General features: G+C 61.0%; 56 protein-coding genes (2 of these 56 cut by a window edge). 15 read left to right on the top strand and 41 right to left on the bottom strand.

Annotated elements, in window-relative coordinates; genetic code table 11:
* On the top strand, positions 1-671 hold the 3' portion of the coding sequence (gene nhaA, locus C8K66_RS22660; RefSeq protein ID WP_057004729.1) for a Na+/H+ antiporter NhaA. It extends 505 nt beyond the left edge of the window; only the last 671 of its 1,176 coding nucleotides appear in the window; its start codon lies beyond the left edge, outside the window; its stop codon occupies positions 669-671.
* 76 nt (positions 672-747) lie between these two features.
* Here the strand turns inward: nhaA and C8K66_RS22655 are convergent, their stop codons facing one another.
* Complete coding sequence (locus tag C8K66_RS22655) at positions 748-1,212, bottom strand: glycine zipper 2TM domain-containing protein (RefSeq protein WP_003189251.1); 465 nt, start codon at positions 1,210-1,212, stop codon at positions 748-750.
* Positions 1,213-1,369: 157 nt separating this feature from the next.
* On the opposite strand from C8K66_RS22655, the gene C8K66_RS22650 reads away from it, so the two are divergent.
* Positions 1,370-1,612, top strand: a complete 243-nt coding sequence (locus C8K66_RS22650) for a hypothetical protein (RefSeq protein ID WP_017844787.1) — start codon at positions 1,370-1,372, stop codon at positions 1,610-1,612.
* 54 nt (positions 1,613-1,666) lie between these two features.
* On the opposite strand, the gene pdxH is transcribed toward C8K66_RS22650, so the two are convergent.
* From pdxH to dinG, 5 genes are all read right to left on the bottom strand, one after another.
* Positions 1,667-2,314, bottom strand: a complete 648-nt coding sequence (pdxH, locus tag C8K66_RS22645; RefSeq protein WP_046384443.1) for a pyridoxamine 5'-phosphate oxidase — start codon at positions 2,312-2,314, stop codon at positions 1,667-1,669.
* Positions 2,315-2,341: 27 nt separating this feature from the next.
* Complete coding sequence (locus tag C8K66_RS22640; protein WP_108525974.1) at positions 2,342-3,595, bottom strand: OmpA family protein; 1,254 nt, start codon at positions 3,593-3,595, stop codon at positions 2,342-2,344.
* Positions 3,596-3,737: 142 nt separating this feature from the next.
* Positions 3,738-4,883: an EstA family serine hydrolase gene (locus C8K66_RS22635; RefSeq protein WP_017844784.1), complete on the bottom strand. Its 1,146-nt coding sequence runs from the start codon at positions 4,881-4,883 to the stop codon at positions 3,738-3,740.
* Positions 4,884-4,965: 82 nt separating this feature from the next.
* Entirely contained in the window at positions 4,966-7,263 is a 2,298-nt protein-coding gene (locus tag C8K66_RS22630) for a beta-galactosidase (protein WP_108525972.1), read from the bottom strand.
* 98 nt (positions 7,264-7,361) lie between these two features.
* A complete protein-coding gene (gene dinG / locus C8K66_RS22625; protein WP_017844782.1) occupies positions 7,362-9,506 on the bottom strand; it encodes an ATP-dependent DNA helicase DinG in 2,145 nt (714 codons plus the stop codon).
* 99 nt (positions 9,507-9,605) lie between these two features.
* On the opposite strand from dinG, the gene C8K66_RS22620 reads away from it, so the two are divergent.
* Complete coding sequence (locus C8K66_RS22620; protein WP_046384446.1) at positions 9,606-10,070, top strand: CopD family protein; 465 nt, start codon at positions 9,606-9,608, stop codon at positions 10,068-10,070.
* A gap of 104 nt (positions 10,071-10,174) precedes the next feature.
* On the opposite strand, the gene C8K66_RS22615 is transcribed toward C8K66_RS22620, so the two are convergent.
* Positions 10,175-10,933 carry a hypothetical protein gene (locus C8K66_RS22615; RefSeq protein ID WP_046384447.1) on the bottom strand — a complete coding sequence of 253 codons (759 nt, stop codon included), beginning with the start codon at positions 10,931-10,933 and terminating at the stop codon, positions 10,175-10,177.
* A 171-nt stretch (positions 10,934-11,104) separates the two neighbouring features.
* Entirely contained in the window at positions 11,105-11,800 is a 696-nt protein-coding gene (locus tag C8K66_RS22610) for an OmpA family protein (protein ID WP_046384448.1), read from the bottom strand.
* A gap of 190 nt (positions 11,801-11,990) precedes the next feature.
* Here C8K66_RS22610 and C8K66_RS22605 point away from each other — a divergent pair, with 190 nt between their 5' ends.
* The 10 genes from C8K66_RS22605 to C8K66_RS22560 all read left to right on the top strand — a co-directional run bounded on the left by C8K66_RS22605 (position 11,991) and on the right by C8K66_RS22560 (position 20,650).
* On the top strand, positions 11,991-12,488 hold the full coding sequence (locus C8K66_RS22605) for a DUF6231 family protein (protein ID WP_108525970.1): 498 nt from the start codon (positions 11,991-11,993) through the stop codon (positions 12,486-12,488).
* 4 nt (positions 12,489-12,492) lie between these two features.
* Positions 12,493-12,963 (top strand): YchJ family protein, encoded by a 471-nt coding sequence (locus tag C8K66_RS22600; protein ID WP_017844777.1) that lies wholly within the window; start codon positions 12,493-12,495, stop codon positions 12,961-12,963.
* 21 nt (positions 12,964-12,984) lie between these two features.
* Positions 12,985-13,467 (top strand): LEA type 2 family protein, encoded by a 483-nt coding sequence (locus tag C8K66_RS22595; RefSeq protein ID WP_046384449.1) that lies wholly within the window; start codon positions 12,985-12,987, stop codon positions 13,465-13,467.
* Positions 13,464-13,664 (top strand): SEC-C metal-binding domain-containing protein, encoded by a 201-nt coding sequence (locus C8K66_RS22590; protein ID WP_003189235.1) that lies wholly within the window; start codon positions 13,464-13,466, stop codon positions 13,662-13,664. Before C8K66_RS22595 ends, C8K66_RS22590 begins: the two co-directional genes overlap by 4 nt.
* Before the next feature lie 102 nt (positions 13,665-13,766).
* Positions 13,767-16,208 (top strand): penicillin acylase family protein, encoded by a 2,442-nt coding sequence (locus C8K66_RS22585; RefSeq protein WP_108525968.1) that lies wholly within the window; start codon positions 13,767-13,769, stop codon positions 16,206-16,208.
* A gap of 263 nt (positions 16,209-16,471) precedes the next feature.
* Positions 16,472-17,251 carry a transporter substrate-binding domain-containing protein gene (locus tag C8K66_RS22580; protein WP_017844774.1) on the top strand — a complete coding sequence of 260 codons (780 nt, stop codon included), beginning with the start codon at positions 16,472-16,474 and terminating at the stop codon, positions 17,249-17,251.
* Positions 17,252-17,308: 57 nt separating this feature from the next.
* Entirely contained in the window at positions 17,309-18,037 is a 729-nt protein-coding gene (locus C8K66_RS22575) for an ABC transporter permease (RefSeq protein WP_046384452.1), read from the top strand.
* The gene (locus tag C8K66_RS22570; protein ID WP_017844772.1) at positions 18,034-18,744 is read left to right on the top strand and encodes an ABC transporter permease; all 711 of its coding nucleotides are present in this window, start codon (positions 18,034-18,036) and stop codon (positions 18,742-18,744) included. The genes C8K66_RS22575 and C8K66_RS22570 overlap by 4 nt, the downstream gene beginning before the upstream one ends.
* A 9-nt stretch (positions 18,745-18,753) precedes the next feature.
* A complete protein-coding gene (locus C8K66_RS22565; RefSeq protein ID WP_017844771.1) occupies positions 18,754-19,872 on the top strand; it encodes a succinylglutamate desuccinylase/aspartoacylase family protein in 1,119 nt (372 codons plus the stop codon).
* Positions 19,873-19,885: 13 nt separating this feature from the next.
* The gene (locus tag C8K66_RS22560; RefSeq protein WP_010563548.1) at positions 19,886-20,650 is read left to right on the top strand and encodes an ABC transporter ATP-binding protein; all 765 of its coding nucleotides are present in this window, start codon (positions 19,886-19,888) and stop codon (positions 20,648-20,650) included.
* Between the two features lie 233 nt (positions 20,651-20,883).
* On the opposite strand, the gene C8K66_RS22555 is transcribed toward C8K66_RS22560, so the two are convergent.
* A complete protein-coding gene (locus C8K66_RS22555; protein ID WP_046490227.1) occupies positions 20,884-21,081 on the bottom strand; it encodes a hypothetical protein in 198 nt (65 codons plus the stop codon).
* A gap of 107 nt (positions 21,082-21,188) precedes the next feature.
* On the bottom strand, positions 21,189-21,755 hold the full coding sequence (gene dcd / locus C8K66_RS22550) for a dCTP deaminase (protein ID WP_017844768.1): 567 nt from the start codon (positions 21,753-21,755) through the stop codon (positions 21,189-21,191).
* A gap of 399 nt (positions 21,756-22,154) precedes the next feature.
* Here dcd and C8K66_RS22545 point away from each other — a divergent pair, with 399 nt between their 5' ends.
* Positions 22,155-22,364: a cold-shock protein gene (locus tag C8K66_RS22545; protein WP_002554837.1), complete on the top strand. Its 210-nt coding sequence runs from the start codon at positions 22,155-22,157 to the stop codon at positions 22,362-22,364.
* A gap of 190 nt (positions 22,365-22,554) precedes the next feature.
* On the opposite strand, the gene rpoS is transcribed toward C8K66_RS22545, so the two are convergent.
* The 8 genes from rpoS to C8K66_RS22505 form a co-directional block, all read right to left on the bottom strand.
* On the bottom strand, positions 22,555-23,559 hold the full coding sequence (rpoS, locus tag C8K66_RS22540; protein WP_017844767.1) for an RNA polymerase sigma factor RpoS: 1,005 nt from the start codon (positions 23,557-23,559) through the stop codon (positions 22,555-22,557).
* 105 nt (positions 23,560-23,664) lie between these two features.
* Entirely contained in the window at positions 23,665-24,501 is an 837-nt protein-coding gene (locus C8K66_RS22535; protein ID WP_026139769.1) for a peptidoglycan DD-metalloendopeptidase family protein, read from the bottom strand.
* Positions 24,502-24,710: 209 nt separating this feature from the next.
* A complete protein-coding gene (locus C8K66_RS22530; protein ID WP_169850588.1) occupies positions 24,711-25,346 on the bottom strand; it encodes a protein-L-isoaspartate(D-aspartate) O-methyltransferase in 636 nt (211 codons plus the stop codon).
* A 41-nt stretch (positions 25,347-25,387) separates the two neighbouring features.
* The gene (gene surE / locus C8K66_RS22525; protein WP_017844765.1) at positions 25,388-26,137 is read right to left on the bottom strand and encodes a 5'/3'-nucleotidase SurE; all 750 of its coding nucleotides are present in this window, start codon (positions 26,135-26,137) and stop codon (positions 25,388-25,390) included.
* Positions 26,125-27,183, bottom strand: a complete 1,059-nt coding sequence (truD, locus tag C8K66_RS22520) for a tRNA pseudouridine(13) synthase TruD (protein ID WP_046384456.1) — start codon at positions 27,181-27,183, stop codon at positions 26,125-26,127. Before truD ends, surE begins: the two co-directional genes overlap by 13 nt.
* Positions 27,180-27,653, bottom strand: coding sequence for a 2-C-methyl-D-erythritol 2,4-cyclodiphosphate synthase (gene ispF, locus C8K66_RS22515; protein ID WP_108525966.1), 474 nt, complete (start codon positions 27,651-27,653; stop codon positions 27,180-27,182). Before ispF ends, truD begins: the two co-directional genes overlap by 4 nt.
* 54 nt (positions 27,654-27,707) lie before the next feature.
* Positions 27,708-28,553, bottom strand: a complete 846-nt coding sequence (gene fghA / locus C8K66_RS22510; protein ID WP_017844762.1) for an S-formylglutathione hydrolase — start codon at positions 28,551-28,553, stop codon at positions 27,708-27,710.
* An 8-nt stretch (positions 28,554-28,561) separates the two neighbouring features.
* A complete protein-coding gene (locus tag C8K66_RS22505) occupies positions 28,562-29,674 on the bottom strand; it encodes an S-(hydroxymethyl)glutathione dehydrogenase/class III alcohol dehydrogenase (protein ID WP_057004721.1) in 1,113 nt (370 codons plus the stop codon).
* 109 nt (positions 29,675-29,783) lie between these two features.
* On the opposite strand from C8K66_RS22505, the gene C8K66_RS22500 reads away from it, so the two are divergent.
* Complete coding sequence (locus tag C8K66_RS22500; protein WP_046384458.1) at positions 29,784-30,686, top strand: LysR substrate-binding domain-containing protein; 903 nt, start codon at positions 29,784-29,786, stop codon at positions 30,684-30,686.
* A 111-nt stretch (positions 30,687-30,797) separates the two neighbouring features.
* On the opposite strand, the gene ispD is transcribed toward C8K66_RS22500, so the two are convergent.
* The 23 genes from ispD to rpsB all read right to left on the bottom strand — a co-directional run.
* Positions 30,798-31,505, bottom strand: a complete 708-nt coding sequence (gene ispD, locus C8K66_RS22495) for a 2-C-methyl-D-erythritol 4-phosphate cytidylyltransferase (RefSeq protein ID WP_017844759.1) — start codon at positions 31,503-31,505, stop codon at positions 30,798-30,800.
* Complete coding sequence (gene ftsB / locus C8K66_RS22490) at positions 31,502-31,780, bottom strand: cell division protein FtsB (protein ID WP_003172294.1); 279 nt, start codon at positions 31,778-31,780, stop codon at positions 31,502-31,504. The genes ispD and ftsB overlap by 4 nt, the downstream gene beginning before the upstream one ends.
* 171 nt (positions 31,781-31,951) lie before the next feature.
* Positions 31,952-33,241 (bottom strand): phosphopyruvate hydratase, encoded by a 1,290-nt coding sequence (gene eno, locus C8K66_RS22485; RefSeq protein ID WP_017844757.1) that lies wholly within the window; start codon positions 33,239-33,241, stop codon positions 31,952-31,954.
* Between the two features lie 152 nt (positions 33,242-33,393).
* Positions 33,394-34,239: a 3-deoxy-8-phosphooctulonate synthase gene (gene kdsA / locus C8K66_RS22480; RefSeq protein ID WP_010563535.1), complete on the bottom strand. Its 846-nt coding sequence runs from the start codon at positions 34,237-34,239 to the stop codon at positions 33,394-33,396.
* A gap of 5 nt (positions 34,240-34,244) precedes the next feature.
* A complete protein-coding gene (locus tag C8K66_RS22475) occupies positions 34,245-35,876 on the bottom strand; it encodes a CTP synthase (RefSeq protein ID WP_026139768.1) in 1,632 nt (543 codons plus the stop codon).
* Positions 35,877-36,149: 273 nt separating this feature from the next.
* The gene (gene tilS / locus C8K66_RS22470; protein ID WP_108525964.1) at positions 36,150-37,469 is read right to left on the bottom strand and encodes a tRNA lysidine(34) synthetase TilS; all 1,320 of its coding nucleotides are present in this window, start codon (positions 37,467-37,469) and stop codon (positions 36,150-36,152) included.
* A 161-nt stretch (positions 37,470-37,630) separates the two neighbouring features.
* Positions 37,631-38,578, bottom strand: coding sequence for an acetyl-CoA carboxylase carboxyltransferase subunit alpha (locus C8K66_RS22465; protein WP_017844753.1), 948 nt, complete (start codon positions 38,576-38,578; stop codon positions 37,631-37,633).
* Between the two features lie 138 nt (positions 38,579-38,716).
* Positions 38,717-42,238, bottom strand: coding sequence for a DNA polymerase III subunit alpha (gene dnaE, locus C8K66_RS22460; RefSeq protein ID WP_046384461.1), 3,522 nt, complete (start codon positions 42,236-42,238; stop codon positions 38,717-38,719).
* Between the two features lie 76 nt (positions 42,239-42,314).
* Positions 42,315-42,947, bottom strand: coding sequence for a ribonuclease HII (gene rnhB, locus C8K66_RS22455; RefSeq protein ID WP_017844751.1), 633 nt, complete (start codon positions 42,945-42,947; stop codon positions 42,315-42,317).
* Positions 42,944-44,083, bottom strand: coding sequence for a lipid-A-disaccharide synthase (gene lpxB, locus C8K66_RS22450; protein WP_017844750.1), 1,140 nt, complete (start codon positions 44,081-44,083; stop codon positions 42,944-42,946). The genes rnhB and lpxB overlap by 4 nt, the downstream gene beginning before the upstream one ends.
* A gap of 2 nt (positions 44,084-44,085) precedes the next feature.
* Positions 44,086-44,862, bottom strand: a complete 777-nt coding sequence (lpxA, locus tag C8K66_RS22445) for an acyl-ACP--UDP-N-acetylglucosamine O-acyltransferase (RefSeq protein WP_046384462.1) — start codon at positions 44,860-44,862, stop codon at positions 44,086-44,088.
* Positions 44,859-45,299: a 3-hydroxyacyl-ACP dehydratase FabZ gene (gene fabZ, locus C8K66_RS22440; protein WP_003172281.1), complete on the bottom strand. Its 441-nt coding sequence runs from the start codon at positions 45,297-45,299 to the stop codon at positions 44,859-44,861. The genes lpxA and fabZ overlap by 4 nt, the downstream gene beginning before the upstream one ends.
* 110 nt (positions 45,300-45,409) lie before the next feature.
* Entirely contained in the window at positions 45,410-46,465 is a 1,056-nt protein-coding gene (gene lpxD, locus C8K66_RS22435) for a UDP-3-O-(3-hydroxymyristoyl)glucosamine N-acyltransferase (protein WP_108525962.1), read from the bottom strand.
* Between the two features lie 3 nt (positions 46,466-46,468).
* Positions 46,469-46,972, bottom strand: a complete 504-nt coding sequence (locus C8K66_RS22430; protein ID WP_003172279.1) for an OmpH family outer membrane protein — start codon at positions 46,970-46,972, stop codon at positions 46,469-46,471.
* A 44-nt stretch (positions 46,973-47,016) separates the two neighbouring features.
* Positions 47,017-49,404 (bottom strand): outer membrane protein assembly factor BamA, encoded by a 2,388-nt coding sequence (gene bamA / locus C8K66_RS22425; protein ID WP_108525960.1) that lies wholly within the window; start codon positions 49,402-49,404, stop codon positions 47,017-47,019.
* Positions 49,405-49,478: 74 nt separating this feature from the next.
* Positions 49,479-50,831 carry a sigma E protease regulator RseP gene (rseP, locus tag C8K66_RS22420; RefSeq protein WP_108525958.1) on the bottom strand — a complete coding sequence of 451 codons (1,353 nt, stop codon included), beginning with the start codon at positions 50,829-50,831 and terminating at the stop codon, positions 49,479-49,481.
* Between the two features lie 53 nt (positions 50,832-50,884).
* On the bottom strand, positions 50,885-52,075 hold the full coding sequence (gene ispC, locus C8K66_RS22415; protein WP_017844745.1) for a 1-deoxy-D-xylulose-5-phosphate reductoisomerase: 1,191 nt from the start codon (positions 52,073-52,075) through the stop codon (positions 50,885-50,887).
* Positions 52,072-52,878: a phosphatidate cytidylyltransferase gene (locus C8K66_RS22410; RefSeq protein ID WP_017844744.1), complete on the bottom strand. Its 807-nt coding sequence runs from the start codon at positions 52,876-52,878 to the stop codon at positions 52,072-52,074. The genes ispC and C8K66_RS22410 overlap by 4 nt, the downstream gene beginning before the upstream one ends.
* Entirely contained in the window at positions 52,878-53,633 is a 756-nt protein-coding gene (gene uppS / locus C8K66_RS22405) for a polyprenyl diphosphate synthase (protein WP_017844743.1), read from the bottom strand. The genes C8K66_RS22410 and uppS overlap by 1 nt, the downstream gene beginning before the upstream one ends.
* A gap of 16 nt (positions 53,634-53,649) precedes the next feature.
* Positions 53,650-54,207 (bottom strand): ribosome recycling factor, encoded by a 558-nt coding sequence (frr, locus tag C8K66_RS22400; RefSeq protein ID WP_046384466.1) that lies wholly within the window; start codon positions 54,205-54,207, stop codon positions 53,650-53,652.
* Positions 54,204-54,947 (bottom strand): UMP kinase, encoded by a 744-nt coding sequence (pyrH, locus tag C8K66_RS22395; RefSeq protein ID WP_003172271.1) that lies wholly within the window; start codon positions 54,945-54,947, stop codon positions 54,204-54,206. The genes frr and pyrH overlap by 4 nt, the downstream gene beginning before the upstream one ends.
* Before the next feature lie 210 nt (positions 54,948-55,157).
* Positions 55,158-56,021 (bottom strand): translation elongation factor Ts, encoded by an 864-nt coding sequence (gene tsf / locus C8K66_RS22390; protein ID WP_046384467.1) that lies wholly within the window; start codon positions 56,019-56,021, stop codon positions 55,158-55,160.
* Positions 56,022-56,212: 191 nt separating this feature from the next.
* Positions 56,213-56,338 carry the final stretch of a 30S ribosomal protein S2 gene (gene rpsB, locus C8K66_RS22385; RefSeq protein WP_017844740.1) on the bottom strand. The gene runs 612 nt beyond the window's last position, so 126 of the gene's 738 nt are visible here — the last part of the coding sequence; its start codon lies beyond the right edge, outside the window — the gene reads right to left on this strand; it ends in the stop codon at positions 56,213-56,215.

Genomic DNA, 56,338 nt, shown 5'->3' with positions numbered 1-56,338 from the left:
CGATCATCGTGATCGCCGTGTTCTATTCCAGCGACCTGTCCGGCGCCGCCCTGGCGGGCGCGGGCGCCTGCTTGATCGCCTTGATTGCCATGAACCGCCTAGGCGTGATCAAGCTCGGGCCGTACCTGATCATCGGCCTGATCCTGTGGGTCTGCGTACTGAAAAGCGGCGTGCATGCCACCTTGGCCGGCGTGACGCTAGCGTTCTGCATCCCGATGCGTACCAAAAACGCCGAACCCTCGCCGCTGTTGACGCTCGAACATGCCCTGCATCCATGGGTGGCCTATGGCATCCTGCCGCTGTTCGCGTTCGCCAACGCCGGCGTGTCCCTGAGCGGGGTCAGCCTCGAGAGCTTCACCCACCACGTACCGCTGGGCATCGCCCTCGGCCTGCTGATCGGCAAGACCATCGGCGTGTTCGGTCTGACCTGGCTCGCCATCAAGACCGGCCTCGCCGCGCTGCCCAGCGGCGCCAGCTGGGGCCAGGTGTTCGGCGTGGCGATCCTGTGCGGGATCGGCTTCACCATGAGCCTGTTTGTCGGCTCTCTGGCGTTCGTGCCGGGCGCCAGCGAATTTGCCGGGGAAGATCGAATGGGGATTCTGACCGGGTCGATACTCGCGGCGTGTATCGGTTATGCGGTGACGGCGATGGCGAGTCGCAAGAAAGCCTGACTCGCACAAAACACCGCGCACAAAAAACCCCAGCCGGTCACCCGGCTGGGGTTTTTCTTTGCTCGCGGCTTAACGCTTAGCGAGTCACGCGGCTGGTACCATCAACGGTCATGATGCGAACGCGATCACCGATGCGGAAGATTTCATTTTCCTGCACGGCCTGCACGTAGGCGCGCATGCTGCCGTCGTCTTCGCGAACGGTGATTTCCACGCCCTGGGTGCGGGTCAGGCCTTCTTCGGTGGCCGAACCCAACAGGCCGCCGGCGACAGCGCCGATCACGGCGGTCACGATACTGCCACGGCCGCCACCGATGGCGCTGCCGCCCACGCCGCCAATGACGGCACCGGCCGCACCGCCGATTGGGGTCTTGGTGCCTTCGATTTTCACCGGACGCAGGGATTCAATGGTCCCCATGCGAACGGTCTGCACGCGACGCGCTTCGTCACGGGAGTATGAGTCGCCGGTCAGACTCGAGGCGCAGCCACCCAACAACAACGACAGGGTAGTAAAGCAGGCAACTAGTAAAACGGACTTACGCATAGCATCAACTCCAAAGGACAGGTGTTCATTAGACGCGGCCGCTTGACGCCTGTCACGGCAAGCTCCGCAGAAAATTGCTTTCATTCAGCCCTAGTACAGAGTGCCAGCACCAAAACAGACGACAAACGGTAGCTCTCATCTCGTAAACAGGACGCTCATGGATTATTTCATCATTATAGTCACGACCGTAGCCGGCTTGTATTTCCATGGCTGGTTATACCTGCGCATCCGCCGCTGGATCGACCGCGACCTGGCGCTATCCCTGGCGGGCAACGACCTGCACAAGCGGGCCTTCATGCTGCAACAACTGGAAAAAGCCCGAACCCTGAAGATCAACCGCCGCGAGCTGCCGGACTGGTTGAAAAACGCGGCGCAGCAGTACACACCCGAGGCCTCTTGAACAGAGGCTTCGGGGTGACGGGCAACAGTCAGAAAGGGTGACGCAAGACGACGATCAGGGCGCCAGGCGCTCACGGGTCCAGTCGGCCCCATGCAAGCGGTAGTTCAGGCGGTCATGCAGGCGGCTGGCGCGGCCTTGCCAGAACTCGATGCGCTCGGGCAACAAGCGATAGCCGCCCCAGTGCTCGGGGCAGTGCGGCTGAGTGTCGCTGAACCGCTGTTCGGTGACCTTGAGCAAATCGTGCAACTCTTCGCGGTCACGGATCACCTTGCTCTGCGGGGAAGCCCAGGCACCCAGGCGGCTGCCCAAGGGGCGCACCTGGAAATAGGCATCCGACTCTTCCGGCGTGACCTTGACCACCCGACCCTCGATGCGTACCTGACGCTCCAGGGTCGGCCAGAAAAAGGTCATGGCCGCGAAGGGCCGCGCCGCAAGCTGATCGCCCTTGGCGCTCTCATAGTTGGTGAAGAAGGTAAAGCCCTGCGCATCCAGGCCCTTGAGCAGCAGGATGCGACAGTGCGGGCGACCGTCCTCGTCGACCGTGGCCAGGGTCATGGCATTGGCCTCCACCGGCGGCTGCTCGGTTTTCACCGCATCGCCGAACCACTGATGGAACAAGGCAAACGGCTCGCTCGGGGCCTGGGCCTCGCTCAAACCATCCCGTGTGTAGTCACGGCGCATATCAGCCAATGCCTGGGTCATGCGACTTTATCCTTCTGGTTCAGCGGATCAGTTTTTTGCCTGGTCGTTCGCAGCCGGTGCAGCGGCCTTGGCTTTGGCCGCTGCGGGTTTCTTGGCAGCTGCCTTGGCCGGGGCCTTTTTCGCGGCTGGCTTGGCGGCGGATTTCTTCGCGCCAGCCTTTTTCGCCGGGGCTTTTGCGACCGGTGCCGGCGCGGGAACGTCCTGCACGGCAACCATTTCAGCCACAGGCAGGGTCTTGCCCGAGTTGTACTTGCTCAGCAAGGCCAACATAGTTGTACGCTGAGTAAACATAATTTCCATGCGACGGTTCAGCGCACGGCCTTGGGTGCTGTCGTTGGCAGCACGCGGCATCATGTCGCCCATGCCACGCAGCATCAGACGGTCTTGCTTGAGGCCGCTGAGGCTGAAAATCGATGCGATGGATTGCGCGCGTTCTTTGGTCAGCGCCTGGCTCGCCGGGGCCGCGCCGGTGGCATCAACGTGACCGAGGACCAGTACGGCGGTCTTCGGGTCGGCTTCAACAGCCTTGGCGACGCGAGTGAACGGGCCCAGGGTGACCGGCAGCAACATCGCCGGGCGTTTCGGGTTGTAGGAACCGTCTACCGGGGCAATCACCACCAGTACGTTGTCGCGACGTTCCAGTTGCAGGTTGCTGTCCTTGATCGCGGCGCGCAGGCGCGGCTCATAGTCGTCCAGCCAGGCCTGGGTGATTTTCGGGTCGGGCATCGGCACGTTGGTCACGTCGACCTTGGCCAATGGCTTAGGCTTGGACGTGCTTTCGAACGGCCACCACCAGTGAGTCTCGGAGTCGGTCTTGGCCACGGCGGGGGCGGCAGGAGCAGCGGCTGGCGCCGGGGTGGCGGCCTTGAGGTCGGCCTTCAGGTCAGCCTTGGCATCGGCGGCCTTTTCGTCGGCACTCTTGGAGGAGAACGGCCACCAGCTGGAGCCGGTATCCGCTTTGGCCACCGGGGCTGGCGCAGGAGCGGCGGCTACCGGTGCGGCAGGCTTGGCGCCAGCTGCGCCAGCTGCGGCAGCTACCGGTGCAGCCGGCTTGGCGCTGGCAGCAGCCGCTACCGGTGCGGCAGGTTTGGCGCCCGCGGCGGGTTTGGCGTCCGGCTTGGCGTCCGGCTTGGCGTCAGTTTGGCTCACTGCGTCCTTGGTAGCAGCCTTGTCAGATCCAAATGACCACCAATGCCCGCCTTCGGCATCATTTTGTGGTGTTTGTGCGCAGCCAGTAATAGATAGGCACAGCGCCAGTGCCAAGGACTTGTTCGATAACATGAGATATCCACAAAATGAGAAAAAACCGAGGGTCTGAATGACCCGTTAAACAGACGCTTCCAGAACATTAAAGTTACAATATTTTGCTCAGCGTCTTCTTATACTTGCATTTGTAACAAAAAAACGTGAAACAGCAAGGGGTTTACAGACAACCGGCCAATATTCTGACCAACTTCTGTGCACGTGGGTCCATAAGTACGTAGGGCCCCAGCGTATTAGTCACAAAACCGAACGCTACATCATGTTCGGGGTCGGCAAACCCCAGCGAACCGCCCGCACCAGGATGTCCAAATGCACGCGGGCCAAGGCCGAAGGTCGCGTTCGGCAATTGCGGTTGATCCAACATGCAGCCCAGGCCGAAACGGGTTTGGGTCAATAAGGTTTTATCGGGTCCGATACTGTGTTCACGGGTCAATTGTTCGAGCATGTCGCTTTCCAGCAAACTACCGTCCAATAAACCACTATAAAAACCCGCCAGGCTACGCGCATTACCGTGACCGTTTGCCGCTGGCTGCTGCATACGCCGCCATTCGGGTTTATTAGTGCTGGTCAGAATAGACGGCGGATTGGCAAATGCCCGCGTCGTCATGGCCGTGGGTTCACGCATCATTACTTGCAGTAAACGTTGCGCGGCTTCATCGCCCATGTTGCCTTTACCGCGCGCTACATGGGCCACGCGATAAAATTCTTCGTCCGCCAGGCCCACATGAAAATCCAGCCCCAACGGGCGTGCAACCCGCGCCACGATGGACTCGCCCGGCCCACGCCCGTCGGCACGGCGCAGCAATTCCCCGACCAGCCAGCCATAGGTGATCGCTTCGTAGCCGTGGCCTTGGCCCGGCGTCCACCACGGCGCTTCGGCGGCCAAGGTGTCGACCATCAACGACCAGTCGTACAGCGCTTCGGTGGGCAGCATCTCGCGGATCGCCGGCAACCCGGCCTGGTGGCAGAGCAACTGGCGCAAGGTGATCGCTTCTTTACCGGCCGCGGCAAATGCCGGCCAGTAGTTGGCCACTGGCGCATCCAGTTGCAGCTTGCCTTCGGCCACCAATTGCAGGGCCGCAACGGCGGTGAAAGTCTTGGTGCAGGAGAACAGGTTGACGATGGTGTCGCTGTGCCAGGCCTGTGCCCCGTCCTTGTCGGCGGTGCCGGCCCACAGGTCGACCACGGTTTCCCCGCCGATCTGGATGCACAGCGCCGCACCACGTTCCTGCGGGTCATCGAACAACGTGGCGAACGCTTCACGTACCGCTTCGAACTGGAGTTCGTAATGCCCCTGAACCTGCACCTAAGCCCCCTCGGAAAACGCTGTAAAAAGTGGCCGACATTGTTCCAGCCCTTGTAGGATTTGTGAACCCGTCAACACTCAATCAATGACCATTTCCGGCATGCCCACCGGTGTGTCCGGCGCCCTGCCCCGCACCTTTACCGTCATGCCCGGGCTTGCTGCCTTCATGCTCGCGAACCGCGCGGGCCGCCTTGGCCTTTTCGGCTTCCTTGCCCAGTTGGTCGACCGCCGCCAGGTTGCTTCGACGTACGCTGTCGACAAAGCCCTGGAACGGCACATCGGTAATGCCGACCAGACCGAAGTGGCCGTTTTCGCCGTCCAGCAGACGCCCGGTCACGGGCTGGTCCAGGTACTGGAACCAGTGAACGCCGACAATCGACGGCTCGGCCATGGCCTGCTTGAGGAAGTTGGCATACGCGGCACCGCGATCTTCTTCCTTGGCCAACTGGGTCACACCGCCCCAGAACGGGCCGCGGTCTGCCGAGCCGAAGTTGAATTCGGTGATCAACACCGGCTTGTCCAACGCGCGCAAGGCGGCGAAGTCATAGCCGTCCTGGGGTTTGAGCGTGTACATGTTGAAGCTCAACACGTCGCAATACTGCGCACAGGACGCCACCGCCTCCGGCGTACTCACCGCGTAACGCCCGCCCAGCAGCAACTGGTTGGGCGCGTGCCATTTGAGTGCGTCGGAGATGGTCTTGAAGTACGTATCGGCGAAGGTCTTCTGGAAGTGTTTGAAGTCGGCTTCGATTTCCGGGTGCTCAGGGTTGGGCATCGGCGGTTCGAAGCCCGGGTCTTCCATCAGTTCCCAGCCTGCCAGGTGGATGCCCCAGGCTTTCGACAGGCCTTCTTCGTTACGGTATTTGTCGCGCAGTTGCTTGAGGAACGCGCGCTTGGCCGGTACATCGGTGGTCATGCGCAGGGTGCCGTAGGCCAGGGCGTAACGGGATTTTGCATCGTCACCGGGACCGGCCCAGGCCAGTTCGTTATCGGCAAAAAAACCGATCAGCCAAGGATCGTCACGATGATCGCGGGCAGCGATGGCCACGGCGCGCTCGGTGGCCATGGCGAAACGCGGGTCGAACGGGTCGGGCATGCCGCCCCACCAGTCGGTGCCGGTGCTGATGCTGGCGTAATCGCCGACGATCGACAGCGGCAAGGTGTACGGCACGCGGTCCGCGCTGGCCAGTTGCGCAGCGCTCCAGTTGCCGACGGTGTTGAAACCCCAGGCCTGCAGGCGGTCGAGGGTGTGGCTGACCCAGCGCTTCTGGTCGAAACCGTCAGTGTCATACGTGCGCTGCAGGTTGGCACGGTAGAAATCGTACCAACGCCCGGCGCCAAAGCTACGCCCTTCGCCGGCGCCGTTACCGGTGCGGTTGTCGCCGCTGCCGTAGTACTTGTCAAAGGGTTCCCCGGCCTTGGGCAGCGCCGCGAACATCCATTCACGGCCCGCCACGTAGGTCTGGTTGTTATCCGAAGCCACGGTGTTGACGCCCAGGGAATAGAACGGATGCCCCTCCGGCGTCACCAGATACCAACGACCATCGCGCTTCTCGGTGCGGAAAAAGCCGCTGGCGTCGAACGCCGGGCCTTTGTTCCAACCGCCGTACTGGTCCAGGGAGGATTTATCCCGCTCGGCCAGCCAAGCCTTGAGCTGTTGCTGCTCCTTGGTGGCGGCGGCCTTGAGTTGCTCGTCGCTGCTGACCTTTTCCGGCCAGCGCGCGCGGGTGGACTGGCCATAGGCATCCACCAGTTCGCTGTAGGCCGCCTTCAGCACCGGCTCGCTGTCCTGCACGCCAAAGCGCTCCAGCAGAATACTTTGGGCGACATTCGGTTTGATCATCGACAGGGTCACCGACACCACCTGGCTGCGGTCGATGTCTCCGGCGCTGCTGGCCAGTAACACGCGCTGGCCGTCGACGCTGATCGGCATCGGCGGGCCGGCCTTCATGCCCTGGCTCAATGGCGAGTTGGCTTGCAGCGGGATCAGCAGGGTCTGGGCCGGACCGGCCGGCAGGTCGATGCGGCTGACCAGGGTCTTGCCGTCGTTGCTCTGCACCTTGACGTACAAGGTCAGCGCCCAGTCCATGGCACTCTGGATACGCAGGCTGATGGCGCTGGATTGCGACCAGTCCCAGGCGCCGGTCTGCGGGCTGAGCACCAGGCTCGGTTCGGCGGCCGGGTTGAAGGTGATGCGGCGCAGCACCTCGCCTTCAGGGGTTTGTTCGGCGTTGTATTGCGGCAGGCTGGCGTCCTGGGTCGCCACTTTGACCACATCGGCAGGTCGGACGAAGTTGAACAACGTTTGTTGCCCGGCGGGCGCGGCCAGCAGTGGCGCAGCGAACAGCAGGGCAAAAAGGGCGGGCAGCGTGCGAATCATACGAGCAAGGTTCTCCCAAACGGCCGATAAATGGCCTGATGACATAATGCGATGGCAGTGAGATAGACCACGAAGTGGGCGATTTTGCCCACTGTGGCTTAAGAAATTTCGCGCCGGAACGGCGGCAAGGCATTCAGGATGGCCTTGCCATAGCGCTGCGTGACCAGACGGCGGTCCAGCAAGGTGATGGTGCCTCGGTCTTCTTCGGTCCGCAGCAAGCGCCCGCAGGCCTGCACCAGCTTCAGGGACGCATCCGGCACCGAGATTTCCATGAACGGGTTGCCGCCACGGGCCTCGATCCACTCGGCCAACGCGGCCTCGACCGGGTCATCCGGCACCGAGAACGGGATCTTGGCGATCACCACGTGTTCGCAGTAGGCACCGGGCAAGTCCACGCCTTCGGCAAAGCTCGCCAGGCCGAACAGCACGCTGGAATCGCCGCCATCGACCCGCGCCTTGTGCTTGTTCAGGGTTTCCTGCTTGGACAGGTTGCCCTGGATAAACACCTGCTTGCGCCAGTCGCGGTCGAGGCCGTCGAACACGTCCTGCATCTGTTTGCGCGACGAGAACAGCACCAGGGTGCCGCGCGAACCTTCGACCAGTTCCGGCAAGTCACGGATGATCGCGGCGGTGTGGGCCGGCGCATCCCGAGGGTCGGCCTTGAGGTCAGGCACGCGCAGCACACCGGCGTTAGCGTGATGGAACGGGCTCGGCACCACGGCGGTGACGGCTTTTTTCGGCAGGCCGGCGCGCATGCGGAAGCGGTCGAAGGTGCCCAGGGCGGTCAGCGTGGCCGAGGTGACCAGGCAGCCATACGCCACGTTCCACAGGTTGCGCCGCAGCATTTCCGCCGCAAGGATCGGGCTGGCGTTGACCTCGATATCGAACAGCGCACCGCTTTCCGACAGGGTCAGCCAACGGGCCATGGGCGGGTTGTCTTCCGGGTCTTCGACGGTAAAGGCCGTCCACAACTCCCAGTTGCCCTGGGCGCGGGACAACAGGCTGCCGAACAGTGGGTACCATTCCTCGGCCTGGTTGCTCGCGATGCCGATGTTGACCTCGCCGTCCATGCCTTCCTTGAGCAGGTCGGTCAGGCGGGTGAACAGGTCGGTCAGGCGCGAAAAACCCTTCTTCAGTTCGACGCCCATTTCACGCATGTGCTCGGGGATCAGCCCGCCGACAAAGCGATGGCGCGGGCGCTCGCGGCCCTCGACGTCTTCGCCGGGCTTGAAGTCGGCGACCTGCTCGCAGGCGCTGAACATGAACTGCTGCTGGGTCTTGATCTCCCGCGCCAGTTCCGGCACCTGTTCGATCAGCTTGCCCAGGTCGCCGGGCAGCGGGTGCTGGGCCAGCAGTTTGGTGAGGTTCTTGGCGGTGGCCTCCAGCCAGTCGGCGGTGGAGCGCAGGCGCGTGTAATGGGCGAAGTGGCCGATGGCCTTGTCGGGCAGGTGATGGCCTTCGTCGAATACGTAGAGCGTGTCGCGCGGGTCCGGCAGCACGGCGCCGCCGCCCAGGGCCAGGTCGGCGAGGACCATGTCGTGGTTGGTGACGATCACGTCGACCTTGCCCATGCCTTCGCGCGCTTTATAGAAGGCGCACTGGCCGAAGTTGGGGCAATGCCGGTTGGTGCATTGGCTGTGGTCGGTGGTCAGGCGCGCCCAATCGGCGTCTTCCAGGGCGGTGGGCCAGCTGTCGCGGTCGCCGTCCCATTTATTCCCGGCCAGTTTTTCGATCATGCTGGTAAACAGCTTCTGGCTGACTTCATCGACTTCGATCTTGAAGCCTTCTTCTTCGAACAAGGAGGCCGTGGCGGTTTGCGCGTGGCCTTCCTGCAGCAGCACGTCGAGCTTGGACAGGCACATATAGCGGCCACGGCCCTTGGCCAGGGCGAAGGTGAAGTTCAGGCCGCTGTTGCGCATCAGGTCGGGCAGGTCTTTGTAGACGATCTGCTCCTGCAGGGCGACGGTGGCGGTGGCGATCACCAGGCGCTTGCCGGCGGCCTTGGCGGTGGGAATCGCCGCCAGGCTGTAGGCCACGGTCTTGCCGGTACCGGTGCCGGCCTCGACGGCCACGACCGCGGGGTCACCGCTGCGCCGGCCTTCGTCGTCGGTGTCGATATCCCCGAGGACCTTGGCCACTTCGGCGATCATCAGGCGTTGGCCGTAGCGCGGTTTCAAGCTCTTGGCTTCGAGAAAACGCGAATAGGCGCCCTGGATCGTGGTTTTGAGTTCAGTGCTGATCATGGATAGTCGGGCGCAAAAAACGCTGGATAAATTTTCAGTGGTTCGGATCGGCCGCTATCATACCCCGCTAATTAATCCCGCGCAGAACGGAGTACCGCAATGACCGTGTTCAGCCTCATTTACACCCTGCATGTATTGGCCGCCCTGATCTGGGTCGGCGGCATGTTTTTCGCCTGGATGATCCTGCGCCCCGCCGCTGTGGCGGCCCTCGAGGGCCCTGCCCGACTCAAGCTGTGGGCGAATGTGTTTCAACGTTTTTTCGTGTGGGTTTGGGTGGCGGTGCTGGTTTTGCCGATCAGCGGTGTCGGCCTGTTGCAACTGCGCTTCAGCGGGTTTGAAACCGCACCGCGTTACGTGCAGGTGATGATGGGCTTGTATGTGGTGATGACGGCGCTGTTCATCCGCATCCAGGCGTTGAAGTTCCCCGAATTGCGCACAGCGGTGGCGGCTGAAAACTGGCCGGCCGGGGCGGCGGTGCTGGGGCAGATCCGCAAGCTGGTGGGCATTAACCTGCTCGTTGGGTTGGTGCTGGTCGCGATTGCTTCGGCGCGGCCGATGTTCTGAGACGTGCCTTAAACGGCCATCGGGAGCACGCCCCCTCCCCCACACTTGAAATGCATTCCAAATGTGGGAGGGGGCGTGCTCCCGATGGCGTCAGATCGAACGACTCAAAGTCGCTGAATGGTCACAGTTCCCGCAGGCCCGGCCGGCCCCGGCTGCCCTTCCACCCCTGGCCGGCCTTTCTCGCCACCATCGGCGCGGTACACCAGGCAACCCTTGGATTGCCCGCCACGCCCAGGCTTGCCCGCCGTCCCCGCCAAACCGCCCGCGCCGCCATCGACCCAGACCTTGATCTTGTCGCTTGGGAAGTCCTGCGGCAGTTCGACCCGCACCTGCGCACCCGCCGCGCCAGGCAACCCGTCGCCACCGTTATCACCGTTGGCGCCGCGCCCAGCGGAGCCCCAAGTGCAACCCGGGTCTTCGCCGTTGGCGCCGTCCAGCCCGGCATAACCTTGGGCGCCAGCGCCACCACGGGCATCCACCGACAGTTCCTGCGCCGTCAGGGCATTGATGCGCAAGGTCAGGTCACGTCCGGCCCTGGCTGGTTTTTCGTGGGTACCGGGAGCGCCACGCGAGGTGATCTGGCTGCCATGTTCCAGTTGCGCATGCCGCGCCTGCAATTGCAGCCCGGTGCTCCCAGGAGCGATGGCGATGCGTGCTTCGCGGCCCAGGTGCAACTCATCCACCGAGACCTGGCTGATCGTGGCCGGGATGAGCAACGTGCCGTAGTCCGCGACGTCCAGGCGTTCCAACTGCAATACGCTGGTACTGCTGGGCAAGCGCATCAACGAGTTGGTTTCAACACTCACGCTCTGGGCCAGGGCAACGGGGCTGACCAACAGGGCCAACAGAAAAACCTTACGCATCATGGGGCTCCTGAGTGATGGGGAATTTGTTATTTCAAATTTTTCTTTGAGCGCACAGTAACGACTTCTACAGGCGATTTGCCAGTGAAGGATCAAAAAACTTGAGAAGGCGGCGGTTTCAGCGAGGATCGCCAACGATGCCCCTGTGGAATCCCACAGGGGCAAGGCCTGTCAGCGGTTGATCTGGATTTCTACGCGGCGGTTCAGGGCACGGCCTTCAGCGGTTTTGTTGTCAGCCACCGGATGACTTTCGCCCGCACCGGTCACCGACACGAAGTTACTGCGAGGCACACCGGCGCCGATCAGGTAGTCCGTCACCGAATGTGCGCGTTTTTCCGAGAGTTTCTGGTTGTAGGCGTCCTTGCCGACACTGTCGGTATGCCCGCTGACCCGCAACTGGGCGCTCGGGGCTTCGCGTTTCAGGCGGGTGGCGATGGTGTCGAGCGCGGTTTTATCCGCCGCCGTCAGCTTCGCCGAGTCGAACTGGAAGTGGACATCGCGAATCACGATGGTTTCTTCCTTGACCACAACCACCTCTTCAACCACCGCCGCGGGTGGCGCAGGAGGGCAACCGTTGGCATCGACCTGTACGCCTTTCGGCGTGCCGGGGCACTTGTCGCGGCTGTCCGGCACGCCGTCGCCGTCTTCGTCACCATCGCCGTGTACCCAGCAATAGGCGCCGGCCATGCCGCCGATCAACAACGCGCCGTAGCCGGCATAGGCTGAGCTTTCCGTCGCACCGATCGCCGCACCGGTCACGCCGCCCACGGCGGCGCAGGTGGGCCAATCGGTTTTTTGCAAACCTGCACAACCTGTCAATACTCCGGTGAGCAGAACCAAGGGTAGAGCTGTCCGCATGATGCTCATTTGATTTCTCCTGAGGGGATCGGCAGGGGCCGATGGGTGGAGTAAAGACCGCTCCTTTCAACTGCGCCAGTACGCCACACCCCCGGATTCATTGAGGATGGGCGTACTTGAAGGACTTTTCGCAACCACCCGCTCTAGGCCCGCACGCTCAGCCGCGCTAGTCTCTAGGGTCCTGATGTGAGGATCTCTGATGACCGCTGGTATTTCTTCCCGTACACCCCAGCAAGCCCTGGCTGCCTTGCTCGATTTGCACCAGCCCAAACGCCTGTTGCTGTTGGGTGCCAGCCAGTTCCCGGCGCTGGAGGCCTTTCAAAAGGCGCACCCTGAGACTCAGGTGTCCGTCGCGAGGCCTGGCGCGCTGCCGGCGGACCTCGCGGCGCAACGTTTTGACCTGGCGCTGGTGGTCGATTGCCTGGAGCACCTGTCAAAACCACAAGGCCTGACCCTGCTGGGCGGCATCCGCAACCTCAATGCCAGCCGCATTGCGGTGCTGGTCGACCTGGGCGCCTGCGACTGGAAAGACACTGACTTCTTCTCCCTGGCCCTGCAGGCCGGCGAGCGCTTCCAGCGCGATGAGCAGGTACTGACGCTGTTTACCTATGATCTGCTTGACTATAAACAGGTGCCGGACTGGCTCAACGCCCGCTTCTGGGCCAACCCGGAAAACTTCGGAAAGTATTGGTGGTAACCCGATGAGTACATCCATTTGCCCCTGTGGCAGCGGCAACCTGCTGGACGCGTGCTGCGGCCATTATCACGCCGGCCACCCGGCGCCGTGCGCCACCGCGCTGATGCGCTCGCGCTACAGCGCCTACGTACTGGGCCTGGTGGACTACCTGGTGGCTACCACGTTGCCTGCGCAGCAGGCCGGCCTGGACCGTGATGCCATCGCCACCTGGAGCGCCCAGAGCACCTGGCTCGGCCTGGAAGTGGAAAGCTCCGAGGTGTTCGGCGGCCAGCCGGAACATGCGTTCGTGACGTTTACCGCGCGCTGGCATGACAGCACCGGCGAACACAGCCACCGCGAACAGTCCTCTTTCGTACAGAATGAGGGACACTGGTACTTCATCGACCCCACCGTGGAAGTGAAGGCCGGACGCAATGATGCATGCGTCTGCGGGAGTGGGCAGAAGTTCAAGAAGTGTTGCTCCAGCTACCTCTAACCACCTCACAGGGATCGCGCCATGCTCCGCACTTACAGCTTGTTGCTGGCGTTGACCCTTGGCTTGAGCGGCTGCGCCTCATGGTTCGAGGACGACGCCCCACCGCCCCACGTCGCCCTGGTGAAGGTCGAAGTGGTGCGGGCCAAGTTGCTCGAACAGAAGTTCAAGCTGTATTTCCGCGTGGATAACCGCGACGACGCCGACCTCACGGTGCGCGGCCTGATCTACAAGGTCACCCTGGGTCGCTTGCTGCTGACCGAAGGCGAATCCAACGAATGGCTCACCGTGCCGCCGCGTGGTCACGCCTTTTTCAAGATCTCGGTACGCACCAACCTCTGGCCGCAGATCCGTGACGTCGTGCAGATGCTGAAAAACCCCGACCGGCCCGTGCCTTATCGGCTGGAAGGCGAGCTGAAAACCGGATTATTCATCGGTAATGACGTGCGCGTGGACCACAATGGCGAGATAATCCCCGGCGATTTTATTCCGGAGCGACATCGATGACTCAGCAACCCCATGTCCATGGTCCTGACTGCAACCACGATCACGATCACCATGATCACGACCACGGCCATGTCCACGGCCCGAACTGCGGCCACGCTCACCAGGAGCCGGTGCGCAACGCCCTGAAAGACGTTGGCCGCAACGATCCATGCCCGTGCGGCAGCGAGAAGAAATTCAAGAAGTGCCACGGCGCTTGAAACCTGGCTACTGAAAATAAGCTTTAGCTCCTGCTTGCGTCGTTTCACCGCGCTCACTAACGTAGCGCCTTTACTGACGCTACCCCCCGCAGGAGCTTTGCCATGGCCTCGCCAGCCCTTTCACATTTTCTTCCCCGGTTCGGCGTTGCCGCGGCAGTGGCCAGTGCATTAAGCCTGGCCGGTTGCCAGCTCCAGAGCACCCAGGACACCCTGCCACCCGTTACCGGCGTCCAGCCGATCAAGGGCCTCGCGCAGAATGTTTCGATACGCCGCAATGCCCAGGGCATGCCGCTGATTGAAAGCAATACCTTCCACGACGCGCTGTTCAGCCTCGGCTATGTGCATGCCAGCGACCGCATCACGCAGATGGTCACGTTGCGCCTGCTGGCCCAGGGCCGTCTGGCGGAAATGTCCGGCCCCGAGGTGCTGGATGTCGACCGCTTCATGCGCGCGGTCAACCTGAAAAAAAGCGCCGGCGAGCTCTACAACGCCTCGTCGCCGCGCCTCAAGCGCTTCTTTGAAGTGTATGCCCGTGGCGTCAACGCCTACCTGTTCCGCTACCGCGACAAGCTGCCGCCGGACCTGGCCCAGACCGGCTACAAACCCGAGTACTGGAAGCCGGAAGATTCGGCGCTGTTGTTCTGCCTGCTGAATTTCAGCGAGTCGGCCAACCTGCAGGAAGAATTGTCATCGCTGGTGCTCGCGCAAAAGGTCGGTGTCGACAAACTCGCCTGGCTCACCCCAAGCGCGCCGGACGAGCCGATCCCCCTGGCCGAAGCCGACAAGCTCAAGGGCGTGAACCTGAGCCAGATCACCGGCCTGGCCGGGCTGGACACGGTCAGCCAGCAACTGAGCAGCCTCAACTCACTGGCGGTGACCACTTCGAGCAACTGGGCCATCGGCCCGCAACGCAGCCGCAGCGGCAAGAGCCTGCTGGCCAATGACCTCGCGGCCCAGCCGCAAGCCCCGTCGCCATGGAACTACGTGCAGATCCGCGCACCGAAATACCAGGCCGTCGGCGCCTCGATCGCCGGCCTGCCGACCCTGTTGTCCGGCTTCAACGGCAAAGTGGCGTGGAGCATGAGCACGGTCAAGGGCGACACCCAGGACCTGTTCCTGGAAAAGGTCAAACGCCAGGGCAGCGCGCTGTACTACGAGAACAACGGTAAATGGCTACCGGCCGCTGTGCGCAACGAGACCTTTTTCATCAAAGGCCAACGCTCGATTCGTGAGGTGGTGTACGAAACCCGCCACGGCGCCCTGCTCAACAGCAGCCAGGCGCTGACCAGCGGGCTGGGCCTGGCCCTGCAAACGGCGGACTTCAAGGACGACAAGAGCCTTGATGCGTTCTTCGACCTGTCCCGCGCGCAAAACGCCGCCAAGGCCTCGGATGCGACCCGGGAAATCCGCGCCATTGCCTTGAACATGGTGTTCGCCGACGCCAGCAACATCGGCTGGCAGGTTACCGGGCGCTTCCCCAACCGCCGCGAAGGCGAAGGCCTGCTGCCCTCGCCGGGCTGGGATGCGCGCTTCGACTGGGACGGTTACGCCGACGCGATGCTGCACCCTTATGACCAGGACCCGGCCCAAGGCTGGATCGGCACCGCCAACCAGCGTACCGCGCCGCGCGGTTATGGCATGCAACTGTCCAACTCCTGGGACGCTCCGGAGCGCAGCGAGCGCCTGGCGCAATTGGCCAATGCCGGCAAGCATGACAGCCGCAGCATGATCGCCATGCAATACGACCAGACCACCACGTTCGCCGCCAAGCTCAAGAACATGTTCCAGGCGCCGGGCATGGCGCAGCCGCTGAAACAGGCGATCGCTGCGCTGCCCGCGGCCGAACAGGCCAAGGCCCGTGAAGCGCTGAATCGTCTGATGGCGTTTGACGGCCGCCTGGCGCCGACGTCCGCCGACGCAGCGATGTATGAGCTGTTCCTGCAGGAAAGCAGCAAACAGATCTTCCTCGACGAACTCGGCCCGCAAAACAGCGCCAGCTGGAAAGCCTTTGTCAGCAACGCGAGTCTGTCCTACGCCGCCCAGGCCGACCACCTGCTGGGCCGTGAAGACAGCCCGTTCTGGGACGATGTCCGCACCGCGCAGAAAGAAGACAAGCCGACGATCCTCGCCCGCAGCCTGGCCGCTGCGATCACTGCCGGCGACAGCCAACTGGGTACCGATCACAAGGCCTGGCAGTGGGGCAAACTGCACAGCACCACCTGGAAGAACCGCAATGGCCAGGTGATCCGCGGCCCGCTGGCCAGCGGCGGCGACCACAACACCCTGAACCCGGCGCCGTACAACTGGGGGGAGAGTTTCGACACCACCCAAGTGCCGGCACTGCGCATGATTGTCGACTTCGGCCAGGCAGAACCGATGACGGGCCAGGGCGGTATCGGCCAGTCCGGCAACCCGGTCAGCCCGAACTATGCCAATGGCATCGATCCGTCGCTCAAGGCGCAATACCTGAGCTTCCCGATGCAGCCGCAGAACTTTGACAAGGTGTATGGGAAAGCCAGGCTGACCCTCACGCCCGGCAAATAACCGTACCAACAGGTGGGAGCAGGCAAGACTGCTCCCACATTTTTTAATCTGCGCTCGATCCAAAATAGTGCAGCCGATTTTCAATGCCCATTTTCGGGCACCTCCTATACTCATAGCTCCCTCTTCCCACCTTTTAAAACGATCATTCGGAGCTGCATTCGGAACTATGGTGCAGAAATTGCTACTTGTGATCCGTCTGACACCGTTCAGTAACAGTCCTAAACGCGCCACAAGCGCTTATCTTGGTTTCCAGGGATTACATAATGAAAAAAGCATTGCTGACCCTTTCTGCACTGGCTCTGTGCATGGCCGCTGGTTCCGCCTTGGCCAAGGAATACAAGGAATTGCGTTTTGGTGTCGATCCTTCCTACGCGCCGTTCGAGTCCAAAGCCGCTGACGGCAGCCTGGTGGGCTTCGACATCGACCTGGGCAATGCGATCTGCGCTGAGCTGAAGGTCAAGTGCAAGTGGGTCGAAAGCGACTTCGACGGCATGATTCCGGGCCTCAAAGCCAACAAATTCGACGCCGTGATTTCGTCCATGACCGTCACCGAAGCCCGCATGAAGGCCATCGACTTCTCCAACGAGCTGTTCTCCGGCCCGACTTCGCTGGTATTCAAGAAGGGCGCCGGTTACTCCACGCCTGAGTCGCTCAAGGGCAAAACCGTGGGCTACGAGCAAGGCACCATCCAGGAAGCCTATGCCAAGGCCGTATTGGATAAAGCCGGTGTAACCACCAAGGCCTACGCCAACCAGGACCAGGTCTACGCTGACCTGACCTCCGGCCGTCTCGACGCGTCCGTGCAGGACACGCTGCAAGCCGAACTGGGCTTCCTGAAGTCGCCGGCCGGTGCCGGTTACGAAGTCAGCGCGGCCATCGACGACCCACTGCTGCCGTCGAAAATCGCGGCCGGTATCAAAAAAGGTAACACTGAGCTGAAGGCCCTTTTGGATAAAGGTATCAAAGCGTTACACGATGATGGCACCTACGCCAGCATCCAGAAGAAACACTTTGGCGATCTGAACCTGTACAGCGGCAAATAATGCCTGGGGCGCCCCTTCCCGGGAGGGGCGCTGTTTTATCGCCATAGGTCCTGATTTATGTTCGAAGAACTGTTGCAAACCCTCGGGCTGAGCGCGTTCAGTTTGAAGGGTTTCGGCCCGCTGTTGCTGCAAGGCACCTGGATGACCATCAAGTTGTCGGTGCTGTCCCTGGCCGTCAGCGTGTTGCTGGGCCTGCTCGGCGCCAGCGCCAAACTGTCCAGCCTGCCGTTCCTGCGCATTCCCGCCCAGCTCTACACCACGCTGATTCGTGGCGTGCCCGACCTGGTACTGATGCTGCTGATTTTCTACAGCCTGCAAACCTGGCTGACCGGTCTTACCGACTTCATGGAATGGGAATACATCGAAATCGACCCATTCAGCGCCGGGGTGATCACCCTGGGCTTTATTTACGGTGCGTACTTCACCGAAACCTTTCGCGGCGCGATCCTCGCGGTGCCCCGTGGTCAACTGGAAGCCGCCACGGCTTACGGCCTCAAGCGCGGGCAGCGGTTTCGCTACGTGACCTTCCCGCAAATGATGCGCTTTGCCCTGCCGGGCATCGGCAACAACTGGATGGTGATGCTCAAGGCCACCGCACTGGTGTCGATCATCGGCCTCGCGGATCTGGTCAAGGCCGCGCAGGACGCCGGCAAGAGCACCTATCAGCTGTTTTACTTCCTGGTGATCGCCGCACTGATCTACCTGCTGATCACCAGTGCGTCCAACTTTGTCCTGCGCCGTCTTGAACGTCGCTATTCGGCAGGCTCGCGGGAGGCCGTGCGATGATCGAACTCTTGCAGGAATACTGGCGCCCATTCCTTTACAGCGATGGCCAGCACATCACCGGCCTGGCCATGACCATGTGGTTGCTCAGCGCCTCGCTGGTGATCGGCTTCCTGGTGTCGATTCCGCTGTCCATCGCCCGGGTGTCGCGCAATCCCTTGGTGCGCTGGCCGGTGCAGTTCTACACCTACCTGTTTCGCGGCACGCCGCTCTATATCCAATTGCTGATCTGTTACACCGGCATCTACAGCATCGCCGCCGTGCGCGCCCAACCGGTGCTGGATGCGTTCTTTCGCGATGCGATGAACTGCACGGTCCTGGCGTTTGCCCTCAACACCTGCGCCTACACCACGGAGATTTTCGCCGGGGCGATCCGCAGCATGGCCCACGGCGAAGTCGAAGCGGCCAAAGCCTACGGCCTCAGCGGCTGGAAGCTGTACGCCTATGTCATCATGCCGTCGGCCCTGCGCCGTTCATTGCCGTACTACAGCAACGAAGTGATTTTGATGCTGCACTCGACGACAGTGGCGTTTACCGCGACGATCCCGGACATTCTCAAAGTGGCCCGGGACGCCAACTCGGCCACGTTCCTCACCTTTCAATCGTTCGGCATCGCTGCGCTGATCTACCTGACCGTGACCTTTGCCCTGGTCGGTCTGTTTCGTCTGGCGGAGCGCCGCTGGCTGGCCTTCCTCGGGCCGAGCCACTAAGGAGCCTTCATGCGTCATCAGGTTCATGAACTGATCGCGCCCGTGCCTGGCACGGCACGGCAGATTCACAGTTTCCACTTCGGCCCGGAGCTGGCCGAACGCAAGGTCTACATCCAGTCGTCACTGCATGCCGATGAATTGCCGGGCATGCTGGTGGCCTGGCACCTCAAGGCGCGCCTGGCGCAACTGGCCGCCGCCGGGCGCTTGCGCAGCGAGATCGTGCTGGTGCCGATCGCCAACCCGGCAGGCCTCGAACAAGTGTTGATGGACATCCCGCTGGGCCGCTATGAGCTGGAAAGCGGGCAGAACTTCAATCGCCTGTTTGTCGACCTCAGTGAAGAGGTGGGCGATCGGGTCGAGGATGTGCTCGGGGATGATCCCCAGCGCAACGTCGAATTGATCCGCACGGCACTGTCCACCGCGCTGGCCGCACAAACCGCCGCGACGCAGTTGCAGTCCCAGCGCCTGGTGCTGCAACGCCTGGCTTGCGATGCCGACATGGTGCTCGACCTGCATTGCGATTTCGAAGCCGTGGCGCACCTGTACACCACGCCCGAGGCCTGGCCGCAGGTGGAGCCGTTGGCGCGCTATATCGGCTCGGAGGCCAACTTGCTGGCCACCGATTCCGGCGGGCAATCTTTCGATGAGTGCTTCAGCCTGGTGTGGTGGCAATTGCAGCAACGCTTCGGAGAACGCTTCCCGATCCCCATGGGCAGCTTTTCGGTGACCGTCGAGCTGCGCGGCCAGGGTGACGTCAACCACGGCCTGGCCGGCCTCGACTGCCAGGCGATCATCGACTACCTGATTCACTTCGGCGCGATTGCCGGCGACGTGGCACCGCTGCCCGCCCTGCCCTACCCGGCCACCCCGCTGGCGGGAGTCGAACCGGTGGCGACGCCGGTCGGCGGCCTGCTGGTGTTCAGTGCCTTGCCCGGCGAGTACCTCGAAGCCGGGCAACTGATCGCCGAAATCATCGACCCCATTACTGACCGCGTAACGCCTGTGCATTGTCAAAACGCCGGCCTGCTTTACGCCCGTTCGCTACGGCGCATGGCCACTGCGGGGATGGTCATCGGCCATGTCGCAGGTTCAGAGGCCTACCGCAGCGGCTACCTACTTTCGCCTTGAGGATGCACGCCCCATGTACAAACTGACCGTTGAAGGCCTGCATAAAAGCTATGGCGACAATGAAGTGCTCAAAGGCGTCTCGCTCAAGGCCAAGACCGGTGACGTGATCAGCCTGATCGGCGCCAGCGGCTCGGGCAAGAGCACCTTCCTGCGCTGCATCAACTTTCTGGAAACCCCCAACGACGGCGCGATGACCCTCGATGACAAGCCGATCCGCATGGTCAGCGACCGCCACGGCATGCGCGTGGCCGACGATGCCGAGCTGCAGCGCCTGCGCACACGCCTGGCGATGGTGTTCCAGCACTTCAACCTGTGGAGCCACATGAGCGTGCTGGAAAACATCACCATGGCCCCGCGCCGGGTGCTGGGCTGCAGTAAGAAAGACGCCGAAGACCGTGCCCGTCGCTACCTGGACAAAGTCGGACTGCCGGCCCGCGTGGCCGATCAATATCCGGCATTTCTCTCCGGCGGCCAGCAGCAACGCGTAGCCATCGCCCGCGCCCTGGCGATGGAACCGGAAGTGATGCTGTTCGACGAACCCACCTCGGCCCTCGACCCGGAGCTGGTGGGCGAAGTGCTGAAGGTGATCCAGGGCCTGGCCGAGGAAGGCCGCACCATGATCATGGTGACCCACGAGATGAGCTTTGCGCGCAAGGTGTCGAGCCAGGTGCTGTTCCTGCACAAGGGCCTGGTGGAAGAGCAAGGCACGCCGGAGGATGTGCTGGGCAACCCGAAAAGTGAGCGCCTGCAACAGTTCCTGAGTGGCAATCTGAAGTAAGCCTTCGCCGATCTTCCCACGCGCCCCCGGCGCCGCCTAAGCGCTCTGAGAGCCCGCCCAGCCGGCCCATGCGCTTGAGCGCGGCAATCCACGATAAGCGCGCAGGCAGCCCGCTGCCCGCGTTTTGGGGCTTTGCTGGGGATACTGAGTGCAACACGGCGGATATTTGTGATCGGCCGCCAGGAGAAATGGCCAGCCCGCGGAAGGACTGACCACATTCCAATCTGCAGGCATCAGGCCATCGGCGCGGGTGGCGGCTCGTCCGGAAGGGTCGGTTCGCCAGGTTCGGTAGGCTCAGGGGAATCCGGGTCAGGTTGACCGGGGAGACCACCCGCATAGGCAGGGTCGGCCATCAGGGACCACGCCATCACGCCAATCTGGTTGGGTTCAAGCCGGGCGAGTTCGGCGCTGATTCGCGGGTCGAGCTTCATAAGGTACTCCTCAAGCGTGGCTCGGCGCGCATTGCACGCACCGAAGCAGTACACCCAATAGAGTCACTTTCCGCAGACTAATTCCCTTTACGCGTAGGAGCTTTCGATCAAGCGCGTGGCAAGGTGACGCCGCGCTGGCCCTGGTACTTGCCAGCACGGTCCTTGTAGGACACTTCACAGGCCTCATCGGACTGCAGGAACAGCATCTGCGCCACGCCTTCGTTGGCGTAGATCTTCGCTGGCAGGGTGGTGGTGTTGGAGAATTCCAGGGTGACGTGACCTTCCCACTCAGGCTCAAGTGGCGTCACGTTGACGATGATGCCGCAGCGCGCGTAAGTGCTTTTACCCAGGCAGATGGTCAGCACGTCGCGGGGAATACGGAAGAACTCCACGGTGCGCGCCAGGGCGAAGGAGTTGGGCGGGATGATGCACACGTCGCTCTTGACGTCGACGAAGCTCTTTTCGTCGAAGTTCTTCGGATCGACGATCGCCGAGTTGATATTGGTGAACACCTTGAACTCATCGGCACAACGCACGTCGTAGCCGTAGCTGGAAACACCATACGAAATCACGCGATCGGCGTCGTCACCACGGATCTGGCGCTCAACGAACGGTTCGATCATGCCGTGCTCTTGCGCCATGCGGCGAATCCACTTGTCCGATTTGATGCTCATGGCGGGTGTCCTGATAGCGAGGTGGAAAAATTCTGTTGGGCATCTTACCGGGGCAGGCGTTGGGGTTCAAAGGGCGTGGGGCTTTTGTTGACGAATGTGTTGATCAATGCCCGCCTTGTACAAGCCGCGCCCATTGGGGCCGGGACCCGAATCGGCGTGCACGACGGACGTAAATACCACCGCCAGTCACGAAATTAGAGAAACCTTCGGAAATACCATTGGCACGTTCCGGAAAAAGGGTTAAGGTGGCGCCACTGTGCTGCTTGTGTCACTGAGAATCTCTACACGATATGTTGAATTTCGATCCAACCATCTCCAAGAATTTTTCCTGCTCTTTGCACTCAGTCTCGGCCAGGGCTTTTCCTGAGTCGCAGTTAACTTTGTCCAAGGAGATACACCATGTCTAATCGCCAAACTGGTACCGTTAAGTGGTTCAACGATGAAAAAGGCTTCGGCTTCATCACTCCACAATCCGGTGACGACCTGTTCGTTCACTTCAAAGCTATCCAATCCGACGGCTTCAAAAGCCTGAAAGAAGGCCAACAGGTTTCTTTCATCGCTACCCGCGGTCAGAAAGGCATGCAAGCTGAAGAAGTTCAAGTTATCTAACTTGTACTGACTCAGTCAAAAGAACCCCGCCCTTAAAAGCGGGGTTTTTTTATGCCTGGGATTTGGGCATGCATGAGCGCAAAAAATATGGGAGGGGGCTTACTCCCGATGGCGGTGGGTCAGTCAATACATCCAGTGACTGATCCACTGCCATCGGGAGCAAGCCCCCTCCCACATTCAGACTGCGTCGTTACTGAAACAACGACTCGCTCGACAAGCCGTTCTTCTCCAGGATCTCACGCAAGCGCTTGAGCCCTTCTACCTGGATCTGCCGCACCCGCTCACGGGTCAAGCCGATCTCCAGGCCTACATCCTCCAGGGTGCTGCTCTCATGACCGCGCAGGCCGAAGCGGCGAATCACCACCTCGCGCTGCTTGTCCGTAAGCTCCGACAACCACTGGTCAATGCTTTGGGAAAGATCATCGTCCTGCAACAGCTCGCAAGGGTCTGTCGGGCGATCATCCGTCAGGGTGTCCAGCAGGGTTTTGTCCGAATCCGGGCCCAGCGAGACGTCGACCGAAGACACGCGCTCGTTAAGACCGAGCATGCGCTTGACCTCGCCCACCGGTTTTTCCAGCAGGTTGGCGATTTCTTCGGGAGAGGGTTCATGATCGAGTTTTTGTGTCAGCTCACGCGCCGCCCGCAGGTAGACGTTGAGCTCCTTGACCACATGGATCGGCAACCGGATCGTGCGGGTTTGATTCATGATCGCCCGTTCGATGGTCTGACGAATCCACCAGGTGGCATAGGTCGAGAATCGGAAGCCGCGTTCGGGGTCGAACTTCTCCACCGCCCGGATCAAGCCCAGGTTGCCCTCCTCGATCAGGTCCAACAGGGACAGCCCGCGATTGACGTAGCGTCGGGCGATTTTCACCACCAGACGCAGGTTGCTTTCAATCATGCGCTTGCGCCCAGCCGGATCGCCCTTTTGCGACAAGCGCGCAAAATGGACTTCTTCTTCGGGAGTCAGCAGAGGGGAAAAGCCGATTTCATTGAGGTACAGCTGGGTCGCATCGAGCGCCCGCGTGTAGTCAATGTACTTATGTTGCTTTAACGCAGTGGAGTTCTTGGATTTGGTGCGAACTGAAGGTACAGCCATTCCCTCATTCGACATCGATTCCATAGCGATGCCGGTCTCCGTAAGGAGAACCTCATCGTCGATGTCAAACTCCGGCGCTTCTTTACTGAGAGCCATTGTTATAGTCCTTTGGTGAGTTCGACCTCAAGCTCAAGCGACGCCTTTATCCTTGGCAACGCTGGAGCCTGTTCCTTCTACGTGAGGGAACAGGCTGGCAACACATCAACGACGGGGTAGGAATTGCAGAGGATCTACAGGTTTCCCTTGGCGGCGAATCTCAAAGTGCAGTTTCACCCGGTCTGTACCAGTTGACCCCATTTCGGCAATTGTCTGTCCGACTTTGACCTGCTGCCCCTCCCGAACCAACAGCCTACGGTTGTGGCCGTAAGCACTGACGTAGGTATCGCTGTGTTTGATGATGACCAGCTCGCCGTAGCCCCGCAAACCACTCCCGGCGTACACCACTGTCCCATCAGATGCAGCTAAAACAGGCTGTCCCAAATCCCCGGCGATATCAATGCCTTTATTCAAACTACCGTTTGAAGAGAATTTTCCAATCAATACGCCGTTCGACGGCCATCCCCAGCCGGTCGGCGCAGGCCCCGCAGGCGGCAGCGGCGCGGCTGCCGGTTTGCTCGCAACCGCAGGCGCGGCGCTGCCTGCAGGCCGCGTGATGATCGTGGTTTTGCTCGAGGACGAGGGCGAAGATGTGGTGTTTGTCACCACTGACGTCGGTGTTGAACCGGTGCGTCCATCGAAGCGAATCGTCTGACCCGGATGTATCGTGTAGGGCACCGGAATATTGTTGCGCGCGGCGAGCGCCTTGTAGTCCCAGCCATAGCGGAAGGCAATCGAAAACAGCGTATCGCCCTTGCGCACCACATACTGCCCCGTGGTCACGGTCGGCTTCTGCGGCGCGGCATTCGTGCGATCAACCACCCTCGCGCCCCCGGAAGGCGTGCTCGAACAAGCCGCCAATAAGGAACTCAAGACAAGGCCAAGCACCAGTCGCTGAAAGCTTGTTTTACTCATACGCTGCGCAAGACCTGTGAGACTCACCCGCCGCTCCCTTTGTGGTGGCTGAACATGAATGCCTGTATCAGGCTTGAAATATGTCGTAAGTATAACTGGGCATTGGCTTTTTACTGGCACACGACTGAAACGAAAGATTCATCGCGTTTAAAACCAACGACCGATCATGTTGACTCTATAGACCCCGCCGTAAGACACATCGCCGCCAACAGAATTCACTGCTCGCGAATAAATGATCAGGCCAGCGGGCCATTGAGCAACGGCACGAAGCGCACGGCGCCGAGCACATGCCGGGAAAAGCCTTCGTCTTCACGGATAATGAGCATCAATTGTTGCACTTCGCCGGAACCCACCGGGATCACCAGCCGACCGCCGGGGGCCAGTTGATCGAGCAACGCCTGCGGTACATCGGTGGCGACCGCGGTGACGATGATGCCGTTATACGGCGCCAGCGCCGGCCAGCCTTCCCAGCCATCGCCCCAGCGGAACACCACGTTGCGCAGGTTCAGTTCCACCAGGCGTTCCTTGGCGCGATCCTGCAGCACCTTGATGCGCTCCACCGAGAACACGCGCTCCACCAACTGCGACAGCACGGCAGTCTGGTAGCCGGAACCGGTGCCGATCTCCAGCACCTTGTCCAACGGGCCCGCCGCCAGCAGCAGCTCGCTCATGCGCGCAACCATATACGGCTGGGAAATGGTCTGGTTATGCCCGATCGGCAACGCCGTGTCTTCATAGGCGCGATGGGCCAGGGCCTCATCGACAAACAGGTGCCGGGGCGTGCGCCGGATCACTTCCAGTACCTGGGCGTTGGACAGGCCTTCTTCGTACAGGCGCTGGATCAGACGCTCGCGGGTGCGCTGGGAGGTCATCCCGATGCCGCGACGCAACAGGTCGTCTTGTTCACGAGCCATCAGCGCAAGTCCTCCAGCCAGCCATCGAGACTACTGAAGGCATCACTGAAGGTGCGATCGAGCTGCAACGGGGTAATCGATACATAGCCTTGCATCACCGCATGAAAGTCAGTGCCCGGCCCACCGTCTTCGGCATCGCCCGCAGCGGCGATCCAATAACCTTCCTTGCCACGCGGGTCGACCACCTTCAACGGCGCCGCCGCGCGGGCGCGATGGCCCAGGCGCGTGAGCTGGATACCGCGAATATGCTCGAGGGGCAAGTTGGGGATATTGACGTTAAGCACCGTCCGGGGCGGCAGATCGAGGGAACCGTGGGCCTCCACCAGCTTGCGCGCGAAATGCGCGGCCGTCGGCAGGTTGTCCAATTGACGCGAGGTCAACGAAAAGGCAAACGAGGTCCGCCCCAGGAAACGCCCTTCCAGGGCCGCCGCCACCGTGCCGGAATACAGCACGTCATCCCCCAGGTTGGCGCCGAGGTTGATGCCCGACACCACCAGGTCCGGCTCCTGATCCAACAAACTGTTGATCGCCAGGTGTACGCAGTCGGTGGGGGTGCCGTTCACGCTGATATAGCCATTGGCCAGAACGTGCACGTGCAGCGGACGGTCGAGCGTCAGCGAACTGCTGGCGCCGCTCTTGTCCTGGTCGGGGGCAACCACCACGCACTCGGCGTAATCCGCCAGCGCAGCATGAAGCGCGGCGAGGCCGGGTGCGGTGGCACCGTCGTCATTTGATATCAGAATACGCATGGGCTGTCCGTCTGCCCCACCGGCACCAGATCAACAAGCTCGCGCACCAAGACAGTGGCGAAGCATCCGGCCGGCAGGACGAATTCCAATTGCAGAATGTCAGGCCCGGGATAATGCCACGTCAACCCGCCAATGGGCAGTCGCAGAATGCGACGTTCCTGGCTCATGCCGGCATTCACCAGCCAATCGCGCAGGTCGGCCTCACTGGCGGCAACCGCCTGCTCCAGCGCCTGGGTTGCACCGCTGGCTGGCGAATCGCCTTCGCCCCACTGCGGTCCGGTGGGGTGCAGATCGAGGATCGCCAGGCGCGGGTCGCTGCATTCAGCCTCCCCCGCCGGGAAAAAACTGCGGCTGTCGGTGAAGGCCAGCAGATCGCCGACCTGCGCACGCTGCCAGGAACCGTCCGCGACACGGGCCGCCAACACTTTGTTGAAGAGGTAACTGCGCGCCGTCGACAGCAACCGCGAACGCACGTTGCGCTGCTCCGGCAAGGCCTTGCGGGCCGCCCACTCACGCGCATCCACCACATTGCCGCCGTTGTGGCCAAAGCGCTGGGTGCCGAAATAATTGGGAATGCCGTGCTGGGCGATCAGTTGCAAGCGCGCATCGATGGCCGCGTGATCCCCCGCCAGTTGCGTCAGGCGCAAGGTAAAACCGTTGGCCGAATGAGCACCGCGTTGCAGCTTGCGCTTGTGGCGGCCGGTCTTGAGGATCTTGAGGGTGTCGTTTTCCGCGCCGCTCAGGTCCGGATCGGCCTTGCCCGGCAGTTGCACACTGAACCACTGGCGGGTCAACGCCTGGCGATCCTTGAGCCCGGCATAGCTGACGGTGCGCAACGGCACGCCGGCGGCCTTGGCGATCCGGCGCGCGGCTTCTTCGGTGTTGAGGCCACGCTTTTCCACCCACAGCCACAGGTGCTCACCCTCACCGCTCAGCGGGATATCGAGCACTTCGTCGACCTGGAAATCTTCCGCGGTAGCCTTCAGCACGGCGCTGCCCAAGGCCTCGCCATAGGCCCGTGGGCCCAGCAGTTGCAAGTCGTTCATGCGCGCAGCAACAAAGCGACGGAATGTACCGCGATGCCCTCTTCACGACCGGTAAACCCGAGCTTTTCGGTGGTGGTGGCTTTCACGTTCACTTGATCCAATTCAATGTGCAGATCCGCCGCGATCAGCACGCGCATCGACTCGATGTGGGGGGCCATTTTCGGCGCCTGGGCCACGATGGTGTTATCGACGTTGCCGACCTTCCAGCCATTGGCGTGGATCAGGCCGACCACATGGCGCAGCAATACCCGGCTGTCCGCGCCCTTGAAGGTCGGGTCGGTGTCCGGAAAGTGCTTGCCGATATCGCCGAGCGCCGCGGCGCCGAGCAAGGCGTCGCTCAACGCGTGCAGCAGGACATCGCCGTCGGAATGAGCCAGCAACCCATGGTGGTGCGCGATCCGCACGCCGCCCAGGGTGATGAAATCGCCTTCAGCGAAACGGTGCACATCGTAGCCGTGGCCAATACGCATAAAAAAACGCCCCGATTTAATTCAGGGCGTGATTCTACCTACTTTTGTCGCATATTAACCGAGCAAAGCACGGCCATGATGTCGCAAATGATCTTCGATGAAGCTGGCGATAAAGAAGTAGCTGTGGTCGTAGCCCGGTTGCAGGCGCAGTTCGAGCGGATGGTTGGCCGCTTTCGCCGCTTGCTGCAGGGCTTCGGGCTTGAGCTGCACCGCGAGGAAGTCGTCGCGGTCGCCCTGGTCCACCAGCAACGGCAGCTTTTCCGCGGCTTCGCTGATCAGCACGCAAGCGTCCCACTCGCGCCACTTCGAGCGCTCTTCGCCCAGGTAACGGGAGAAGGCTTTCTGGCCCCATGGGCAATCCATCGGGTTGTTGATCGGCGAAAACGCCGACACCGATAGGTAACGCCCGGGGTTGCGCAATGCACATACCAGCGCACCGTGGCCGCCCATGGAGTGGCCGCTGATACCGCGCTTCTGCGAAGCCGGGAAATGCGCCTCAACCAACGCCGGCAATTCCTGCACCACGTAGTCATGCATCCGATAGTGCTTGGCCCAGGGTTCCTGGGTGGCATTCAGATAGAACCCGGCCCCCAGGCCGAAATCCCAGGCGTTGTCCGGATCGCCCGGCACCCCAGGACCACGCGGGCTGGTGTCCGGCGCAACAATGATCAGCCCCAGTTCGGCCGCCATGCGCTGGGCGCCGGCTTTCTGCATGAAGTTTTCATCGGTGCAGGTCAACCCGGACAGCCAGTACACCACCGGCAGCTTGCCGCCCTGCTCCGCTTGCGGCGGCAGGTAGACGGCGAAGGTCATGTCGCAACCGAGCACCTCGGAATGATGCTTGTAGCGTTTATGCCAGCCGCCGAAGCTCTTCTGGCACGACAGGTTTTCCAGACTCATGGCCGACCTCAGAAGTGAATGACGGTACGAATGCTCTTGCCTTCATGCATCAGATCAAACGCTTTGTTGATGTCTTCCAGGCCCATGGTGTGGGTGATGAAGGTGTCCAACGGGATCTCGCCGTTCTGGGCCATTTCCACGTAGCTGGGCAGCTCGCTGCGACCACGCACGCCGCCAAAGGCCGAACCGCGCCAGACGCGGCCGGTCACCAGCTGGAATGGACGGGTGGAAATTTCCTGGCCGGCACCGGCAACGCCGATGATCACCGACTCGCCCCAGCCTTTGTGGCAGCACTCGAGGGCGGCGCGCATCAGTTGCACGTTGCCGATGCACTCGAAGGAAAAGTCCACGCCGCCGTCAGTCAAATCGACAATCACGTCCTGGATCGGGCGATCGTAGTCTTTCGGGTTGATGCAGTCGGTGGCGCCCAGTTGCTTGGCGATTTCGAACTTGGCCGGGTTGATGTCGATGGCGATGATGCGACCGGCCTTGGCTTTTACCGCGCCGATTACCGCCGACAGGCCGATACCGCCCAAGCCGAAGATGGCGACGGTATCGCCGGGCTTGACCTTGGCGGTGTTGATCACCGCACCGATACCGGTGGTGACGCCACAGCCGAGCAGGCAGACTTTTTCCAGCGGCGCGTCTTTAGGAATCTTCGCCACGGAAATTTCCGGCAGCACGGTGTACTCGGAAAAGGTCGAGGTGCCCATGTAGTGGAAAATCGGCTGACCCTTGTAGGAGAAACGCGTGGTGCCATCGGGCATCAGGCCTTTGCCCTGGGTGGCACGAATCGCCTGGCACAGGTTGGTCTTGCCCGACAGGCAGAATTTGCACTTGCCGCACTCCGGGGTGTAGAGCGGGATCACATGGTCGCCGACCGCAACCGAGGTCACGCCCTCGCCGATCGCCTCAACCACCGCACCGCCTTCGTGGCCGAGAATCGACGGGAAGATGCCTTCCGGGTCGGCGCCCGACAACGTGTAGGCGTCGGTATGGCACACGCCGGACGCAACCACGCGCAACAGCACTTCGCCGGCCTTGGGCATGGCGACATCCACTTCTACGATCTCGAGGGGCTTCTTGGCTTCGAAGGCTACGGCGGCGCGGGACTTGATCATCCGGGTTTCTCCTGGGAGTTAAAAACTAAGACGGCGAGTGTAAAACATGCCTCGCTGATTAATAATCCAGGCAAAAGCAAAACTTTATTGCTGTACAGGGATAATCGCCATGCTGGAAAACCGCTGGGAAGGCATCGATGAGTTCGTCGCCGTCGCTGAATGCAGTCAATTCACCGCGGCGGCGGAACGCCTTGGGGTGTCTTCGTCGCACATCAGCCGGCAAGTGGCTCGCCTGGAAGAACGGCTGCAAACGCGCTTGCTGTATCGCAGTACGCGCAAGGTGACCCTGACCGAAGCCGGCCAGACCTTTCTGCAACACTGCCAGCGCCTGCAGGATGGCCGCGAAGAGGCCCTGCGCGCCGTCGGCGACCTCGCCAGCGAGCCCAAGGGCATGCTGCGCATGACCTGCGCCGTGGCGTATGGCGAACGATTCATCGTGCCGCTGGTGACGCGGTTCATGGGGCTTTACCCGCAACTGCGGGTGGACATCGAACTGAGCAATCGTCAGTTGGACTTGGTACACGAAGGCCTCGACCTGGCGATTCGCCTGGGACGCCTGCAAGACTCGCGCATGGTCGCCAGCCGCCTGGCGCCGCGCCGCATGTACTTGTGCGCGTCGCCGTCCTACCTGGCGCGGTATGGGCGGCCGCACAGTTTATCGGAATTGACTCGGCACAACTGCCTGATCGGCAGCTCGGACATCTGGCAACTGGCCCAGGACGGGCGCGAATTTTCCCAAAGGGTGCAGGGCAACTGGCGCTGCAACAGTGGGCAGGCGGTGTTGGACGCGGCGTTGCAAGGGGTGGGCTTGTGTCAGTTGCCGGACTATTACGTGCTCGAGCATTTGCACAGTGGCGCGCTGGTGTCGTTACTGGAAGCGCATCAGCCGCCGAATACGGCGGTGTGGGCGTTGTATCCGCAGCAGCGGCATTTGTCGCCGAAGGTCAGGAAGCTGGTGGATTATTTAAAGGCAGGGTTGGCCGAACGGCCGGAGTACGGTACTGAGCATTGATGGCGTTTATCGTTTATGTAGGAGCGAGCTTGCTCGCGAAAAACTTGAGAGCGCCGCTTCAATCCAGATTGTCCGCGTTATCGTTGACGTTTTTCGCGAGCAAGCTCGCTCCTACAGCCGATTGGCCCAGCGTAGTCGCAGCCATTCCAGGTCCTCGGGCCGGGTCACCTTGATATTGTCCGAGCGCCCTTCGATCAGGCGCGGCGCCTGGCCAGACCATTCCATGGCCGACGCTTCGTCGGTAATGACCGCATCGGCCACAAGGCTGTCGGCCAGTGCACGGTGCAGCGCACCCAGGCGGAACATCTGCGGCGTGTAGGCCTGCCAGATCAAGCTGCGGTCAACGGTCTCGATGACGCGACCATGCTTGTCTACACGCTTGAGGGTATCGCGGGCCGGCACAGCCAGCAGGCCACCCACCGGATCGTCCGCGAGTTCGGCGAGCAGTTTGTCGAGATCGTCACGACTCAGGTTAGGCCGCGCCGCATCATGCACCAAGACCCAATCATCATCACTGGCGCCCAGGGCATTGAGCTGCAGCAACGCATTGAGTACCGAGCCCGAACGCTCCGAGCCACCGTCCGCCCGCTGGATACGCGGGTCAGCGGCACACGCGAGGTGAGGCCAGTAAGGGTCATCAACAGCAAGACTGACCACCAGGCCCTTGAGCGAGGGGTGGTCGAGAAAACAGCCAAGGCTGTGTTCGAGAATAGTGCGCCCGCCCAGTTGCAAGTACTGCTTGGGACGGTCCGCAGCCATACGGGCACCGATGCCCGCGGCAGGAATCACGGCCCAGAAGGCCGGCAAACGGTGATTCATTGGGCCAACTGGTAGAGGGTTTCGCCCTCCTTGACCATGCCCAACTCATGGCGAGCCCGCTCTTCGACGGTCTCCGTGCCTTTTTTCAGCTCAAGCACCTCGGCATCGAGAACGCGATTGCGCTCCAGCAGGCGTTCGTTTTCGGCGTGCTGGTCGGCAATTTGCTGGGTCAGGTCTTTTACCTGCGCAAAGCTGCCATTACCCACCCATAGGCGGTACTGCAGGCCAGCCAGCAACAAGAGCAAGACGAGGAACAACCAATTGGGACTGCGCATCGAATATCGGGTATCCAGTGAAAAAAGACCGCCATACAAAACTTTTGCAGCAACGGATAGCACGAAGCCTGGAAGACCCAGGCTTGTGCTTGATCGTCATCAGATTAGCGTCGAATTGCACACTCTCGTGATTTTTCCGACACAATCTGCCGACTTTTTACCATTTACTGATCAGCCGCGAAACTCGCTGCGACCGTTGTACTTGGCTTTACCCGCCAGTTGCTCTTCGATACGCAGCAATTGGTTGTACTTGGACACGCGATCGGAACGGCACAGCGAGCCGGTCTTGATCTGGCCCGCCGACGTGCCCACGGCCAGGTCGGCAATGGTCGAGTCTTCGGTTTCGCCGGAGCGGTGCGAGATCACGGCGGTGTAGCCCGCGGCCTTGGCCATCTGGATGGCTTCCAGGGTTTCGGTCAGGGTGCCGATCTGGTTGAACTTGATCAGGATCGAGTTGGCGATCTTCTTGTCGATGCCTTCTTTCAGGATCTTGGTGTTGGTCACGAACAGGTCGTCGCCCACCAGCTGGATTTTTTCGCCGATCTTGTCGGTGAGGATTTTCCAGCCGTCCCAGTCGGACTCGTCCAGGCCGTCTTCGATCGAGATGATCGGGTAGCGCTGGGTCAGGCCCTTGAGGTACTCGGCAAACCCTTCGGAGTTGAACACCTGGCCTTCGCCGGACAGGTTGTACTTACCGTCTTCGTAGAATTCGCTGGCGGCGCAGTCCAGGGCCAGGGTCACGTCGGTGCCCAGGGTGTAGCCGGCGTTGGCTACGGCTTCGGAGATGACTTTCAGTGCATCTTCGTTGGACGCCAGGTTCGGCGCGAAACCACCTTCGTCACCCACGGCGGTGCTCAGGCCACGGGCCTTCAGCACAGCCTTGAGGTGATGGAAAATCTCGGTGCCCATGCGCAGTCCTTCGGAGAAGGTCTTGGCGCCAACCGGCTGCACCATGAATTCCTGGATGTCGACGTTGTTATCGGCGTGCTCGCCGCCGTTGATGATGTTCATCATCGGCACCGGCATCGAGTACACACCCGGAGTGCCGTTGAGGTTGGCGATGTGGGCGTACAGCGGCAGGTCCTGGTCCTGCGCGGCGGCCTTGGCGGCGGCCAGGGACACGGCGAGGATGGCGTTGGCACCCAGGCTGCCTTTGTTTTCAGTGCCGTCGAGTTTGATCATCGCGTGGTCCAGGGCTTTCTGGTCCAGCGGGTCTTTGCCCAGCAACAGGTCGCGAATCGGACCGTTGATGTTGGCTACCGCCTTGAGGACACCCTTGCCCAGGTAACGGCTCTTGTCGCCATCACGCAGTTCCAGCGCTTCGCGGGAACCTGTGGAAGCACCGGACGGCGCGCAAGCGCTGCCGATGATGCCGTTATCGAGAAGCACGTCGGCTTCGACGGTGGGGTTGCCACGGGAGTCGAGAACTTCACGACCTTTGATGTCGACGATTTTTGCCATTGTTGTAAACACTCCAAAGTTGACGAAAATGCTCTATACCGCTCGATTTAACTTGTCGCGCACATTGCAATATTTGGAACGAACTTGCCAGTAATAGTGCCCTCTCGGGCCTCATCGCGAGCAAGCTCGGCTCCTACACGGAGAAATGGCGCTTACGCGGTCTCTACCGTCGGAAAACTCTTGACCAGTTCGTCCAACTGCTTGAGCTGGGCCAGGAATGGCTCCAGTTTGTCCAGGCGCAGGGCGCAAGGACCGTCGCATTTGGCGTTGTCCGGGTCCGGGTGGGCTTCCAGGAACAGGCCGGCCAGGGACTGGCTGATGCCGGCCTTGGCCAGGTCCAATACCTGGGCACGACGCCCGCCAGCGGAATCGGCGCGGCCACCCGGCATTTGCAGCGCGTGGGTCACGTCGAAGAACACCGGGTATTCGAACTGTTTCATGATGCCGAAACCGAGCATGTCCACCACGAGGTTGTTGTAGCCGAAGCTCGAACCGCGCTCGCAGAGGATCAACTGGTCGTTACCCGCTTCCACGCACTTGTTCAGGATGTGCTTCATTTCCTGGGGCGCGAGGAACTGGGCTTTCTTGATATTGATCACCGCACCGGTCTTGGCCATGGCGACCACGAGGTCGGTCTGGCGCGACAGGAAGGCCGGCAACTGGATGATGTCGCACACCTCGGCGACCACGGCAGCCTGTTCAGGCTCGTGGACGTCGGTGATGATCGGCACGCCGAAGGCTTGCTTGATGTCCTGGAAGATCCGCATACCTTCTTCAAGGCCCGGGCCGCGATAGGAGGTCACGGACGAACGGTTGGCCTTGTCGAAGCTGGCCTTGAACACATAAGGGATACCCAGTTTCTGGGTAACCTTGACGTACTCTTCACAGACCTGCATCGCCATGTCGCGGCTTTCCAGCACGTTCATGCCGCCGAACAGCACCATGGGCTTGTCGTTGGCAATCTCGATGTCGCCTACGCGAATGATCTTCTGGGCCATCAGCTTCACGCCTTCTTCTGATGTTGCGTCAGTGCTGCTTTAACGAAACCGCTGAACAACGGGTGACCGTCGCGCGGCGTCGAGGTGAACTCAGGGTGGAACTGGCAGGCCACGAACCATGGATGATCCGGCGCCTCGACCACTTCGACCAGCTTGCCGTCACCGGAGCGACCGGAGACTTTCAGGCCGGCTGCTTTGATCTGCGGCAGCAGGTTGTTGTTCACTTCGTAGCGGTGACGGTGACGCTCGACGATCACGTCCTTGCCGTAGCAGTCGTGGACCAGCGAACCCGGCTCCAGCAGGCAGTCTTGCGCGCCGAGGCGCATGGTGCCGCCCAGGTCGGACGATTCGGTACGGGTTTCAACGGCGCCGGTGGCGTCTTCCCACTCGGTGATCAGGCCTACGACCGGGTGGCCGCTGGAATGATCGAACTCGGTGGAGTTGGCGTCTTTCCAACCCAGCACGTTACGAGCGAACTCGATAACGGCCACTTGCATGCCCAGGCAGATCCCCAGGTACGGCACCTTGTGCTCACGAGCGTACTGCACGGCGGTGATCTTGCCTTCCACGCCACGCAGGCCGAAACCGCCTGGAACGAGGATCGCGTCGACGCCTTCGAGCAGCGCGGTGCCTTGGTTCTCGATGTCTTCGGAATCGATATAGCGCAGGTTGACCTTGGTACGGTTGCTGATGCCGGCGTGGCTCATCGCTTCGATCAGCGACTTGTACGCGTCCAAAAGCTCCATGTACTTGCCGACCATGGCGATGGTGACTTCGTGCTCAGGGTTGAGCTTGGCGTCGACCACGGCTTCCCACTCGGACAGATCCGCGCCGCCGCATTGCAGGCCGAAACGCTCGACCACAAAATCGTCCAGGCCCTGGGAATGCAGGATGCCCGGGATCTTGTAGATGGTGTCGGCGTCTTCCAGGGCAATCACCGCACGCTCTTCAACGTTGGTGAACTGCGCGATCTTGCGACGCGAGGAAATATCGATCGGGTGATCGGAACGGCACACCAGCACGTCCGGCTGCAGGCCGATGGAACGCAGTTCCTTGACCGAGTGCTGGGTTGGCTTGGTTTTGGTTTCGCCGGCGGTGGCGATGTAGGGCACCAGTGTCAGGTGCATCAGCATCGCGCGCTTGGCGCCGACTTCGAAACGCAACTGGCGGATGGCTTCGAGGAACGGTTGGGATTCGATGTCACCCACGGTGCCACCGATCTCGACCATCGCCACGTCGGCATCGCCCGCGCCCTTGATGATGCGGCGCTTGATTTCGTCGGTGATGTGCGGGATCACCTGGATGGTTGCACCCAGGTAGTCACCACGACGCTCCTTGCGCAGCACGTGTTCGTAGACACGGCCGGTGGTGAAGTTGTTGTTCTGGGTCATGGTCGTGCGGATGAACCGCTCGTAGTGGCCCAGGTCCAGGTCGGTCTCGGCGCCGTCGTGGGTGACGAACACTTCACCGTGCTGGAACGGGCTCATGGTGCCCGGGTCAACGTTGATGTACGGGTCCAGCTTGAGCATGGTGACCTTAAGTCCCCGCGCCTCCAGGATGGCCGCCAATGAAGCGGAGGCAATGCCTTTCCCCAATGAAGAAACAACACCGCCCGTGACGAATATGTAGCGCGTCATGAAAAACCCTAGAAGTCTGCGTTAAAGCGGTCCGAGCCGCCGGGGAAAGCGAAGGAAGGCCGAAGCCCCCGATCACCTGCATTAATCACAGTGCACCTTTCAAAAAAACCGCCGCGTGGTGACAGACCAGCAATGAAACACCGGTACGTTGATCGCTACACATTTTTTGGAATCGCCCAGCAAAGACTGCTTGGTAATCGGCAACTGCTGCGATTCAGGCGAATCCACAGAAGTTGTATCAAGAAGGGAGCGTAGTCTACCGGAAAGGCGCTATCAGCTCAAACCTTGATCGCAGGTCTGTGGCATCCAATGTAATTGCCAGCCGTCATTCGACGTCTTCCAAAGCCCTGCAAGGCTGGGCACAGCCAGCAATTGCTCGCCCCGATACAGCAGCGGCAATCTGCCACGGACAAAACCCGGCAGCCCACTTTCGTTGAGCAGACGCTTCAAATCGCGCCGACCGCGCCCCGGAATGTCGATGATTTCGCCGCCCTGGCGATAGCGAACCTGCAACACGCCCTCGGGAACCCGACCGATCAACCGGAGTTGGCCATTACCCGGTAACTCTAGCGGGTTTTGCGGCTGCGCCCAGCTCACCGATGCGTCGGAAAACTCCGACCAACTGGAGGGCAGCCACCAGATGCGCTCGCCGCAACGGTGCAGATCGCCGTTGGCCAAGCGCCACAGGGGTTGTGCATCGAGCTTGGCGTCGCGCAGGGAATGCCAGCCGGCCCAGTGGTCGCTGTCGGGTAAACGCGTCAGCGGGCTCAGCCAATGGCGCAGGGCGTTGCGTTGACGCGCGTCGGAAAGCTCACACAGCGGCGCCAGGACCAAGGACGGCAAGGGCAGCCACGGAAAAGGCGAAGGCTGCTCGGCGGCTTGCAGGTCGATGTGCGCCAACTCGTCCAACAGGCCTTGGGCTTCGCTCAAATGTTCAGCGGCACGGGCCAGGTTGGCCACGGCCTGGGGCCAGCGCTCGGTCAGCCGCGGGAATACACGATGGCGCAGGTAATTGCGCGAAAAGCGGGGATCGGCGTTGGAAGGGTCTTCGATCCACGTCAACTGGTGCTCCTCGGCGTAGGCCTGCAGCTGCGCGCGTGAACTGCGCAGCAACGGCCGCAGCAGATGACCGCCCGCCAGCGCACGCTGCATCGGCATGGCCGCCAATCCTTGCACCCCCGCGCCGCGCAACAGACGAAACAGCAAGGTTTCGGCCTGATCGTCGCGGTGCTGGCCGATGAGCAACACTTCCCCTGCCCCGACCACCTCACTGAATGCCTGATAGCGCGCATCACGGGCTGCGCGCTCCAGGCTTGCGCCAGCCCGCACCTGCACGCACATCACCCGCAACGGCACGCCAAGGGCGTCACAGACCGACTGACAATGAGCGGGCCAGGCATCGGCCGCAGCTTGCAGGCCATGGTGGACATGAACAGCGTCGAGCGTAGGAAGCTTCTCAGTTTTGGCGAGATTTGCCAGAAGGTGCAGCAGGACGGTGGAATCAAGCCCGCCGGAAAAAGCGATATGCCAGGCCGGAGCGTTGCGCCAGGGGGCCAGGGTTTGCAGGAGTTCGGCGGAGAGTAATGGTTTCATCAGATGTTACCGCCGCAAACCTGGAATACGTTGGCCAAGCATACACAAAGCAAATGTGGGAGGGGGCTTGCTCCCGATAGCGGCAGGTCAGTCACCAGATGCATTGACTGACACTCAGCAATCGGGAGCAAGCCCCCTCCCACATTTTTTACGGCTGCGGTTTAGAGACCGTAGCTCATCAGGCGCTCGTAACGCCGGGCCAACAGTGCTTCGGTATCCAGCTTCTTGAGCATCGCCAGTTGCGAACCCAGTTCGGCACGGATGGTCGCGGCAGCGGCGGCCGGGTCGCGGTGGGCGCCGCCCAATGGTTCGGCGATGACTTTATCCACGATACCCAGGCCCTTGAGGCGATCGGCGGTGATGCCCATCGCTTCGGCAGCGTCCGGCGCTTTCTCGGCGGTTTTCCACAGGATCGAGGCGCAACCTTCTGGCGAGATCACCGCGTAGGTCGAATATTGCAACATGTTCAGTTGGTCGCAGACACCAATGGCCAACGCACCGCCGGAACCACCTTCACCAATCACGGTGGCAATGATCGGGGTTTTCAGGCGGGACATGACGCGCAGGTTCCAGGCGATCGCTTCGCTCTGGTTGCGTTCTTCGGCGTCGATACCCGGGTACGCGCCCGGGGTGTCGATGAACGTCAGGATCGGCATCTTGAAGCGCTCGGCCATTTCCATCAGGCGGCAAGCCTTGCGGTAGCCTTCCGGACGCGGCATGCCGAAGTTACGGCGGACTTTCTCGCGCACTTCACGGCCTTTCTGGTGACCGATCACCATCACCGGCTGGTCGTCCAGGCGAGCGATACCGCCCACGATGGCGGCGTCGTCGGAGAAGTGGCGGTCGCCGTGCAGCTCGTCGAACTCGGTGAAGATGTGCTGAATGTAGTCCAGGGTGTACGGACGGCGCGGATGGCGGGCCAGGCGCGCAATCTGCCAGCTGGTCAACTTGCCGAAGATGTCTTCGGTGAGCGAGCTGCTCTTGTCTTGCAGGCGAGCGATTTCATCGCCGATATTCAGCGAGTTGTCATTGCCGACCAGGCGCAGTTCTTCGATCTTGGCTTGCAGGTCAGCGATCGGCTGTTCGAAATCAAGAAAATTCGGGTTCATAAGCGTCCGTCTTGGGTCGACGGCCAAGGAGTGCCTGGCCAGCCGGTTGTCTATTCGCGCCCTACCTTAAGGGAGAGGCGCGTCTAGGTCGAGATTAAATGTTTGGTCGAGATCAGGCTATTTGCCATCACCTGATCGTCAACGGTATTGGAGGAAGACGTTGTCACGACCGAACTGGTCACGCAATGCTTGAATCAAGCCGTCAGCGGGATCAATTCGCCAGGTCTCGCCGAACTGCAGCATGGCCTTGGCGTCGTTACCGGTGTATTCCATGGTCACCGGGCATGCGCCACGGTGGCGTTTGAGCAAGTCCCCCAACCAGCGCAGTTGATCGCCCTTGAGCGCCTCGGTCTTGACCTTCAAGCGCAGGCTTTCGGCCAGGTTGGTGCGCGCGTCTTCCATGCTCATCACGCGCTTGATCCGCAGGCGCAGGCCGCCGGAGAAGTCGTCGTTGCTGACCTCCCCTTCCACCACCACCATGGCGTCGGTCTGCAACAGCGACTGCGCCGAATGGAACGCATCGGCAAACAGCGACGCCTCGATCCGGCCGGAGCGGTCGTCGAGGGTGATAAAGCCCATCTTGTCGCCCTTTTTGTTTTTCATCACCCGCAGGGCGATGATCATGCCGGCGACGGTCTGGGTGTCGCGCGCCGGTTTCAGGTCGATGATGCGCTGACGGGCGAAACGACGGATTTCCCCTTCGTATTCGTCAATCGGGTGACCGGTCAGGTACAGGCCCAGGGTGTCTTTCTCACCTTTGAGGCGTTCCTTGAGGGTCAGCTCCTTGGCCTTGCGATGGTTGGCGTAGACATCCGCGTCTTCTTCGACGAACAACCCGCCAAACAGGTCGGCGTGACCGCTGTCGTGGGTGCGGGCGGTCTGTTCGGCGGCCTTGATCGCTTCTTCCATGGCGGTCAGCAGCACCGCGCGATTGCGGTCGATATTCGCCTGGTAGGCCTTCGGCTCATCATGGAAATACGGGCCGAGACGGTCGAGGGCGCCGCTGCGGATCAAGCCATCGAGGGTACGTTTGTTGATGCGCTTGAGGTCGACCCGCGCGCAGAAATCGAACAGATCCTTGAACGGGCCGTTTTGGCGCGCCTCGGTGATCGCTTCCACCGGGCCCTCGCCCACCCCCTTGATCGCGCCCAGGCCATAGATGATGCGGCCTTCGTCGTTCACGGTGAACTTGAACTCCGAGGCGTTCACGTCCGGCGCGTCGAGGCGCAGCTTCATGGTTCGCACTTCCTCGATCAAGGTCACGACCTTGTCGGTGTTGTGCATATCCGCCGAGAGTACCGCGGCCATGAACGGCGCCGGGTAGTGGGCCTTCAGCCAGGCGGTCTGGTACGACACCAGGCCGTAGGCAGCGGAGTGGGATTTGTTGAAGCCATAACCGGCGAATTTTTCCACCAGGTCGAAAATGTTACCGGCAAGGTCGGCGTCGATATTGTTGGTGGCGCAACCCTCAATGAAACCGCCGCGCTGCTTGGCCATTTCCTCGGGCTTTTTCTTACCCATGGCGCGACGCAGCATGTCCGCACCACCGAGGGTGTAACCGGCCATGACCTGAGCGATCTGCATCACCTGTTCCTGGTACAGGATGATGCCGTAGGTCGGTGCCAGTACCGGCTTGAGGCCTTCGTACTGGTAGTCCGAGTGCGGGTAGGCCAGTTCGGCGCGACCGTGCTTACGGTTGATGAAGTCATCCACCATGCCCGATTGCAGCGGGCCCGGACGGAACAGGGCGACCAGTGCGATCAAGTCTTCCAGGCAGTCGGGCTTGAGCTTTTTGATCAGCTCTTTCATGCCGCGGGATTCCAGCTGGAACACCGCCGTGGTTTCGGCTTTTTGCAGCAGGCTGTAGGTCGGCTTGTCATCCAGCGGGATAAACGCGATGTCCAGCGGTGCTTCGCCGACCTTGGCACGGTCGCGGTTGATCGTCTTGAGCGCCCAGTCGATGATCGTCAGAGTCCGCAGGCCGAGGAAGTCGAACTTCACCAGGCCGGCCGCCTCCACGTCGTCCTTGTCGAACTGGGTCACCAGGCCATCGCCTTCTTCGTCGCAATAGATCGGCGAAAAGTCGGTGAGCTTGGTCGGCGCGATCACCACGCCACCGGCGTGTTTACCGACGTTACGCACCACGCCTTCGAGCTTGCGCGCCATCTCCCAGATTTCGGCGGCTTCTTCGTCGACCTTGATGAAGTCGCGCAGGATTTCTTCCTGCTCGTAGGCCTTTTCCAGGGTCATGCCGACTTCGAACGGGATCATCTTCGACAGGCGATCCGCCAGCCCGTAGGACTTGCCCTGCACCCGGGCCACGTCGCGGATTACCGCCTTGGCCGCCATGGAACCGAACGTGATGATCTGGCTCACGGCGTTGCGGCCATACTTATCGGCCACGTATTCGATCACGCGGTCGCGACCGTCCATGCAGAAGTCGACGTCGAAGTCGGGCATGGAGACCCGTTCCGGGTTAAGGAAGCGTTCGAACAGCAGGTCATATTCCAGCGGGTCGAGGTCGGTGATCTTCTGCACATAGGCAACCAGCGAGCCGGCACCCGAGCCCCGGCCTGGACCGACCGGCACGCCGTTACTCTTGGCCCACTGGATAAAGTCCATCACGATCAGGAAGTAACCGGGGAACCCCATCTGGATGATGATATCCAGCTCGAAATTCAGCCGATCGACGTAGACCTGGCGCTTGGCTTCGTAATCTTCGGTGGTGTCCTTGGGCAGCAGGACCGAGAGGCGTTCCTCCAGGCCATCGAACGATACCTTGCGGAAATACTCATCGATGGTCATGCCTTCGGGAATCGGGAAGTTGGGCAGGAAGTGCTTGCCCAGCTTCACTTCGATATTGCAGCGCTTGGCGATTTCGACGGAGTTTTCCAGGGCCTCGGGCAGGTCGCTGAACAGCTCGGCCATTTCCTCGGCGCTTTTGAGGTATTGCTCTTCGCTGTAGTTTTTCGAGCGGCGCGGGTCATCCAGGGCCCGGCCTTCGCCGATGCACACGCGGGTTTCGTGGGCTTCGAAATCTTCCTTCTTGATGAAGCGCACATCGTTGGTCGCCACCAGCGGCGCGCCCAGCTTGTCGGCCAGGGCCACGGCGGCGTGCAGATGTTCTTCATCGTTGGGGCGGTTGGTGCGCTGGACTTCCAGGTAGAAGCGGTCAGGGAACACGGCCATCCACTCGCGGGCCAGCACTTCGGCTTCCTGCGGGTTGCCGCCCAGCAGCGCGATCCCGATTTCGCCCTCTTTGGCCGCCGAGAGCATGATCACGCCCTCGCTGGCCTCGGCCACCCACTCACGCTCGATGATCACCGCGCCGTTGCGCTGGCCGTCGATGAAGCCACGGGAAATCAGTTCAGTGAGGTTGCGATAACCGACGCCGTTCATCGCCAACAGGCTGATGCGGCTCAGAGGGTTATCCGGGTCTTTGTTCGACAGCCACAGGTCGGCGCCGCAGATCGGCTTGATGCCGGCGCCCATGGCGTTCTTGTAGAACTTGACCAGGGAACACATGTTGTTCTGATCGGTGACCGCGACGGCAGGCATGTTCATGCCCACCAGGGTTTTGACCAGCGGTTTGATCCGTACCAGGCCGTCGACCAGGGAGTATTCAGTGTGCAGGCGTAGGTGAACGAATGAAGCCGGCATAGTGATCCTGTCTTAAACGTAGAAACAACAAGGCCCGGGATTGTACCGGGCCTGGGCAAAAACATCAGCCTCGCGACTAAACCTCGCTGAGGCTCTCGCGCTGTTCGTAAGCCAGGCGCACCGGGGCGAACGAGCGGCGGTGGATCGGCGTCGGGCCGAGACGGGCCAGCGCTTCCAGATGAACGGGCGTCGGGTAGCCTTTATGGCCCGCAATGCCGTAGCCGGGGTAGATCAATTCGAACGCAGCCATTTCACGGTCACGGCTGACCTTGGCCAGAATCGAGGCGGCCGCGATGGCGGGCACCTTGCTATCACCCTTGACCACCGCTTCAGCCGGCATCGCCAGTTTCGGGCAGCGATTGCCATCGATCATCGCCAGTTTCGGGGTGATATGCAGGCCCTCGACGGCGCGCTGCATGGCAAGCATGGTGGCGTGGAGGATATTCAACTCGTCGATCTCTTCGACTTCGGCCCGGGCAATATGCCAGCTCAGGGCTTTTTCACAGATCTCGTCGAAGAGTTTTTCCCGACGCGCTTCGGTGAGTTTCTTCGAGTCGTTGAGGCCGAGGATCGGCCGGTTCGGGTCAAGAATCACCGCCGCCGTCACCACGGCACCACAGAGCGGGCCGCGCCCGACTTCATCCACGCCGGCCACCAGTTCGTGGGCTTGCGCGACCAGGCTGAAATCCAGCCCCATTTGCGTCGTCATAGGGCTTCCTGTTTATGGCCGATCAAGGTCAACACGGCATCCGCCGCCTGGTTTGACGCATCGCGCCGCAGGGTGCGGTGGATCTCGTCAAAGCCGCGGGTCTGCTCTTCGCCGCCGTCGATCAAGGGGAGTAGCGTCTGCGCCAGGGCTGCGGGCGTTGCATCGTCCTGCAACAATTCCGGCACCAACAGGCGCTGGGCCAGCAAATTGGGCAAGGAGATGTAAGGGCTTTTAACCATGCGCTTGAGAATCCAGAAGGTCAGCGGCGCCAGGCGGTAAGCCACGACCATCGGACGCTTGTACAGCAACGCCTCCAGGGTCGCGGTACCCGAGGCGATCAGCACCGCGTCGCACGCCGCCAGGGCCAGGTGCGACTGACCATCGAGCAGGGTCAACGGCAGGTTGCGCCCTTGCAGCAAGGTTTCGATTTGTGCGCGACGTTGCGGGCTCGCACACGGCAGCACAAAGCGCACGCCAGGCTTCATGATCAGCAGGCGCTCGGCGGCATCAAAAAACAGCGCGCCCAGGCGGCCCACTTCGCCACCCCGACTGCCCGGCATCAGCGCGACCAGCGGGCCGTCCGGCAAGCCCAGTTCGGCACGCGCCGCAGCACGATCGGCGTGCAGCGGGATGGTGTCGGCCAGCGTGTGCCCGACAAACCGCACCGGCACGCCCTTCTCTTCGTAGAAACGGGCTTCGAACGGCAGCAAGGTCAGCATCAAATCACAGCCTTCGCGGATCTTCAGCACGCGCTTCTGCCGCCACGCCCACACGGACGGGCTGACGTAATGCACGGTCTTGATCCCGGCCTGACGCAACTTGAGCTCGATATTGAGGGTGAAATCCGGCGCGTCGATTCCGATGAACACGTCAGGCTTTTCTTGGATCAGGGTCTGAATCAGCAGCTTGCGCCGTGCCAGCAGCTCACGCAGACGGCCCAGCACTTCCACCAACCCCATGACCGACAAGCGCTCCATGGGGAAGTAGGAGGTGAGGCCTTCAGCCTGCATCAACGGGCCGCCCACGCCAATGAACTCGACCGCCGGATGCTGGGCCTTGAGCGCCCGCATCAGCCCCGCGCCCAGGATATCGCCGGAAGCTTCCCCGGCGACCAATGCGATACGCAGATTGGCCATGATCAGCGCGTGATGCCGCGGGTCGACGCCTGGATCGAGTCACGGAACACCGCGACTTCCGGGAACAACATTGCCGGCTCGGTCAGTTCAGCCAATGCCTGCTCAACCGTCAGGCCCTGGCGGTAAACCACCTTGTAGGCGCGACGCAGGGCGTGGATCGCATCGTCGCTGAAACCACGACGGCGCATGCCTTCGAAGTTCATGCTGCGGGCTTCGGCAGGGTTGCCGAACACCGTGACGAACGCCGGGACATCCTTGCCGATAGCCGTGCCCATGCCGGAAAAACTATGGGCGCCGATGTGGCAGTACTGATGCACCAGGGTGAAACCGGACAGGATCGCCCAATCGTCAACGTGTACATGGCCTGCCAACGCGGTGTTGTTGACCAGGATGCAGTGGTTGCCGATCACACTGTCGTGGCCGATATGCGCGTAAGCCATGACCAGGTTGTGATCACCCAACGTGGTCTCGGCACGGTCCTGCACTGTGCCACGGTGAATGGTCACGCCTTCACGAATGATGTTGTGATCACCGATTACCAGACGTGTTTCTTCCCCCTTGTACTTCATGTCGGGGGTGTCTTCGCCTATCGAGGAAAACTGATAGATGCGATTGTGCCTGCCAATGCGGGTCGGTCCCTTGAGGATCACGTGCGGCCCGATGACAGTCCCCTCGCCGATTTCCACACCTGCGCCGACGATCGACCAAGGGCCGACCTCAACGTCGGCGGCCAGTACGGCCGACGGATCGATGATTGCGCGAGGGTCAATCAAACTCATAGTTTGCGTTCCGCGCAGATGATTTCGGCGGAGCACACCGGCTTGCCATCCACCGAGGCCTGGCATTCGAACTTCCAGATCTGGCGCTTGCAGCTGATGAACTTGGCTTCCAGGATCAACTGGTCACCCGGGGTGACCGGGTTGCGGAAACGCAACTTGTCGGAGCCCACGAAATAATAAAGCGTGCCGTCGGCAGGCTTGAGGTCGAGCATTTTGAAACCAAGGATACCGGCAGCCTGGGCCATTGCTTCAATGATCAACACGCCCGGCATGATCGGATGCGCGGGAAAGTGGCCATTGAAGAACGGTTCGTTGATGCTGACATTCTTGTAGGCACGAATGCGCTTTTCCTCAACATTGAGGTCCACTACACGGTCCACCAGCAGGAACGGGTAACGGTGAGGCAGGTATTCGCGAATCTCGTTGATGTCCATCATTTCGGGGGGAAGCCTGTAATAAAGATTGGGGGCGGGCGACTAAACGCACGCCCCGCTAGCAAATCAAGGAGGCAGTCTAGCGGCTGTGCACACTTGATATGGAAATGGTATCAGCCTTCTGATGAAGCATTACCGCCAGGGGTCACGTCCCCAACACGCTTTTCCAGCTGCTTGAGACGTCGAGCCATGTCGTCGATGTGCCTCAAACGCGCCGCACTCTTGCGCCATTCAGCCGCAGGCTGCATGGCGGTACCGGACGAATAGGCACCGGGCTCGGTAATCGAGTGGGTGACCATGGTCATGCCGGTGATGAAGACGTTGTCGCAAATATCGATGTGCCCAACCAGCCCTACGCCACCGGCGAGCATGCAATGCTTGCCGATCTTGGTGCTGCCGGATATGCCTACGCAGGCCGCCATGGCGGTGTGATCGCCAATCTGTACGTTGTGGGCAATCTGGATCTGGTTATCGAGCTTCACGCCATTGCCGATCACGGTATCGGCCAAAGCCCCGCGATCAACAGCGGTATTGACGCCGATTTCCACATCGTCGCCGATCAATACGCCGCCGACCTGGGCAATCTTGTGCCAAACGCCTTTCGAATTGGCAAAACCGAAGCCTTCACCACCGATCACCGCGCCCGACTGAATGACCACCCGCTGCCCGATACGCACATCGTGGTACAGGGTCACGCGAGGCGCCAACCAGCCATCGGCACCGATTTCACAGCGTGCGCCGATAAAGCACTGAGCGCCCACGGTGACACCGGCGCCAATGCGCGCGCCACTTTCGATCACGGCAAAGGCGCCAATGCTCGCCGCAGGATCAACCTGGGCATCATCGGCGATCACCGCCGTCGGGTGGATCCCTCCAGCCGCCTTGGGTTTCGGATCGAACAGGTGGGATACCCGCGCGTAAGCGAGGTACGGATCAGGCACCACCAGCGCATCCCCGGCGTAACCCTCGGCGTCAGCAGCCTTCAGCAGCAGGGCTGCGGCTTGGCTATCGGCCAGGTATTTACGGTATTGGGGATTTGCGAGGAAGCTCAACTGAGATGGGCCAGCCTCCTGCAAGGTGGCTAGCCCAGTGATTTCTTTCTCCGGGGAACCACGCAAGGTGGCTTCCAGGAACTCGGCCAACTCGCCGAGCTTGATAGTCGCGGTCATGGCTTACTTCAGCTGGTTCATGCGCTCGATCACCTGGCGGGTGATGTCGTATTGAGGCTTGACGTCAATCACGGCGCCGCGCTCGAACACCAGGTCAAAGGCACCTTTCTTGATGACTTCTTCCACAGCGCTGTCGAGTTTCGGCTTGAGCTGCTTGAGCATTTCGCGGTCGGCAACAGCCTTGGCTTCGTTCAGCTCCTTGGACTGGAACTGGTAGTCACGGGCCTTTTGCTTGAATTCAAGCTCCAGGCGCTCGCGCTCGCCTTGCTGCATCTTGTCGCCACCGGCTACCAGACGATCCTGGATGCCCTTGGCACTGCTTTCCAACGTTTTGAGCTTGGTCAGTTGCGGACCGAACTTCTTCTCGGCATCCACCGCGTACTTCTTGGCCGCGTCGGATTCCAGCAGGGCCATCTGATAGTTCAGGACGGCGATTTTCATCTCGGCGAAGGCCGGGGTGGTTACCAGCACAGTGGCCAGCAGAACCAATTGAGTCAACTTACGCACGATGTACTCCTACAGATCCGTTGTCGTTATCTTGGGTCAGACGCTTAGAACGTCTGGCCGAGGGAGAATTGGAAAATCTGGGTTTCAGCGTTATCCGGTTTCTTGACTGGCATGGCCAGAGCAAAGCTCAACGGACCAAGCGCAGTCACCCACGTCACGCCAACACCTACGGAGCTCGCCAGGTTGCTGAGGCTTACTTCGTTACACTGGGTATTGGACTTCACGCCAGTCGGGTTGGTGACCTGATCGCACTTGGAGTCGAATACGTTACCCACATCCCAGAAAACCGAAGTACGCAGGGACCGCTGATCTTTCACGAACGGCAGCGGGAACAGGATCTCGGCACCACCCTGGATCAGCACGTTACCACCGAATGGCAGTGCGCTAGTGTCCGTATCCGCCACGGTGCCGGTGTTACCGGTCACGCCAGCGCCACGGCTAGGGGTACCACGAGGACCCAAGGTGCTGTCCTTGAAGCCGCGAACCGAGTTGAAACCACCTGCATAGTAGTTCTCATAGAACGGCAAGCCGCTGGTCGAACCATAACCGTCGCCATAGCCCAGTTCAGTGTGCAGGCGCATGGTGTAGTTGTCGCTCAAAGGCTGGAACAACTGGCCACGGTAGTCGAGCTTGAAGAACGACAGGTCGCTGCCCGGCGTGGTGGCTTCCAGGGTCACGCTCTGGGAGTGACCACGGGTGGCCAGTACGCCTTTGTTCAGGGTCGACTCGGACCAGCCGGCAGACGCCTTGAAGTTCAGGAACTGGTCGCCTTCACGACGGGTGAAGTCGAAGATCTCATCCACGGTGTACACACCGGTCTTGATCTTATCCTGCTGCGCGGTCAGGCCGAAGGTCAGACGCGAGGTCTCACTGATCGGGTAACCGATGTTGACGCCGGCACCCAGGCTGTCGATCGCATAGCTGGCAACGTTGACGTCGAGGTCTTTGTAGTCGGTGGTGCGATAGAAGGCGTTGTAGCCCAGGCTCACACCGTCAGCGGTCCAGTAGGGGTCGACATAACCGAAGTTATAGCGGCTCTGGTATTCGCTGCGAGTCAGGCCGATGGAAACCTTGTTACCGGTACCGAGGAAGTTGTTCTGGGTGATCGAACCACCGAGGATCAGGCCGGCACTCTGTGCGAAACCGACGCTGGCGGTGATCGAGCCCGAGGCTTGTTCTTCAACGGCGTAGTTCACGTCAACCTGGTCGTCCACACCCGGTACGGCCGGGGTTTCGACGTTGACTTCCTTGAAGAAACCCAGACGTTCAAGACGGGTCTTGGACTGGTCGATCAGGTAGGTCGACGCCCAGCCACCTTCCATCTGACGCATTTCACGACGCAGCACTTCGTCCGCAGACTTGGTGTTGCCACGGAAGTTGATGCGGTTCACGTAGGCACGCTTGCCCGGGTCGACCACGAAGGTGATGTCCACGGTGTGGTCGTCATCGTGCGGGGTCGGCACGCCGTTGACGTTGGCGAAGGTATAGCCTTCGTTACCCAGGCGACGGGTGATCAGTTCGGACGTGGTGGTCATCAGCTTGCGCGAGAACACCTGGTCTTTCTGCACCAGCAACAGGGCCTTGACCTGGTCTTCAGGCACTTTCAAGTCGCCGCTGAGCTTGACGTCGCGGACCTTGTACTTCTCACCCTCGTTGACGTTGACGGTGATGTACACATGCTTCTTGTCAGGGGTGATGGACACCTGGGTCGAAGCGATATCCATGTTGATATAGCCACGGTCCAGGTAGTAGGAACGCAAGCGCTCCAGGTCACCGGAGAGTTTTTCACGGGCGTACTTGTCGTCGTTCTTGAAGAACGACAGCCAGTTGGTGGTCTTGAGCTCGAACAGGCCGATCAGGTCTTCATCAGGGAACTTGGTGTTGCCCACCACGTTGATGTGCTGAATGGCCGCCACGGTGCCTTCGTTGATGTTGACCTTGAGGCCGACACGGTTACGAGGCTGCGGGACCACTTCCGTTTCCACGGTCGCGGAGTAGCGGCCCTGGGCAACGTACTGGCGTTGCAGCTCGTTACGCACACCCTCGAGGGTGGCGCGCTGGAAGATCTCGCCCTCGGCCAGGCCGGATTGCTTGAGGCCCTTCATCAGGTCTTCAGTGGAGATCGCCTTGTTACCCTCGATCTCGATACTGGCGACGGAAGGTCGCTCGACGACGGTGATGACCAGGACGTTACCTTCGCGACCCAGTTGGATATCTTGAAAGAACCCCGTTTTGAACAGCGCACGAGTGGATTCCACCAGGCGACGGTCATCAGCCTGTTCCCCGACGTTCAACGGCAAGGCACCAAAGACGCTACCCGCGGAAACCCGCTGGAGGCCGTTGACGCGAATATCGGAGATAGTGAAGGACTCGGCGTGAACTTCGGCGATCATCAATACGGTGAGAACCGCAGTTAGCAGCAGACGTTTCATGAAGTCCTTTCTTATTCCAACTGGCAATAAACAAACTGCCGCAAAATGCGGCAGATTCGCAATTCAGCGAAGCGTTACAGTCGTCCCAGATCGTTGACCAAGGCTAACAACATCACCCCGACCACCAAACTGATACCGATCTGTATCCCCCAACCCTGCACCCGATCCGACAAGGGGCGACCACGCACCCACTCGACCAGATAAAACAACAGATGCCCCCCATCCAATACTGGAATGGGCAACAAATTCAGAACCCCAAGGCTAATACTCAGATAAGCCAGGAAATTCAGGAAATCCGCGACACCCGACTGGGCAGAAGCGCCCGCCACTTTAGCAATGGTTATCGGCCCACTCAAGTTTTTTACCGAGAGCTCGCCGAACAACATTTTCTTGAGCGATTCGAGAGTCAGCACGCTCATGGTCCAAGTACGTTTCGCACCCTCGCCAATTGCCGCCAACGGCCCGAAACTGACCTCGCGCATCATCGACGGCGGCCACTCCGGGCTTTTCACGCCGGCACCGAGGTAACCCCCGGCCGCCTTGGCTTCCCCGCGAACCGCCAGGGTTACGGGGACGTCGATTTGAGCACCATCGCGCTCAACTTTCAGCACAATTTTGGTATCAGGCCGTACACGCACCAGGTCGACCACTTGCTGCCAGTCGCCCAGCGCCTGGCCATCGAGGGCCAGCAGGCGGTCGCCGGTTTTCAGACCTGCGGCCTGGGCCGGGCCTTTCGGGTCAAGCTCGGCGAGCACCGGCGGCAAGGCCGGGCGCCATGGGCGAATACCCAGGGACTTGATCGGGTCCGGCTCATCGGCCCCCTTGAGCCAATGGTCGAGGGCCAGTTCACGCGGGGTCTCGGCGGAAGAGTCCTGCTCGCGCACCACCATCTTGACGGTGCCGCTTTCGCCCAGGCGACGTACCAACTGCAAATTGACCGCGCCCCAACCGGTGGTTGGTTCGCCATCAATAGAAACAATTTCCTGCCCGGCGACCAATCCCGCCTTCGCCGCCATGCTGTCCGCTTCAACCGCACCGATCACCGGGCGTATCTGTTCGCTGCCGAGCATGGCCAGGAACCAGAAGAACACCATGGCCAACAGGAAATTGGCGATCGGGCCGGCGGCGACAATAGCGATGCGCTGACGAACGGTCTTGCGATTGAAGGACTGATCCAGTTGATCCGCCGGCACTTCGCCTTCGCGCTCATCGAGCATCTTGACGTAGCCGCCCAAGGGGATGGCCGCGATCACGAACTCGGTGCCACGGCGGTCGTGCCAACGCAGCAACGGCATGCCGAAACCAACGGAAAAGCGCAGTACCTTGACGCCGCAACGACGCGCCACCCAGAAGTGGCCGAATTCGTGGAAGGTAACCAGCACACCCAGAGCAACCAGGGTGCCGACAATCATGTAAAGCGCACTCATCTAATTTCTCCGCATTCCAATCCAGTGCCTGAAGACGCAAACACGCCCAAAGACTAACGCGCGTTGCGGTTCAACCATTGTTCGGCCAGGGCGCGGGCCTTGGCATCCGCCTCGAACACTGCCCCCAGATCATTCACAGCCACCACGGGTTCAAGACTCAGGACATCCTCGATGATACTCGCGATCTGCGGAAAGCGGATGCGCTGTTCGAGAAACGCCGCCACCGCCACCTCGTTAGCCGCATTGAGCATCGCCGGCGCGCTGTTGCCCGCCTCCGCGGCTTGCCGCGCCAGGCGCAGGCATGGAAAGCGCTGCTCGTCCGGCGCCTCGAAGTCCAGGCGTGCAATCGCGAACAGGTCCAACGGTGCAACACCGGAATCGATCCGCTCAGGCCAGGCCAGGGCATTGGCGATCGGCGTTCGCATGTCGGGGTTACCCAACTGCGCCAGCACCGAGCCATCCACATAGTCGACCAGGGAATGAATCACACTTTGCGGATGAATCACCACCTCGACCTGATCGGGCCGCGCATCGAACAACCAGCAGGCCTCGATCAACTCCAGGCCCTTGTTCATCATGCTGGCCGAATCCACGGAGATCTTGCGCCCCATGGACCAGTTCGGATGGGCGCACGCCTGATCCGGAGACACATGCTCCAGGTCCGCCAGCGGAGTTTTGCGAAAAGGCCCACCGGATGCTGTCAGCAAAATCCGGCGTACACCGACCTGGCTCAGGCCGCGGGCAAAATCGCCGGGCATGCACTGGAAAATCGCGTTGTGCTCACTGTCGAGCGGCAGCAATACCGCCCCGCTCTTGCGCACCGCCTGCATAAAGAGCGTGCCGGACATGACCAGCGCTTCTTTATTAGCCAGCAGGATCTTCTTGCCCGCATCGACGGCGGCCAGGGTCGGGCGCAAGCCAGCGGCGCCGACGATGGCCGCCACCACGGCATCCACCTCGGCATCGGCCGACACCTGGCACAACCCTTCCTCGCCCACCAGCACCTGAGTAGCCAGGCCGGCGGCGCGCAGGTCATCCTGCAAGCCTCGCGCGGCGGCGACCCCAGGCACGACGGCAAAACGTGGCGCATGGCGCACGCACAACGCCAGCAGCTCAGTCAGGCGAGAGAAGCCGGTCAATGCGAAAACTTGATAGCGTTCCGGGTGGCGCGCGATCACATCCAGGGCGCTCAACCCTACCGAGCCGGTCGCACCCAGCACGGTGACCTGTTGCAGGCGGCTCACGACGCAGCCATCCACAACAGCACGGCAAAGATCGGGATCGCAGCGGTCAGACTGTCGATACGGTCCAGCACGCCGCCATGACCCGGCAACAGATTGCTGCTGTCCTTGATCCCGGCCTGGCGCTTGAACATGCTCTCGGTGAGGTCGCCCACGACCGAGATCAATACGACGATGGCCGCGCCCAGCAAGGCCAGGCACAGCTCTTTCACCGACCAGCCACGCACAACACCAACCACGAGCGTGATCACCAAGGTCAAGGCCAGGCCGCCGTACACGCCCTCCCAGCTCTTGCCCGGGCTGACCGCCGGCGCCAGCTTGCGCTTGCCGAAGGCCCGACCGGAGAAGTAGGCACCGATATCGGCACCCCAGACCAACACCATCACCGCCAGGATCAACTCATTGCCGATCGGAAAACGCTTGATCTCCACCAGCCCTTGCCACGCTGGCAGCAGAATCAACAAGCCGATCACCAGCTTGCAGGCAACACTGGACCACTGGCTGCTGGTGCGCGGATAAGTCAACACCAGGAAGGTCGCCAACGCCCACCACAGCACCGCTGCACCCAACACCCAAGGAGCGAGATCCGGGAGGATGTACATCAGGAACAGCAACAGCGCCACGATGGCGGCATACACCACCCGCGGCAACTGCGCACTGAAGCCGGCCAGGCGCGCCCATTCCCAGGCACCAAGCGTCACGACCAGGCCGATGAACAGCGCAAAGCCGGATCCGTCGAGCAGAAAAAAGCCACACAAGGCAATCGGCAGCAGGATCAGTGCAGTGATGATTCGTTGTTTAAGCATTAAACCCGGGCTCCAGCTTCGATCTGCTCGCTCGTTTTACCGAAGCGACGCTGACGGGAAGCGAAATCGGCCAGCGCTTTACGCATGGCATCGTGTTTGAAGTCCGGCCAGAACAGGTCGGAGAAATACAGCTCGGTATAGGCCAACTGCCACAACAGGAAATTACTGATGCGGTGCTCGCCACCGGTACGGATGCACAAGTCCGGCAGCGGCAGGTCGCCGGTAACCAGGCAGGTCTGCAACAGTTCGGGCGTGATTTCGTCCGGCTGCAGGTGGCCGGCCTGCACTTCGCGGGCAAGCCGTTGCGCAGCCTGGGCGATGTCCCACTGGCCACCGTAGTTGGCGGCAATCTGCAGCACAAAACGGTTACTGCCGGCGGTAATGGCTTCAGCCTCACGCATGGCCGCTTGCAGCTCCGGGTGGAACCGCGAGCGATCACCAATGATGCGCAGCGTGATGTTGTTGTCGTTGAGGCGCTTGGCCTCACGACGCAGGGCCCTGAAGAACAGATCCATCAAGGCACTGACTTCCTCGGCCGGGCGCTGCCAGTTTTCACTGGAAAACGCGAACAAGGTCAACACTTCGACCTTGGCCTCGGCGCACACCTCGATCACTGCCCGTACCGCATCGACACCCGCTTTGTGCCCGGCGACGCCAGGCAGGAAGCGTTTTTTCGCCCAGCGATTATTCCCATCCATGATGATCGCGACATGGCGCGGCACCACGGAGGGCACAGTCTGCTTGGTCTTTTCCATGAAAGCGCCCTGACCCTTATACGGCCATCAAGTCCGCTTCTTTTTGCTTGGTGGCCGCATCGATATCAGCTTCGGCCTTGTCGGTCAGCTTCTGGATGTCAGCCGCCGCACGGCGCTCTTCGTCTTCGCTGATTTCCTTGTCCTTGACCAGCTTCTTCAGCTCGCCCAGGGCATCGCGACGGATGTTGCGCACGGCAACACGTGCATCTTCTGCTGCGCTGCGCGCCTGCTTGGTGAAGCCCTTGCGGGTTTCTTCAGTCAGGGCAGGCATGGAAATCAGCAGCAACTCGCCCAGGTTGGTCGGGTTGAGGTTCAGGCCGGCGCTCTGGATCGCCTTGTCGACCGCCGCGAGCATGTTGCGCTCGAAGGCGACGACTTGCAGGGTGCGCGAGTCTTTTACGGTGATATTGGCCACTTGGGTGATGGAGGTGTCGGCACCGTAGTACGGCACCATCACGCTCCCCAGAATGCTGGGGTGCGCCTTGCCTGTACGAATCTGGCCGAACGCATGGGCCAGAGACTCCAGGGATTTGTGCATACGCGCTTGGGCGTCTTTCTTGATTTCGTTGATCATTGTTGGCCTTCCTCGATCAGAGTGCCTTCCGCGCCGCCGTGTACGATGTTCAGCAGGGCGCCGGGCTTGTTCATGTTAAATACGCGCAGCGGCATCTTGTGGTCGCGGCACAGGCAAATTGCCGTCAGGTCCATCACGCCCAGCTTGCGATCCAGCACTTCATCGTAGGTCAGATGATCGAACTTCTCGGCATGCGGGTCTTTGAATGGATCTGCAGTGTATACGCCGTCGACTTTGGTCGCTTTCAACACGACGTCAGCATCGATTTCAATCGCACGCAGGCATGCGGCCGAGTCGGTGGTGAAGAACGGGTTGCCGGTACCGGCGGCGAAGATGACCACTTCCTTGGCGTTCAGGTGGCGCATGGCTTTGCGACGGTCATAGTGATCGGTCACGCCTACCATGGAAATAGCCGACATCACGATCGCCGAGATGTTGGCGCGCTCCAGGGCATCGCGCATGGCCAGGGCGTTCATCACAGTGGCCAGCATGCCCATGTGGTCGCCGGTGACCCGGTCCATGCCCGCCGCACTCAGTGCGGCACCGCGGAACAGGTTGCCACCGCCAATCACCAGGCCGACCTGCACGCCGATGCCGACCAATTGGCCAACTTCCAGCGCCATGCGGTCGAGTACCTTGGGATCGATCCCGAACTCTTCCGAGCCCATCAGGGCCTCGCCGCTGAGCTTGAGTAGAATGCGTTTATAGCGAGCCTGATAACCACTGCCCTGCTGAGCCATTGCGAATCTCTCCTGCGGCGTATTTTAAAAAATTCTTGGCGAGCCGTTTACGGCTTGCGTTCACTCTAGCTGGACGCTATCACAGCGCCATCGGAACACGGCTTTGTAAGCCAGTTCCGAAGGGAAGCCAAATAAAATTAGCCTTCCCATTTGAAAAGAGGCTGCGCGCGTGAGCGGGCAGCCTCTTTCGGGCGACAGTTGAAAACCGTCTTATTGCTTGGCGGCAGCCAGCTGGGCAGCAACTTCTTCAGCGAAGTTGTCGACCGGCTTCTCGATGCCTTCGCCTACTTTGTAGTAAGTGAAGGAAACGATTTCAGCACCGGCTTTCTTGGCCAGTTCGCCAACCTTGATTTCAGGGTTCTTGACGAACGCCTGCTCAACCAGGCTCGCTTCAGCCAGGAACTTGCTGATACGGCCTTTGATCATGTTTTCAACGATGTTTTCTGGCTTGCCCGCGATCTTGTCAGCGTTGAGGCTCAGGAACACGGCTTTTTCGCGTTCGATGGCTTCAGCGGACACTTCCGATGGCAGCAGGAATTCAGGGTTGCTGGCCGCTACGTGCATAGCGATGTCTTTGGCCAGCTCAACGCTGCCGCCTTTAAGGGCAACCACAACGCCGATCTTGTTGCCGTGCAGGTAACCACCGACAACATCACCTTCAACGCGAGCCAGGCGACGGATGTTGACGTTTTCGCCAACCTTGCCGACCAGTACCAGGCGATCAGCTTCTTGAGCGGCGATCAGCGGAGCGGCGTCAGTCAGCTTGTCAGCGAACGCTTTCTCAATGCTGGCAGCAACAAATGCCTTGAAGTCGTCCTGCAGAGCCAGGAAGTCGGTCTGCGAGTTCACTTCCAGCAGAACTGCGGATTTACCGTCTTCTTTCAGCGCGATGGCGCCTTCAGCAGCAACGTTGCCTGCTTTCTTGGCAGCCTTGATGGCGCCCGAAGCACGCATGTCATCAATGGCTTTTTCGATGTCGCCGCCAGCCTTGGTCAAGGCCTTTTTGCAATCCATCATGCCTTCGCCGGTACGCTCACGCAGTTCTTTAACCAACGCTGCAGTAATCTCTGCCATTTCAAAATCCTCTTGGATAGGTTTTCAACCATTCCACCCGATCAAACGGGCGATCAATTCTTCCCGAATCACCCTTGTAGGCCGCTGCACGTTACAGATGTTGTAGCTGCGCTGCCGACAAATGGTTTTCGAGGGGGCAAAAAGGGGGCCAAGCCCCCTTTTTGCTTACTGAGTCAACGCCAGGGCGTCAATTACTCAGCTGCGGCTACCGGAGCTTCTTCAGCGAACTGCTCGGTACCACCAGCAACGTGGTTGCGACCGCGGATGACAGCGTCAGCCATCGAACCCATGTACAGCTGGATAGCGCGGATGGCGTC

Origin of the sequence: Pseudomonas sp. GV105, assembly GCF_003058185.1 — a bacterium.
In the GTDB taxonomy this organism is placed as follows: Bacteria; Pseudomonadota; Gammaproteobacteria; order Pseudomonadales; family Pseudomonadaceae; genus Aquipseudomonas; species Aquipseudomonas veronii.
This window is presented reverse-complemented; position numbering and strand designations above follow the sequence as displayed.

What these genes read in the sequence shown, in the direction of transcription:
- C8K66_RS22620 (WP_046384446.1), top strand. Translation starts at nt 9,606, where the DNA reads ATGACCGTGTTCAGCCTCATTTACACCCTGCATGTATTGGCCGCCCTG.
- pdxH (WP_046384443.1), bottom strand. Translation starts at nt 2,314, where the DNA reads ATGACCCAGGCATTGGCTGATATGCGCCGTGACTACACACGGGATGGT.
- C8K66_RS22555 (WP_046490227.1), bottom strand. Translation starts at nt 21,081, where the DNA reads ATGAAGCTCGACCCGCGAATCAGCGCCGAACTCGCCCGGCTTGAACCC.
- lpxD (WP_108525962.1), bottom strand. Translation starts at nt 46,465, where the DNA reads ATGACCGCGACTATCAAGCTCGGCGAGTTGGCCGAGTTCCTGGAAGCC.
- fabZ (WP_003172281.1), bottom strand. Translation starts at nt 45,299, where the DNA reads ATGATGGACATCAACGAGATTCGCGAATACCTGCCTCACCGTTACCCG.
- eno (WP_017844757.1), bottom strand. Translation starts at nt 33,241, where the DNA reads ATGGCAAAAATCGTCGACATCAAAGGTCGTGAAGTTCTCGACTCCCGT.
- C8K66_RS22465 (WP_017844753.1), bottom strand. Translation starts at nt 38,578, where the DNA reads ATGAACCCGAATTTTCTTGATTTCGAACAGCCGATCGCTGACCTGCAA.
- C8K66_RS22410 (WP_017844744.1), bottom strand. Translation starts at nt 52,878, where the DNA reads ATGCTTAAACAACGAATCATCACTGCACTGATCCTGCTGCCGATTGCC.
- C8K66_RS22500 (WP_046384458.1), top strand. Translation starts at nt 29,784, where the DNA reads ATGCTGGAAAACCGCTGGGAAGGCATCGATGAGTTCGTCGCCGTCGCT.
- dinG (WP_017844782.1), bottom strand. Translation starts at nt 9,506, where the DNA reads ATGATCAGCACTGAACTCAAAACCACGATCCAGGGCGCCTATTCGCGT.
- lpxB (WP_017844750.1), bottom strand. Translation starts at nt 44,083, where the DNA reads ATGGCCAATCTGCGTATCGCATTGGTCGCCGGGGAAGCTTCCGGCGAT.
- pyrH (WP_003172271.1), bottom strand. Translation starts at nt 54,947, where the DNA reads ATGGCTCAGCAGGGCAGTGGTTATCAGGCTCGCTATAAACGCATTCTA.
- C8K66_RS22590 (WP_003189235.1), top strand. Translation starts at nt 13,464, where the DNA reads ATGACTCAGCAACCCCATGTCCATGGTCCTGACTGCAACCACGATCAC.
- C8K66_RS22595 (WP_046384449.1), top strand. Translation starts at nt 12,985, where the DNA reads ATGCTCCGCACTTACAGCTTGTTGCTGGCGTTGACCCTTGGCTTGAGC.
- tilS (WP_108525964.1), bottom strand. Translation starts at nt 37,469, where the DNA reads ATGAAACCATTACTCTCCGCCGAACTCCTGCAAACCCTGGCCCCCTGG.
- C8K66_RS22600 (WP_017844777.1), top strand. Translation starts at nt 12,493, where the DNA reads ATGAGTACATCCATTTGCCCCTGTGGCAGCGGCAACCTGCTGGACGCG.
- dnaE (WP_046384461.1), bottom strand. Translation starts at nt 42,238, where the DNA reads ATGCCGGCTTCATTCGTTCACCTACGCCTGCACACTGAATACTCCCTG.
- lpxA (WP_046384462.1), bottom strand. Translation starts at nt 44,862, where the DNA reads ATGAGTTTGATTGACCCTCGCGCAATCATCGATCCGTCGGCCGTACTG.
- C8K66_RS22475 (WP_026139768.1), bottom strand. Translation starts at nt 35,876, where the DNA reads ATGACGCGCTACATATTCGTCACGGGCGGTGTTGTTTCTTCATTGGGG.
- C8K66_RS22545 (WP_002554837.1), top strand. Translation starts at nt 22,155, where the DNA reads ATGTCTAATCGCCAAACTGGTACCGTTAAGTGGTTCAACGATGAAAAA.
- frr (WP_046384466.1), bottom strand. Translation starts at nt 54,207, where the DNA reads ATGATCAACGAAATCAAGAAAGACGCCCAAGCGCGTATGCACAAATCC.
- C8K66_RS22630 (WP_108525972.1), bottom strand. Translation starts at nt 7,263, where the DNA reads ATGATTCGCACGCTGCCCGCCCTTTTTGCCCTGCTGTTCGCTGCGCCA.
- C8K66_RS22650 (WP_017844787.1), top strand. Translation starts at nt 1,370, where the DNA reads ATGGATTATTTCATCATTATAGTCACGACCGTAGCCGGCTTGTATTTC.
- rseP (WP_108525958.1), bottom strand. Translation starts at nt 50,831, where the DNA reads ATGAGTGCGCTTTACATGATTGTCGGCACCCTGGTTGCTCTGGGTGTG.
- C8K66_RS22580 (WP_017844774.1), top strand. Translation starts at nt 16,472, where the DNA reads ATGAAAAAAGCATTGCTGACCCTTTCTGCACTGGCTCTGTGCATGGCC.
- C8K66_RS22640 (WP_108525974.1), bottom strand. Translation starts at nt 3,595, where the DNA reads ATGTTATCGAACAAGTCCTTGGCACTGGCGCTGTGCCTATCTATTACT.
- rpoS (WP_017844767.1), bottom strand. Translation starts at nt 23,559, where the DNA reads ATGGCTCTCAGTAAAGAAGCGCCGGAGTTTGACATCGACGATGAGGTT.
- C8K66_RS22560 (WP_010563548.1), top strand. Translation starts at nt 19,886, where the DNA reads ATGTACAAACTGACCGTTGAAGGCCTGCATAAAAGCTATGGCGACAAT.
- surE (WP_017844765.1), bottom strand. Translation starts at nt 26,137, where the DNA reads ATGCGTATTCTGATATCAAATGACGACGGTGCCACCGCACCCGGCCTC.
- C8K66_RS22610 (WP_046384448.1), bottom strand. Translation starts at nt 11,800, where the DNA reads ATGAGCATCATGCGGACAGCTCTACCCTTGGTTCTGCTCACCGGAGTA.
- C8K66_RS22615 (WP_046384447.1), bottom strand. Translation starts at nt 10,933, where the DNA reads ATGCGTAAGGTTTTTCTGTTGGCCCTGTTGGTCAGCCCCGTTGCCCTG.
- C8K66_RS22605 (WP_108525970.1), top strand. Translation starts at nt 11,991, where the DNA reads ATGACCGCTGGTATTTCTTCCCGTACACCCCAGCAAGCCCTGGCTGCC.
- C8K66_RS22570 (WP_017844772.1), top strand. Translation starts at nt 18,034, where the DNA reads ATGATCGAACTCTTGCAGGAATACTGGCGCCCATTCCTTTACAGCGAT.
- C8K66_RS22565 (WP_017844771.1), top strand. Translation starts at nt 18,754, where the DNA reads ATGCGTCATCAGGTTCATGAACTGATCGCGCCCGTGCCTGGCACGGCA.
- ispF (WP_108525966.1), bottom strand. Translation starts at nt 27,653, where the DNA reads ATGCGTATTGGCCACGGCTACGATGTGCACCGTTTCGCTGAAGGCGAT.
- dcd (WP_017844768.1), bottom strand. Translation starts at nt 21,755, where the DNA reads ATGAGCATCAAATCGGACAAGTGGATTCGCCGCATGGCGCAAGAGCAC.
- C8K66_RS22655 (WP_003189251.1), bottom strand. Translation starts at nt 1,212, where the DNA reads ATGCGTAAGTCCGTTTTACTAGTTGCCTGCTTTACTACCCTGTCGTTG.
- ispD (WP_017844759.1), bottom strand. Translation starts at nt 31,505, where the DNA reads ATGAATCACCGTTTGCCGGCCTTCTGGGCCGTGATTCCTGCCGCGGGC.
- rnhB (WP_017844751.1), bottom strand. Translation starts at nt 42,947, where the DNA reads ATGACGACGCAAATGGGGCTGGATTTCAGCCTGGTCGCGCAAGCCCAC.
- uppS (WP_017844743.1), bottom strand. Translation starts at nt 53,633, where the DNA reads ATGGAAAAGACCAAGCAGACTGTGCCCTCCGTGGTGCCGCGCCATGTC.
- bamA (WP_108525960.1), bottom strand. Translation starts at nt 49,404, where the DNA reads ATGAAACGTCTGCTGCTAACTGCGGTTCTCACCGTATTGATGATCGCC.
- C8K66_RS22505 (WP_057004721.1), bottom strand. Translation starts at nt 29,674, where the DNA reads ATGATCAAGTCCCGCGCCGCCGTAGCCTTCGAAGCCAAGAAGCCCCTC.
- kdsA (WP_010563535.1), bottom strand. Translation starts at nt 34,239, where the DNA reads ATGGCCCAGAAGATCATTCGCGTAGGCGACATCGAGATTGCCAACGAC.
- C8K66_RS22585 (WP_108525968.1), top strand. Translation starts at nt 13,767, where the DNA reads ATGGCCTCGCCAGCCCTTTCACATTTTCTTCCCCGGTTCGGCGTTGCC.
- truD (WP_046384456.1), bottom strand. Translation starts at nt 27,183, where the DNA reads ATGAACGACTTGCAACTGCTGGGCCCACGGGCCTATGGCGAGGCCTTG.
- fghA (WP_017844762.1), bottom strand. Translation starts at nt 28,553, where the DNA reads ATGAGTCTGGAAAACCTGTCGTGCCAGAAGAGCTTCGGCGGCTGGCAT.
- ftsB (WP_003172294.1), bottom strand. Translation starts at nt 31,780, where the DNA reads ATGCGCAGTCCCAATTGGTTGTTCCTCGTCTTGCTCTTGTTGCTGGCT.
- C8K66_RS22575 (WP_046384452.1), top strand. Translation starts at nt 17,309, where the DNA reads ATGTTCGAAGAACTGTTGCAAACCCTCGGGCTGAGCGCGTTCAGTTTG.
- tsf (WP_046384467.1), bottom strand. Translation starts at nt 56,021, where the DNA reads ATGGCAGAGATTACTGCAGCGTTGGTTAAAGAACTGCGTGAGCGTACC.
- C8K66_RS22530 (WP_169850588.1), bottom strand. Translation starts at nt 25,346, where the DNA reads ATGACCTCCCAGCGCACCCGCGAGCGTCTGATCCAGCGCCTGTACGAA.